At 73.0% G+C, this 56,173-nt stretch carries 51 protein-coding genes (1 of these 51 cut by a window edge); 35 read left to right on the top strand and 16 right to left on the bottom strand.

Annotation, left to right across the window (positions count from 1 at the left end):
* Together FM119_RS02850 and FM119_RS02845 are read left to right on the top strand one after the other, a co-directional pair.
* Positions 1-1,360 carry the 3' portion of an ATP-dependent Clp protease ATP-binding subunit gene (locus FM119_RS02850; RefSeq protein ID WP_087136183.1) on the top strand. It extends 824 nt beyond the left edge of the window, so only the last 1,360 of its 2,184 coding nucleotides appear in the window; the start codon falls outside the window, past its left edge; the stop codon is at positions 1,358-1,360.
* The gene (locus tag FM119_RS02845) at positions 1,353-1,880 is read left to right on the top strand and encodes a GNAT family N-acetyltransferase (protein ID WP_245827215.1); all 528 of its coding nucleotides are present in this window, start codon (positions 1,353-1,355) and stop codon (positions 1,878-1,880) included. The genes FM119_RS02850 and FM119_RS02845 overlap by 8 nt, the downstream gene beginning before the upstream one ends.
* A gap of 123 nt (positions 1,881-2,003) precedes the next feature.
* Here FM119_RS02845 and FM119_RS02840 read toward each other — a convergent pair whose 3' ends face one another.
* Positions 2,004-2,720 carry a metal-dependent transcriptional regulator gene (locus FM119_RS02840; RefSeq protein ID WP_087136182.1) on the bottom strand — a complete coding sequence of 239 codons (717 nt, stop codon included), beginning with the start codon at positions 2,718-2,720 and terminating at the stop codon, positions 2,004-2,006.
* Entirely contained in the window at positions 2,717-4,183 is a 1,467-nt protein-coding gene (locus tag FM119_RS13985; RefSeq protein WP_087136181.1) for a sodium:proton exchanger, read from the bottom strand. The genes FM119_RS02840 and FM119_RS13985 overlap by 4 nt, the downstream gene beginning before the upstream one ends.
* Before the next feature lie 465 nt (positions 4,184-4,648).
* Between FM119_RS13985 and FM119_RS02830 the strand changes: the two genes are divergently transcribed.
* The gene (locus FM119_RS02830; protein ID WP_087136180.1) at positions 4,649-6,046 is read left to right on the top strand and encodes a xylulokinase; all 1,398 of its coding nucleotides are present in this window, start codon (positions 4,649-4,651) and stop codon (positions 6,044-6,046) included.
* A gap of 245 nt (positions 6,047-6,291) precedes the next feature.
* Positions 6,292-7,794 (top strand): amino acid permease, encoded by a 1,503-nt coding sequence (locus FM119_RS02825; RefSeq protein ID WP_245827219.1) that lies wholly within the window; start codon positions 6,292-6,294, stop codon positions 7,792-7,794.
* Positions 7,795-7,806: 12 nt separating this feature from the next.
* On the opposite strand, the gene ald is transcribed toward FM119_RS02825, so the two are convergent.
* The 4 genes from ald to FM119_RS02805 form a co-directional block, all read right to left on the bottom strand.
* On the bottom strand, positions 7,807-8,931 hold the full coding sequence (ald, locus tag FM119_RS02820; RefSeq protein ID WP_087136179.1) for an alanine dehydrogenase: 1,125 nt from the start codon (positions 8,929-8,931) through the stop codon (positions 7,807-7,809).
* Positions 8,932-9,140: 209 nt separating this feature from the next.
* Entirely contained in the window at positions 9,141-11,579 is a 2,439-nt protein-coding gene (locus FM119_RS13800; protein WP_276327854.1) for a S8 family serine peptidase, read from the bottom strand.
* A gap of 290 nt (positions 11,580-11,869) precedes the next feature.
* Positions 11,870-12,364, bottom strand: a complete 495-nt coding sequence (gene ybaK / locus FM119_RS02810; RefSeq protein WP_087136178.1) for a Cys-tRNA(Pro) deacylase — start codon at positions 12,362-12,364, stop codon at positions 11,870-11,872.
* An 18-nt stretch (positions 12,365-12,382) separates the two neighbouring features.
* Positions 12,383-12,973 carry a nitroreductase family protein gene (locus FM119_RS02805; protein WP_087136177.1) on the bottom strand — a complete coding sequence of 197 codons (591 nt, stop codon included), beginning with the start codon at positions 12,971-12,973 and terminating at the stop codon, positions 12,383-12,385.
* A gap of 164 nt (positions 12,974-13,137) precedes the next feature.
* Between FM119_RS02805 and FM119_RS02800 the strand changes: the two genes are divergently transcribed.
* The gene (locus FM119_RS02800; protein WP_087136176.1) at positions 13,138-13,602 is read left to right on the top strand and encodes a hypothetical protein; all 465 of its coding nucleotides are present in this window, start codon (positions 13,138-13,140) and stop codon (positions 13,600-13,602) included.
* 18 nt (positions 13,603-13,620) lie between these two features.
* Here FM119_RS02800 and FM119_RS02795 read toward each other — a convergent pair whose 3' ends face one another.
* Positions 13,621-14,001: a hypothetical protein gene (locus FM119_RS02795; protein ID WP_087136175.1), complete on the bottom strand. Its 381-nt coding sequence runs from the start codon at positions 13,999-14,001 to the stop codon at positions 13,621-13,623.
* Positions 14,002-14,128: 127 nt separating this feature from the next.
* On the opposite strand from FM119_RS02795, the gene FM119_RS02790 reads away from it, so the two are divergent.
* Positions 14,129-15,049, top strand: coding sequence for an AEC family transporter (locus FM119_RS02790; RefSeq protein WP_087136174.1), 921 nt, complete (start codon positions 14,129-14,131; stop codon positions 15,047-15,049).
* Between the two features lie 25 nt (positions 15,050-15,074).
* On the opposite strand, the gene FM119_RS02785 is transcribed toward FM119_RS02790, so the two are convergent.
* On the bottom strand, positions 15,075-15,932 hold the full coding sequence (locus tag FM119_RS02785; RefSeq protein WP_087136173.1) for an exodeoxyribonuclease III: 858 nt from the start codon (positions 15,930-15,932) through the stop codon (positions 15,075-15,077).
* Positions 15,933-16,190: 258 nt separating this feature from the next.
* On the opposite strand from FM119_RS02785, the gene FM119_RS02780 reads away from it, so the two are divergent.
* The 7 genes from FM119_RS02780 (at position 16,191) to FM119_RS02750 (ending at position 23,069) form a co-directional block, all read left to right on the top strand.
* Complete coding sequence (locus FM119_RS02780) at positions 16,191-16,679, top strand: hypothetical protein (protein ID WP_087136172.1); 489 nt, start codon at positions 16,191-16,193, stop codon at positions 16,677-16,679.
* A 119-nt stretch (positions 16,680-16,798) separates the two neighbouring features.
* Positions 16,799-18,484 (top strand): cholesterol oxidase substrate-binding domain-containing protein, encoded by a 1,686-nt coding sequence (locus FM119_RS02775; RefSeq protein WP_087136171.1) that lies wholly within the window; start codon positions 16,799-16,801, stop codon positions 18,482-18,484.
* 61 nt (positions 18,485-18,545) lie between these two features.
* On the top strand, positions 18,546-19,094 hold the full coding sequence (locus tag FM119_RS02770) for an RNA polymerase sigma factor (protein WP_087136170.1): 549 nt from the start codon (positions 18,546-18,548) through the stop codon (positions 19,092-19,094).
* The gene (locus FM119_RS02765; protein WP_087136169.1) at positions 19,091-19,684 is read left to right on the top strand and encodes a hypothetical protein; all 594 of its coding nucleotides are present in this window, start codon (positions 19,091-19,093) and stop codon (positions 19,682-19,684) included. Before FM119_RS02770 ends, FM119_RS02765 begins: the two co-directional genes overlap by 4 nt.
* Entirely contained in the window at positions 19,681-20,031 is a 351-nt protein-coding gene (locus tag FM119_RS02760; protein WP_087136168.1) for a hypothetical protein, read from the top strand. The genes FM119_RS02765 and FM119_RS02760 overlap by 4 nt, the downstream gene beginning before the upstream one ends.
* Positions 20,032-20,049: 18 nt before the next feature.
* Positions 20,050-20,601: an orotate phosphoribosyltransferase gene (gene pyrE, locus FM119_RS02755; RefSeq protein WP_087136167.1), complete on the top strand. Its 552-nt coding sequence runs from the start codon at positions 20,050-20,052 to the stop codon at positions 20,599-20,601.
* Positions 20,598-23,069, top strand: a complete 2,472-nt coding sequence (locus tag FM119_RS02750) for a septum formation family protein (RefSeq protein WP_087136166.1) — start codon at positions 20,598-20,600, stop codon at positions 23,067-23,069. Before pyrE ends, FM119_RS02750 begins: the two co-directional genes overlap by 4 nt.
* Before the next feature lie 163 nt (positions 23,070-23,232).
* Here the strand turns inward: FM119_RS02750 and FM119_RS02745 are convergent, their stop codons facing one another.
* Together FM119_RS02745 and FM119_RS14305 are read right to left on the bottom strand one after the other, a co-directional pair.
* Positions 23,233-24,009, bottom strand: a complete 777-nt coding sequence (locus FM119_RS02745; RefSeq protein WP_420845565.1) for an HAD-IIA family hydrolase — start codon at positions 24,007-24,009, stop codon at positions 23,233-23,235.
* Positions 24,010-24,147: 138 nt separating this feature from the next.
* Entirely contained in the window at positions 24,148-24,276 is a 129-nt protein-coding gene (locus tag FM119_RS14305; protein WP_276327853.1) for a hypothetical protein, read from the bottom strand.
* Between the two features lie 223 nt (positions 24,277-24,499).
* On the opposite strand from FM119_RS14305, the gene FM119_RS02740 reads away from it, so the two are divergent.
* The 4 genes from FM119_RS02740 (at position 24,500) to FM119_RS02725 (ending at position 30,746) form a co-directional block, all read left to right on the top strand.
* Positions 24,500-28,660 (top strand): lamin tail domain-containing metallophosphoesterase family protein, encoded by a 4,161-nt coding sequence (locus tag FM119_RS02740; RefSeq protein ID WP_087136164.1) that lies wholly within the window; start codon positions 24,500-24,502, stop codon positions 28,658-28,660.
* A 163-nt stretch (positions 28,661-28,823) separates the two neighbouring features.
* Positions 28,824-29,150 (top strand): hypothetical protein, encoded by a 327-nt coding sequence (locus tag FM119_RS02735; protein ID WP_087136163.1) that lies wholly within the window; start codon positions 28,824-28,826, stop codon positions 29,148-29,150.
* Between the two features lie 33 nt (positions 29,151-29,183).
* Complete coding sequence (locus FM119_RS02730) at positions 29,184-29,849, top strand: TrmH family RNA methyltransferase (RefSeq protein ID WP_087136162.1); 666 nt, start codon at positions 29,184-29,186, stop codon at positions 29,847-29,849.
* A 63-nt stretch (positions 29,850-29,912) separates the two neighbouring features.
* Positions 29,913-30,746 carry an alpha/beta fold hydrolase gene (locus tag FM119_RS02725; RefSeq protein WP_087136161.1) on the top strand — a complete coding sequence of 278 codons (834 nt, stop codon included), beginning with the start codon at positions 29,913-29,915 and terminating at the stop codon, positions 30,744-30,746.
* An 86-nt stretch (positions 30,747-30,832) separates the two neighbouring features.
* On the opposite strand, the gene FM119_RS02720 is transcribed toward FM119_RS02725, so the two are convergent.
* Genes FM119_RS02720 through FM119_RS13470 form a run of 3 tightly spaced genes read right to left on the bottom strand, consistent with a single transcriptional unit; the run spans position 30,833 to position 34,388 of the window.
* Positions 30,833-32,854: a YhgE/Pip domain-containing protein gene (locus FM119_RS02720; RefSeq protein ID WP_087136160.1), complete on the bottom strand. Its 2,022-nt coding sequence runs from the start codon at positions 32,852-32,854 to the stop codon at positions 30,833-30,835.
* Entirely contained in the window at positions 32,851-33,732 is an 882-nt protein-coding gene (locus FM119_RS02715; RefSeq protein WP_179205171.1) for a hypothetical protein, read from the bottom strand. Before FM119_RS02715 ends, FM119_RS02720 begins: the two co-directional genes overlap by 4 nt.
* On the bottom strand, positions 33,729-34,388 hold the full coding sequence (locus FM119_RS13470; RefSeq protein WP_179205170.1) for a TetR/AcrR family transcriptional regulator: 660 nt from the start codon (positions 34,386-34,388) through the stop codon (positions 33,729-33,731). The genes FM119_RS02715 and FM119_RS13470 overlap by 4 nt, the downstream gene beginning before the upstream one ends.
* A gap of 179 nt (positions 34,389-34,567) precedes the next feature.
* On the opposite strand from FM119_RS13470, the gene FM119_RS02705 reads away from it, so the two are divergent.
* The 18 genes from FM119_RS02705 to FM119_RS02620 all read left to right on the top strand — a co-directional run bounded on the left by FM119_RS02705 (position 34,568) and on the right by FM119_RS02620 (position 53,106).
* A complete protein-coding gene (locus FM119_RS02705) occupies positions 34,568-35,488 on the top strand; it encodes an aldo/keto reductase (protein WP_179205169.1) in 921 nt (306 codons plus the stop codon).
* Between the two features lie 81 nt (positions 35,489-35,569).
* Complete coding sequence (locus FM119_RS02700; RefSeq protein ID WP_420845563.1) at positions 35,570-36,049, top strand: DUF3151 domain-containing protein; 480 nt, start codon at positions 35,570-35,572, stop codon at positions 36,047-36,049.
* A gap of 58 nt (positions 36,050-36,107) precedes the next feature.
* A complete protein-coding gene (locus FM119_RS02695) occupies positions 36,108-37,394 on the top strand; it encodes an adenylosuccinate synthase (protein WP_087136158.1) in 1,287 nt (428 codons plus the stop codon).
* A gap of 182 nt (positions 37,395-37,576) precedes the next feature.
* Positions 37,577-38,290 (top strand): HAD family hydrolase, encoded by a 714-nt coding sequence (locus FM119_RS02690; RefSeq protein ID WP_087136157.1) that lies wholly within the window; start codon positions 37,577-37,579, stop codon positions 38,288-38,290.
* Positions 38,291-38,358: 68 nt separating this feature from the next.
* Positions 38,359-39,129 carry a sulfite exporter TauE/SafE family protein gene (locus FM119_RS02685; protein ID WP_087136156.1) on the top strand — a complete coding sequence of 257 codons (771 nt, stop codon included), beginning with the start codon at positions 38,359-38,361 and terminating at the stop codon, positions 39,127-39,129.
* A gap of 64 nt (positions 39,130-39,193) precedes the next feature.
* A complete protein-coding gene (locus FM119_RS02680; protein WP_143822606.1) occupies positions 39,194-40,495 on the top strand; it encodes a beta-propeller fold lactonase family protein in 1,302 nt (433 codons plus the stop codon).
* Between the two features lie 34 nt (positions 40,496-40,529).
* Positions 40,530-41,171, top strand: coding sequence for a GNAT family N-acetyltransferase (locus FM119_RS02675; RefSeq protein WP_087136154.1), 642 nt, complete (start codon positions 40,530-40,532; stop codon positions 41,169-41,171).
* A gap of 31 nt (positions 41,172-41,202) precedes the next feature.
* Positions 41,203-41,913, top strand: coding sequence for a TetR/AcrR family transcriptional regulator (locus FM119_RS02670; RefSeq protein WP_087136185.1), 711 nt, complete (start codon positions 41,203-41,205; stop codon positions 41,911-41,913).
* Between the two features lie 172 nt (positions 41,914-42,085).
* Complete coding sequence (locus FM119_RS02665; RefSeq protein WP_179205168.1) at positions 42,086-43,168, top strand: ABC transporter substrate-binding protein; 1,083 nt, start codon at positions 42,086-42,088, stop codon at positions 43,166-43,168.
* Position 43,169: 1 nt separating this feature from the next.
* Positions 43,170-44,954, top strand: a complete 1,785-nt coding sequence (locus tag FM119_RS02660) for an ABC transporter ATP-binding protein (RefSeq protein WP_087136152.1) — start codon at positions 43,170-43,172, stop codon at positions 44,952-44,954.
* Entirely contained in the window at positions 44,951-46,684 is a 1,734-nt protein-coding gene (locus FM119_RS02655; RefSeq protein ID WP_087136151.1) for an ABC transporter ATP-binding protein, read from the top strand. The genes FM119_RS02660 and FM119_RS02655 overlap by 4 nt, the downstream gene beginning before the upstream one ends.
* Positions 46,674-47,690 (top strand): FecCD family ABC transporter permease, encoded by a 1,017-nt coding sequence (locus FM119_RS02650; protein ID WP_087136150.1) that lies wholly within the window; start codon positions 46,674-46,676, stop codon positions 47,688-47,690. Before FM119_RS02655 ends, FM119_RS02650 begins: the two co-directional genes overlap by 11 nt.
* Positions 47,687-48,736, top strand: coding sequence for a FecCD family ABC transporter permease (locus FM119_RS02645; protein ID WP_087136149.1), 1,050 nt, complete (start codon positions 47,687-47,689; stop codon positions 48,734-48,736). The genes FM119_RS02650 and FM119_RS02645 overlap by 4 nt, the downstream gene beginning before the upstream one ends.
* Positions 48,733-49,548: an ABC transporter ATP-binding protein gene (locus FM119_RS02640; protein WP_087136148.1), complete on the top strand. Its 816-nt coding sequence runs from the start codon at positions 48,733-48,735 to the stop codon at positions 49,546-49,548. The genes FM119_RS02645 and FM119_RS02640 overlap by 4 nt, the downstream gene beginning before the upstream one ends.
* A gap of 80 nt (positions 49,549-49,628) precedes the next feature.
* Positions 49,629-50,396 carry an ABC transporter ATP-binding protein gene (locus FM119_RS02635; protein WP_087136147.1) on the top strand — a complete coding sequence of 256 codons (768 nt, stop codon included), beginning with the start codon at positions 49,629-49,631 and terminating at the stop codon, positions 50,394-50,396.
* Positions 50,396-51,796 (top strand): FtsX-like permease family protein, encoded by a 1,401-nt coding sequence (locus tag FM119_RS02630; protein WP_087136146.1) that lies wholly within the window; start codon positions 50,396-50,398, stop codon positions 51,794-51,796. Before FM119_RS02635 ends, FM119_RS02630 begins: the two co-directional genes overlap by 1 nt.
* A 69-nt stretch (positions 51,797-51,865) precedes the next feature.
* Positions 51,866-52,177 carry a chorismate mutase gene (locus tag FM119_RS02625; RefSeq protein WP_087136145.1) on the top strand — a complete coding sequence of 104 codons (312 nt, stop codon included), beginning with the start codon at positions 51,866-51,868 and terminating at the stop codon, positions 52,175-52,177.
* Positions 52,177-53,106, top strand: coding sequence for an SDR family NAD(P)-dependent oxidoreductase (locus tag FM119_RS02620; RefSeq protein ID WP_087136144.1), 930 nt, complete (start codon positions 52,177-52,179; stop codon positions 53,104-53,106). Before FM119_RS02625 ends, FM119_RS02620 begins: the two co-directional genes overlap by 1 nt.
* A 72-nt stretch (positions 53,107-53,178) precedes the next feature.
* Here the strand turns inward: FM119_RS02620 and FM119_RS02615 are convergent, their stop codons facing one another.
* From FM119_RS02615 to FM119_RS02605, 3 genes are all read right to left on the bottom strand, one after another.
* A complete protein-coding gene (locus FM119_RS02615; protein WP_087136143.1) occupies positions 53,179-54,930 on the bottom strand; it encodes a lipase family protein in 1,752 nt (583 codons plus the stop codon).
* Between the two features lie 35 nt (positions 54,931-54,965).
* Positions 54,966-55,709 (bottom strand): ribonuclease H family protein, encoded by a 744-nt coding sequence (locus tag FM119_RS02610; RefSeq protein WP_087136142.1) that lies wholly within the window; start codon positions 55,707-55,709, stop codon positions 54,966-54,968.
* Between the two features lie 163 nt (positions 55,710-55,872).
* On the bottom strand, positions 55,873-56,173 hold a 301-nt coding region (locus tag FM119_RS02605), incomplete at its 5' end, for a GNAT family N-acetyltransferase (RefSeq protein ID WP_143822605.1).

Raw genomic sequence — 56,173 nt, 5'->3', positions numbered from 1 at the left:
GGTCGACCGGCTCAAGCTGGAGGAGCTCGCGCTCAAGAAGGAGAAGGACGACGCCTCCAAGGAACGGCTGGCCACGCTGCGCAGCACCCTCGCCGAGCGCGAAGAGCGACTCGCCGGCCTGCAGCAGCGCTGGGAGCGCGAGCGCTCGCAGCTCAACCGCGTCGGCGAGCTCAAGGGCCGACTCGACCAGCTCCGCGGCGAGGCCGAGCGTGCCCAGCGTGAGGGCAACCTCGAGCGGGCATCGCGGCTTCTCTACGGCGAGATCCCCGTGATCCAGCGGGAGCTCATCGAGGCGGAGAAGGCCGAGAACTCTGAGCCGACCATGGTCAACGACCAGGTGACCAGCGACGACATCGCCGAGGTCATCGCCGCGTGGACGGGCATCCCCGTCGGACGCCTGCTCCAGGGCGAGACGGAGAAGCTCCTCGCCCTCGAGTCCGAGCTGCACCGCCGGCTCATCGGTCAGGACCAGGCCGTCGAGGCGGTCGCGGACGCCGTGCGACGCACCAGGGCGGGCATCAGCGACCCCGACCGGCCGACCGGCTCGTTCCTGTTCCTCGGCCCGACCGGCGTCGGCAAGACCGAGCTGGCGAAGGCCCTCGCCGACTTCCTGTTCGACGACGAGAAGGCCCTCGTGCGCATCGACATGTCGGAGTACGGCGAGAAGCACTCGGTGTCCCGACTGGTCGGCGCCCCTCCCGGGTACGTCGGCTACGAGGCCGGCGGTCAGCTGACGGAGGCGGTTCGCCGGCGCCCATACTCGGTGGTGCTGCTCGACGAGGTCGAGAAGGCCCACCCGGAGGTGTTCGACGTCCTGCTGCAGGTGCTCGACGACGGCCGTCTCACCGACGGGCAGGGCCGCACGGTCGACTTCCGCAACACCATCCTGGTGCTGACCTCCAACCTGGGCTCGCAGTACCTTGTCGACGCCTCGCTCACTCCGGAGCAGAAGGAGGAGGCGGTGCAGCAGGTCGTCCGCCAGGCGTTCAAGCCCGAGTTCGTGAACCGGCTCGACGACATCGTCGTGTTCAGCGCGCTCAGCCAGGACGACCTCGGCCAAATCGTCGAGCTGTACATCGACCGGCTGCAGCGTCGGCTCTCCGACCGCCGGCTCGAGCTCGCGGTCACGCCCGACGCGAGGGCCTGGCTCGCCGAGCGCGGGTACGACCCGGTGTACGGGGCGCGTCCGCTGCGCCGGCTCATGCAGAAGGAGATCGACGACCGCCTTGCGACCGCGCTGCTCGCCGGGCGCATCACCGACGGTGACACGGTCCGCGTCGACCTCGACGGCGCAGGGGAGTCCCTCACGGTGGGCAGGGTGGCGACCGCGGACCCGGCCGCCGACGGCCTCGGTGGCTGACGCGCGGGGCCTGCGCCCCTCGCCGACCGCTCGGCTGCGGTTCCGCGAGCTCGTCCAGGGAGACCTGGACGAGCTCGCGGCGCTCCTCGGCGACCCGGAGGCGATGGCCTACTACCCGGAGCCGAAGACGCGCGAGCAGACGGCCGACTGGATCGAGCGGACCGCGGTCTCCCAGCGGGAGCACGGGCACACGCTCTGGGCCATCGAGGGGCACGACGGCGAGTTCCTCGGAGACTGCGGCATCACCTGGCAGTCGTACAACGGCATCGCCGTCCGCGAGATCGGCTACCACCTCGTCCGCGCCCGCCAGGGGCAGGGTCTCGCGACCGAAGCCGCACGCTCCTGTCTGGAGCTCGCCCGGCGCGAGTTCCCCGGCGAGACGCTGACGGCGATCATCCACCCGGACAACGTCGCATCGCGTCGGGTCGCGGAGAAGCTTGGGATGATACACATCGCCGACGACCACGCGCATCCGTGGATCACGCGCACCGTGATGGGGCTGGTCCTGCCCTCCCGGTGAGACCGAGCCCCCGACTGGCCCGTGCATTCGGCGCGGGGCGATTCATTCATCCTCCCGTCCGTCCGACCGCCCTCGCGCCCAGAGGAGCCGGCGCCCGGCGTGCCGTGCCGGCGGCCGCGTGGCTCAGGGCTGACAGACGCCGACGGCGGTCGCCACGGCGAGGGGGATGTCGTACGGCGCCCCACCCGCCACCTCAACCGCCGCGAGGGCGGGGTCCGCGACGGGGAGGGCGACCACGCGGCGGACACCGAGGAGACCGGTTGCGTCGCTGCGCCACACCACCTCGACGCGCGTGCCCCGCACGAGACCCCGGTCGTGCAGGTAGGGCAGCAGCTCCGGCTGCCGGTCGCTGACCCTGTCCACGACGCCGCTCTCGCCGACACCGAGGATGCTGAGACGCCGCGGGCGGGGGGCCTCCACGCGCCCGGAGCTGTCGGGGATGGGGTCGCCGTGGGGGTCCCTGTCCGGCTGGCCGAGGACATCCATCATGCGCTCGAGGACGGCCTCGGACACCGCATGCTCGAGGGCGTCGGCCTCCTGGTGAACTTCGTGCCACCCGAGGCCGAGCGCGTCGACGAGGTAGGCCTCGAGGATACGGTGCCGCCGGACGACCTGCACGGCGATGCGGCGGCCGGCGTCGGTCAGCGTCACTGAGCCGTACGGGGCGTAGTCGATGTGGCCGTCGCGGGCGAGCTTCTTCAGCGTCGCGCTGACGGTCGATGGGGTGACGCCGACGGAGGAGGCGAGACCGGCGGTCGTGGTCGTGTCGCCCCATTCCTCGTTCTTCCAGATGCGGGCGAGATAGTCCTCGACGACCCGGCTGGCGCGCAGTGAGCTCATCGCGTCGATTCTACGGTCGGGTTCTGCGGGTCGTCCGATGCGGACCCCGGTCCCGAGTCGATCCTCCGTCCCGAGCCGGTCCCCGGCCCGCGGATCGCCCCCGTCGGCTCCGGCCGTCCCGCCGCCGCCCTCAGGGCGGGGAGGACGCCCGCGCGGCCGCGGACCAGGAGGATCGCCGCGAGCACGAGGTGGATCGCGCTCAGCACATACCTGCCCGCCTCGCCGGTCACGACGAACTGGACGGCGAAGAGACCGAGTAGGCAGATCGCTGCCCACCGGGGGAACCGCAGCGAGAGCAGGATCGCAACGCCGAGCAGGGTCTGGGTAGCGGTCAGGACGAACTCCTCCACCTGCCGCCCGTCCAGGGGGAGCGCGCCGCCGGTGCCGCCGCCGAGCGCGTGGGCGATCGGCAGGGAACCGACCAGGAGGCTCCACTGGTTGATCTTCGACGCGATGAGGGTCACGAGCGCCAGGGCCCCGCGCCCCCTCAAGGCGAAGAGGACCGCGATGATGAACTCCGGCGCCTCCGAGGCCAGTGGCGCAAGCCACTGCACGAGCACGTAGCTGCTGATGCCGAGGGACCCGCCCGATTCGACGAGCGCCTCGGCGAACGGCTCGGCGGAGAGCAGGATGATGGTCGCGGCGACGACGAACAGGCCGGTCACGGTCACGCGCCTGGTACGGCGGTCCAGCCCGGCGATGAGCGCGGCGGCTCCGACGAACTCCTCCTCGTCGTCGTCGCTCTCGGTCCCCGCACGCCACAGGTAGAGGCCGAACACGGCGATGAGGACCACGCCGAACCAGATGGGGATCGACCCCAGGGCGGGGATCACGAAGGCGAGAACCGACAGCAGGGCGAGGAAGCCGATGTCGAGTCGGGCCGAGCGCGGCAGCTCGAGCGCTCTCCCGCGGGGGGCGAGGGGGCGGGCGCGCCGTCCGCCGCGCGGTGAGGTGGCGTCGCCTGTGCCTGTGCCTGTGCCTGTGCCTGTGCCTGTGCTGATGCCCGCACGTCCGCTCGTGACAGCGCCCTCGCGTGCGGCCGATACGGCGGCCGTCGTCCGGCGTCCGCGCTCAGCCGTGACGGCGACGGCGATGGCGATGAGGACGACGAGCGGCCAGCCGAAGCCGAGCAGCAGTCGGTTGGAGCCGGTCATGTTGGCCGCGGCGAACTGCTCGTAGGCGGGATCGCTGCCCGCGCGGAAGGCGTAGAACAGATCGACCGCATATTCCGGCAGGACCGCGATGAGCGCCAGGAGCGCGACCGCCAACGCTCCCGAGATGTCCTTCTGCGCGGCCTCGGCGGCCCAGGCCAGCAGGAACGACGCCGCGACGACGGCGGCGCCGAAGACCAGCATCGCCAGCACCGGGTGGACCGCGGTCCCGCTGAGGCGCAGCGTCAGGGCGGGCGCGGCGACGGCAAGGCAGAGCCCGAACCGGGTGAGCCGGGCGGGGGGCCGGGGCACGATGATCCTTCCGTCGTGCGCGGCCGGAGGGGACTCCGGCCACGCCGCATGGCCGAAGGTCTCGTTCGCCCCGGCGAGCGGGGTGGCGCGCCGGGCGATCTCCGTGATCAGCCAGTGTGTCGACGCCGCCGCTGTGCCGGGTGACCGGCGGAGGAACTACTCCCCTTCGCCGACAACGCTGACAGCAGGGGTGCGGGTGTGTCGACGGACACGGGGATGTGTGACTCGTCACACTGTCGGACGGGTGTCCGGTCGAACGGTGCCGCCAGGGCTCGGTAGGAGCAGATCGTCGAAGCCCGAGCGCCCACTCCCATCGAGCACCTGCTCGGCGCCCGCGGCTGAGCGCGTCGAGGGGCGCCCCCTCGGCCCGACTCGGGCAGACTGGGAGGGTCGGCGTCGACACGCCCGGCCCTCCCACCGTCCACGGTCACGACCCGGGGCCACCCCCGGCACACAGGAGAACTCATGCTCGTCGCCGGAATCGACTCGTCCACCCAGAGCTGCAAGGTCGTCGTGCGCGACGCCGCGACCGGACGCCTGCTCAGGGAGGGGCGCGCGCCCCATCCGGACGGCACCGAGGTCGACCCCGCCCGCTGGTGGGACGCCCTGCAGCACGCCGTCCGTGCCGCGGGGGGTCTCGACGACGTCGCCGCGGTGTCGGTCGCCGCGCAGCAGCACGGCATGGTCGTGCTGGACGAGGGAGGCCGGGTGATCAGGGACGCGCTGCTCTGGAACGACACCAGGAGCGCCGACGCCGCGAGGGACCTGGTGAGGGAGTTCGGCGCGGAGGTGCTCGCCGAGCGGACCGGGCTCGTGCCGGTCGCATCGTTCACGATCACGAAGCTGCGCTGGCTGCGCGACGCGGAGCCGGACAACGCGGCGCGGGTCGCCGCCGTCGCGCTGCCGCACGACTGGCTGAGCTGGCGGCTCAGGGGGTACGGCCCCGAGGGGGAGTCCGCCCGTGGCCCCGTGCTGGAGGAGCTCACCACCGACCGATCGGACGCCTCGGGCACGGGCTACTGGTCCCCGCGCACCGGGCGGTACGACCACGAGCTGCTTATCGCCGCGCTCGGCCACGACGCGGTCCTGCCCACCGTGCTCGGCCCGGACGAGACGGCGGGGAGGACGCCGTCAGGGGCTCGCGTCGGCGCGGGCGCGGGCGACAACGCCGGAGCCGCGCTCGGACTCGACGCCGACACCGGCGACGTGGTCGTCTCGATCGGGACCTCGGGGACGGTGTTCTCCGTCGCCGACGCCCCCGTCATCGACCCGAGCGGCATCGCTGCGGGCCTCGCCGACGCGGCGGGAGGGTTCCTGCCGCTCTCCGCGACACTCAACGCCGCCCGCGTGCTCGATCAGACAGCGCTCGTGCTCGGCGTCGACGTCGCCGACCTCGGCGATCTCGCGCTCGAGGCGGAGCCGGGCGCCAGCGGGCTGGTGCTGCAGCCGTACTTCGACGGCGAGCGCACGCCGAACCTGCCGGAGGCGACGGCCACCCTCTTCGGCATGACGCGCGCCTCCTTCACCCGCCCCGGGCTGGCACGGGCCGCGATCGAGGGCATGCTCTGCGGTCTCGCGGACGCGCTCGACGCGCACAGGGCGCTCGGGGTCGACGCGCGGCGGCTCCTGCTGATCGGTGGTGCGGCACTCAATCCCGCCGTGCGGGAGATCGCCTCCCGCGTGTTCGACATCCCTGTCGTCGTCCCCGCTCCGGGGGAGTACGTCGCCGACGGCGCGGCGCGGCAGGCGGCCTGGGCGTTGACCGGCTCGCGTCCGGGGTGGCCGATCGACACGGTCGCCACCATCGAGCCGAGGCCGTTCCCGGTGATCAGGGAGCAGTACGCCGCCAGGGCGCCGAGCTGAGCACCGGATCGGGCACTCTTCCTCATAAACCGCACGTCGGTCCCGCGGTCGGAGGCGCGCACGCCGTAACCTCGCGTTACGCCGCCTGAACCCCCCCCCGTGCGGTGCGACCGTCCGTCCTCGTGTCGGACCGACCGCGAAGGAGGCCCGTGAGCGGACCAGAGCAGACCCCCGGAACACCTGCCACGCGGGCCGCCCGCGACGGCGGCGCGTCGGCGACGGACGGAGACGAGCAGGCGTCCGCCGTGGACGGGGCGCTCGACACGGCAGCCGCGGTCGAGGACGCCGGCTACCGCAAGGCGCTCGGCCCCCGCCAGATCCAGATGATCGCCATCGGCGGCGCGATCGGCACCGGGCTGTTCATGGGAGCGGGCGGACGGCTCGCCAGCGCGGGCCCGAGCCTGATCATCCTCTACGCCGTCTGCGGGCTATTCGCGTTCTTCATCCTCAGGGCGCTCGGGGAGCTCGTGCTGCACCGGCCCTCGTCCGGGTCCTTCGTCTCCTACGCGCGTGAGTTCTACGGCGAGAAGATGGCGTTCGTCTCCGGCTGGCTGTACTTCGGCAACTGGGCGATGATCGCCATCGTCGACGTCACCGCCGCCGCGCTGTACGTCCGGTTCTGGGCCCCCGCCATCCCCTGGCTGAACGGTGTGCCGCAGTGGTGCATCGCGCTCGCCGCGCTCGTCGTCGTCCTCGTGTTCAACCTCGTCTCCGTCAAGCTGTTCGGCGAGCTGGAGTTCTGGTTCGCGGCGATCAAGGTCGGGGCGCTGCTGGCGTTCCTCGTCGTCGGGGTGTCGTTCCTCATCGCCGTCGGCCGCACGGACGTCGGCGACACCGGGATCCACCTCATCGCCGAGAACGGCGGCATGGCCCCGCTGGGTGCCCTGCCGATCGTGGTCGCCTTCACCGGCGTGGTCTTCGCCTACACCGGCATCGAGCTCGTCGGCACCGCGGCGGGCGAGACGAAGGACCCCAGGCGGCAGATCCCGCGCGCCATCAACACCGTGTTCCTGCGCATCGTGCTGTTCTACGTCGGCTCGGTGGTGCTGCTGTGTCTGCTGCTGCCGTACTGGGCCTACCGTGGTGACGAGTCGCCGTTCGTCACCTTCTTCACCCACATCGGCATCGAGGGGGCCGACGCGGTGTCCAGCTCGGTGATGAACCTCGTCGTGCTCACCGCCGCTCTGTCGAGCCTCAACGCGGGCCTGTACTCGACCGGACGCATCCTCCGCTCCATGGCCCTCAGCGGTGCCGCGCCGACGTTCACCGCCCGGCTCAACCGCAACGGGGTCCCTGCGGGCGGCATCGTCCTCACGGCCGTCGTCGCGCTCGGCGGTGTCGCCATCAACGCGCTCTGGCCGTCCGACGCGTTCAACATCGTGCTGGAGCTGTCCGCGATCGGCATCATCGGTGCGTGGGGCACGATCATCCTCTGCCAGATGAAGCTGCAGCGCTGGGCGGCGGCCGGGCGGCTGCAGCGCCCGGCCTTCCGGCTGTGGGGTGCTCCGGTCACCTCGTGGCTGACGCTCGGGTTCCTCGTGAGCGTGCTCGTCTCGATGGCCTTCTCCGACACGGGGCGCTGGATCCTCGCCTCCCTCCTCGTGATCGTTCCGCTCCTCGTCGGCGGGTGGTTCGGCTGCCGCCGGAGGATCCACGCGATCGCTGCCGCGCGGGACGGCCACACCGGAGCGGTGCCCGTTGTCGCCGAGCGCCCCGGCTGGGCAAGCGAGCGCGGGCGCCCGGAGTAGCGGCGCCGGGGGTCAGTCCGTCCGCGACAGCACATCCGCCAGACGGAGCGGTTCCTCCCCGAGGGCCCCGGCGGCCGCCGGGTCGACGAGCCGCCCGTCGTGGACGGCGATGCCCTGGGCCAGGCCGCCGTCGCGCGCGGCCGCTCCGCGCCAGCCGTGGTCGGCGATGCTCAGCAGCGGCGGAAGCGTCGCGTCGCTCAGCGCCTGTGTGGCCGTCACCGGCACCGCCCCTGGCATGTTGCTCACGCAGGAGAACACGACGCCGTGGCGCAGGTAACTGGGGTCGTCGTGCGTGGTCGGCCGTGACCCCTCGACGCAGCCCCCCTGGTCGACGGCGATGTCGACGACGACCGCTCCGGGGCGCATGGAGGCGACCATCGCGTCGGTGACGAGCTTCGGGGCCCGTGCACCGGGGATCAGCGCTGAGCCGATCAGCAGGTCCGCCCGCCGGACCTGCTCCGCGATCGCACGGCTCGAGGACGCACGCGTCGCGACACGTCCGTCGAATCGGGCGGCCAGCTGCCTCAGCCGGGCGAGGTCCCTGTCCACCACCGTGACGGAGGCGCCGAGCCCGAGCGCCCCGGCGGCGGCCTGCTCCCCGGCGATCCCCCCGCCGATGACGACGACCTCCGCCGCGGCCGTGCCCGCGACCCCGCCCATGAGCACCCCGCGACCGCCGGACGGCGACAGCAGTAGCGAGGCTCCGGTGATCGTGGCCAGCCGGCCGGCCACCGCGCTCATCGGTGCGAGCAAAGGCAGCGAGCCGTCCCCGCCCCTGACCGTCTCGTAGGCGATCGCAGTCGTGCCGCTGCGCTGCAGTGCGGCTGCGAGCTCCGGCTCCGCCGCGAGGTGCAGGTACGCGAACAGGACCAGCCCCGGCCTGAGCCGGCGGTACTCGGCCGGCTGGGGCTCCTTCACTTTGACGACGACGTCCGCTTCGGCCCAGAGCCGGTCCACATCGCTGAGGATCTGCGCGCCCGCGGAACGGTAGTCGTCGTCGCCGAATCCGGCGGCGTCGCCCGCTCCGCTCTGCACGACGACGTGGTGGCCCCGCGTGACGAGCTCCTGCGCTCCGGCAGGTGTGACCCCCACGCGCCCCTCGTTGTTCTTCAGTTCCGTCGGGATGGCGACGATCATGGCGACCTCCTGGGTACGGGAGGGCGCGACGGGCACCGTCGTGTGGCGCCGCGCTGCGCCTCTCGGATGATGGCACCATCCTCGCAGGAGCGGTCCGCCCGCGCACCCCGTCGGGCGCGGGTGGGGACGGCGTGCGGAAACGGCTCCGCCCGGGGGAGTGCGTCCCCCGGGCGGAGCCGGTCATGCAGAGGAGGCATGGCCTCCGGGGATCAGCCGTCCCGTCGCAGCGAGCGCGACCGGAGGGCACCGGCCAGGCCTGCCGCGAGCAGCAGCGCCGCCAGCACCGCGGCGGTCAGCGGCTCGGCGCCGGTCGTCGCGAGCGATCCGGATGCGGACGAGCCCTCGCCGCTGCCGGAGCCGGCGGACGACCCCGCGCCGGCGGGGGCCGGGGAGGCCGTGCCGTCGGCGGAGCCGGAGCCGCTCGCGTCACCGGAGCCGTCGGTCGAGCCGTCGTCCCCATCGGCGTCGGAACCGCCCTCGCTCGGCGGAGTGGTGGGCTCGACCTCCGCGACCGCGACCGTGAAGGCGATCGGCTCGCTCGTCGCCGAGAGGGTGCCGTCCGCCAGCCGCTGCGAGACGGTCAGGGTGTAGTCCCCGTCCGGAGCGGACACCTCCGCGCTGAACGAGCCGTCCTCGGCGTCCGCCTGCACGACGACGGTGGCCTCGCCCGTCTCGGGGTCGACCTCGACGGGGTCGGCCTGCTCGCCCGCCGCCACGGCGGTCGACTGCAGCCCCGACCTCGCCCCGGACTCCTGACCGGAGGGCACGCCGTTGATCACGACGGTCACCTCCGCACCGGGCTCGGCCGTTCCCGTGACGGTGACCGTGCCGTCGTCGAGCGTCTGCCCGTCGGTCGGCGCGGTGACGGTCGGCGCGGCGAGGGCGGCGGTCACGGTGATCGTCACCGTTGCGCTGCGCCCCGCGCCGTCCGTGACGGTGAGCGTCGCACTCCCCGTCGCCGTCGTCAGGGGCAGCACACCGGACAGGCTCACCGAGCCGGACGAGTCCGTCCGGCCGGTCGCAAGGACGGTGCCCTCCGCGTCGGTCAGCGTGGTGTCGCTGTCGGCGGTGAGGTTCGCCGCGAGCACGGTGAACGGTGAGCCCGCGGCGACGTTCTCCCGGTCGGCCGCGGCGGTCGGCTCGGCGACGACGCCCTCGGTGACGGCGGCGAACGCGTTCACCAGGCCCGCGCCGTAGAAGGGCGAGCCGTCCTCATCGGCGCAGGCGGCACCCGCATCCGCCGGGCAGGCGAGCGGCGTGGCCTGCTCCGCGAGGTACTGGCGCAGCGCCTCCGGGCCGGCGTCGGGGTGAACCGATTTCAACAGCGCCGCGACGCCGGCCACGTGGGGCGACGCCATGGACGTTCCGCTCTTCAGGCCGTAGCCGCCGCCGACGACGGTGCTGAGGATGCGCGAGCCGGGGGCGGCGATGTCGATGACGCCCTCACCGTAATTGGAGAACGACGAGCGGCTGATGACGCCCTCGGCGTTCTGCGCCACCGACGCGACCGTCACGACGCCGTCCAGCTCGGTCGGGATGTCGTAGCACCCCTCGCTCACCGGGCGATCCGTGATGAACTCGTCCTCGGGCACGTCGTTCGGGCTGGTGCTGTCCGTGGTCTTGTTGGCCAGGTCGTAGTTGGAGTTGCCGGCGGCGGCGACGTTGAGCACGCCCTCGCCCTCCGAGTACGCGACCGCACGACGGACGGCCTCGAAGCCGGCCGCCTGGGTGTCGTCGGTCTGGCACCAGAACTCCCACGGGTCGACGTAGTAGCTGTTGTTGGTGACGTCGAAGCCGTGCTCCGCCGCCCACATGAAGCCGCAGACCGCGTACTCGGGGTAGATGTAGCCGTCGTCGTTCACGACCTTGACGGAGGCGAGCGTCGTGTCGGGGGCGACCCCGACGATGCCCTCACCGTTCTGCGCGGCGGCGATCGTGCCGGCGACGTGCGTCCCGTGGTCGCTCGCCGTGGGGATCCAGCTCGCGCGCTCGGTGTTGACGACGCCGTTGACGGCACAGCCGGCGGAGAGCGCCGGGTCCACCTGGGTGGCGAGGTCGGGGTGCGTGTCCTCGATGCCGGAGTCGAGAACGCCGACGACGACGTCCCTGCTGCCTGTGCTGACCTCGTGCGCGGCGAGCGCGCCGATCGAGGTCATGTCCCACTGCGCCGTCTCGCCGGGGTCGGCTGCCAGTGCGGTCTCGCTTCCCGGCTGCCCGATCGCGGCCAGCCCTCCGGCGACGACCTCGGCGTCGTTGACCGGCACCGACCGCGTCGGACCGGCGGACTCGACCGCGTCGGCCGCCCTGATCGTCGCGAGGAAGTCCCCGCTCGCCGACTGCGCCACCGTCACACCGATGGCCGGGTGCGCGGTGAGCACCACGCCGCCCGCGGCCGCGACCGCCTCGGCGACCAGGCCGGTGGCCGCCTCGCCGGGTGCGCCGAGGACGACGTAGTTGTACGCGCCCTCGGCGTCGGCGACGGCCAGCTCGGACGCGGTCGCCGCGGCCGGCGTCGTCGTGCCGGCTGTGGTCGTCGTGCCGCCCGCGGTCGGAGTCGCCGCCAGTGCCGTCTGCGGCGCGAACGCCAGTGCACCGACCACGAGTCCGCCGAGGCACACGCCCCACGCCCGTTCGTTTAATCGCTTCATTGCGGAGCCCACTCTCATTCTCTCAATTGTCGAAACATCTCGAAGCCTATGAGGTTGGTGTTGCGTTCATGTGAATTGTTTCGGGGCACGCAAGTCCCCGCTCGGGGGTGATATAACGCGCGCGCATGACCTGTTCGGGGGTGCCGGGGGGCGGGTGCAGGGCACGGGTGGCGCCGCCGAGTGCGCACGGCTGCTCGGGCGCTCAGTCGTCGGGCCGCACGGTTTCGCGGCCACTCGCTCCTCGGTCCCTCGGCCGCCTCCTCCTCGGGCTGCTCGGCCCCTCCGGCCGCTCAGCCCCGGCGGGCGATCGGCGCGAAAACGGCCGAGGTGAGCGCGGCGAGGTCGTCCGCGGCCAGCTCGACGTCCTGGCCGCGACGCCCCGCGGACACGAACACGCTCGGCACCCCGTTGGCGCTGTCGTCGATGACCGTGGGCAGCGGCGTCCGCTGGCCGATCGGGGAGATGCCGCCGCGGACGTAGCCACTGCTCCGCTCGGCTCTGGCCGGGTCGGCGAGCTCCGCGCGCTTGGCGCCCACCGCGTGGGCGAGCGCCTTCAGATCGAGGCTGCCCAGGACGGGCACCACGGCGACGACGAGCGCCCCGTCCGCCGCAGCGATCAGCGTCTTGAACACGAGGGCGGGGTCCACGCCGAGTGCGGCCGCCGCCTCCGCGCCGAAGCTCAGAGCGCTCGCCGGGTCGTGACGGTACTCGTGGACGCGGTGCGGCGTGCCCGCCGCGGTCAGGGCCGCGAGCGCCGGCGTCCCCGTCGGCGTCCGTCGACCCATCCGGCGCGGTCCCGTCCGCTACTCGGAGACGATGATGGTGTCGGCGAGGGGACGGCGCACCCGCGGAGCGACCTCGCGCTCCCGCAGTTGATCGTTCAGCTGGTCCGCCTCGCCGAGGTGGCCGAGCGCGACGACGCTGACCGGGACGAGCGAGTCGGGCAGCCCGAAAGAGTTGGCAGCGGCAGCGGCATCGAAACCGGTCATCTGGTGGACGACGAGCCCCCCTGCGTGCGCCTGGATGCTCAGGTGGGCGACGGCCTGGCCGAGGTCGTACGAGGCGGTCGGGTTGGGACGGCCGTTGTCGTCGACGACCTGGGCGATCGTGAGGACGAGAGCGCCGGCGTTCGCTGCCCAACCCTGGTTGAACTCCGCCAGCGTGCCGAAGATCGTGTCGAAGGTCGCCGTCCCGCGCCGGCCGACGATGAAGCGCCACGGCTGGATGTTGAAGGCGCTCGGCGACCAACGCGCGGCCTCCAGCGCGGCCGAGAGACTGTCCTCGTCGATGACGCGGTCGCCGTCGAGCGCGCGGGGGCTCCAGCGCTCGGCGAGGACAGGGAGGATCTCGTGCGCTGTGGGCGCGGTGCGGTCGACGGTGCTGGTCGAGGACATGGTGCTCTTCTCTGGATGTCGGTGGGGGCCGGTCCTCATTGACCGCAGGGACGATTTTACGTCCTCCACCCCGGCCCGCCCAAGCCCCAGGATGCCGGTGCCGTCGCGGGTGCCTGCGAGAGGGGACCGCGTGCGACGACGGCGAACGGAACTACCCTGGAGTCATGACCGACACCACCGCCCCCGCAGCCCAGACCCGCACCGCACCGACCACAGCGGGCGGACCCGGCACGACCCCGGGGACCGCGTGGCTGACCGTGCTGGCCGCGCTGTCGCTCGTCATCGAGCTGGTCAGGGCGACGGCGGGGCTCAGGGGCCACGGCGGCGGGACACTGACCCCCTACTTCCGCGGCGAGGGGCCGAGCGGGGCGCTCGCCGTCTGGACGGTGCTGCTCATCGCGGTGACGGTCGTCCTGTACGCGATCGTGATCGTGCTGCTGCGCGGGGACGCGCGGCTGGGGCGGCTTCTCGGCGGCGTGCTCGCCGTGCTCGCCGTGCTGGCCGCCATCCCGAGCATCCCCGTGATGGTCGGCGCGGGCGCGATCGTCGGCGTGGTGTTCATCGCCGCGATGATCGTCGTCAACGTGGCGTTCGTCGTCGTCGCCTGGCGCGGCCGCTTCTGCGCGTGACGGCCGCCGCCGTCACGGTCAGGGCAGCAGGTCGCGCAGGGAGAAGCCGGGGATGCCCAGCTGAACGATGAGCGCCAGGGCGAGCCAGAGCACGGTCACGGCCAGCAGCACGAGCAGCGACAGCGTCACCGCCCGGCGCCGGGTATAGAAGAGGCGGAAGCAGAACACGATCCCCGCGGCAGCGAGCAGCGGGGGGATGAGCAGGCCGCCCAGCCAGCCCACGATGACGAGGAACCCGATGCAGTCGCCGCTGATGTCGCAGCCGGCGGTGTTGATCCCGATGAACATCGAGGCGTAGGCGCCCACGCCGGTCACCCCGATGGTCACGAAGATCACCAGCAGCGTCAGGACGACGTCTGTGGTGCGCTGGCCGCGGGTGGTCAGGACGGGGAACTGCATGGAACGGGACTCCTTCGTGGCGGCTCCGCGGGGAATCCGGGGGCGAGACGCCGCAGTCATCTTCCCAGTGGGATACGGCGGGTCACAAGCCGGGGCCGCCGCTCACAGCCGCCGCTAGGCTTGACGGGTGGGCGGAGTTCTGGTCGGTTTCGGGATCATCGCGACGGTGATCGCCGTCGGGTACCTGATCGCCGTGCTCGGGATCGGCGGGCCGAGCGCCGGGTACGTGCTCAACCGCGTCGCCTTCTTCGTCACCAACCCCGCGCTGCTGTTCACGGTGCTCGCGCACGCTGACCTCAGGCAGCTGTTCTCCTCGCACCTGCTGGTCGCCCTGATCAGCGCGGTGGCCATGATCCTCGTGTACCTGCTCCTGGCCCGGTTCGTCTGGCGGATGCCGGTCCCCGAGTCGGTGATCGGGGCGACCGCGAGCGGCTACGTCAACTCGAACAACATCGGCCTGCCCGTCGCCGTCTACGTGCTCGGCGACGCGCAGCTGGTCGCGCCGGTGCTGCTCATCCAGCTGCTGCTGTTCTCGCCGGTCAGCCTGGCCGTGCTCGACACCTCGACCCGCGGCTCCGCCTCGCTGAAGGACATCCTGCTCCAGCCCGTCCGCAACCCGATCATCATCGCGTCTCTCCTCGGCGTGCTCGTCGCGTTCAGCGGTGTGCAGCTGCCGGACGCCGTCTACGCGCCGTTCGAGCTGATCGGCGGCGCCGCGATCCCGATGGTGCTCATGGCGTTCGGGATGTCGCTGCGCGGGCAGCGGCCGTTCGGGGCGGGGAGCGGGCGACCCCAGATCGCGGTGGCCACGGTGCTGAAGGTGGTCGTGATGCCGGCGACCGCGTACCTGATCGCGGCCTACGGCTTCGGGATGACCGGCCACGAGCTGTTCGCCGTGGTCGCCCTTGCCGCCCTGCCGACCGCGCAGAACGTGTTCAACTTCGCCAGCCGCTACGAACGCGGCGAGACACTCGCCCGCGACGTCGTCCTGCTGTCGACCGTCGCCTCGGTCCCCGTGCTTCTGCTGGTGTCGGTGCTGCTGAACTGAGTGAAAACCCGCTGAGCCGTCGGGCTCAGCCGAAGATCATCGGCCGGTCGTCCTCGTCCTCGTCCCCGGCGATATCGACGACGACGGGGACGTGGTCGCTCGGGCCGTCGCCCTTGCGCTCGTCCCTGGCGATCTGGGCGCCCTCGACGAGGCGGGCGAAGGCGTCCGAGCCGAGGATGAAGTCGATGCGCATCCCCTCGTCGCGCGGGAAGCGCAGCTGCGTGTAGTCCCAGAAGGTGTAGCCCTCGGGTACGAGGGGGCGGACCACGTCGCTGAGCCCCGCGCGCGTGAACGCGGCGAAGGCCTCCCGCTCGGGCGCGGACACGTGCGTCGATCCGGGGCCGAAGCTGGGATCGCCCATGTCGGCGTCGGTCGGCGCGACGTTCCAGTCGCCGGTCAGCGCGAGCGGCACCTCCGGGGCATCGGCCAGGCGCTGCTCCGTGTGGGCCCGCAGCGCGTCGAGCCAGGCGAGCTTGTACCGGTAGTGGTCGTGGTCGAGGCTGCGGCCGTTCGGGACGTACAGGCTCCAGATCTCGATCCCGTCGACGGTCGCCCGCATCGCCCTCGCCTCCAGGGGGCGGCCCTCCGGGTCGGCGCCTGCGGGGGCCTTCGCCCCCGGCTCGCCGAAGCCGGGCATGCCGGGGAAGCCGATCGCGGTCTCGTCGATGGGCAGCCGTGAGGCGATCGCGACGCCGTTCCACTGGTTGAGGCCGTGCGTGACGACCTCGTAGCCGGCCGCGGTGAAGCGTTCGTGGGGGAACTGGTCGTCCCTGCACTTGATCTCCTGCATCGCCAGGACGTCGATGTCGTCCCGGACGAGGAAGTCGACGATCCGCTCGACGCGGGCGCGGGCGGAGTTCACGTTCCAGGTGGCGATGCGCATGCGTTTCAGCCTAGCGGCGGGCGTCCGTCGCGCTCTCCACCGCCCGGTCCACCGGGGTCGTCCACCGCGCTGCCCATCGCGCTTCCCATCCGCTATCCGCAACTGCCCATCCCTGTCCACACCGAGCCGACGCGGCGGCCGACGACGGCCCTACTCTCACTCCACGGGAATGCTCAGTCCCGCCCCGATCCGCACCGCACCGCCAGAGACGGCGGTGTTCGTCGCGCCTCGGGGACACCATCACATCCAGGGGGAAACATGTCAGAGAACACCACCAGCCGCGTCCGCCGCGGACGCAGGGCGGTCATCGCCGGAACGATCGCCGCCCTCGCCGTCACCGGTGTCGCGGTCGCGCCCGCGCAGGCCCAGGCAGCCCCGGCCGTCAGTGTGCAGTCGGCGACCTTCGGCGACGGGGAGTGGTCGCCGAGCCACAAGGAGTCCACGCGCGTCATCCCGCTCTGCAAAGGACCGCTCGCGGTCGCCTCGTGGCTGAACGTCAACTTCTCGGACCACGGCCGCGACATCCAGAAGTACATCTCGAAGAACGCGAAGACGCTGGAGCGGCTCGCCACCGGCAAGGACACCCCGCTGACGACGCTGGCGCTGCTGAACAGGGCCATCCTCCAGATCCCCGCCTACGCGATCAGTGACGGCCTGTTCCACCTGCCCGCGACGGCGCTCAGCGTCGTCACCGGCTGCGGCGTCCTGGACAGGGTCGGCGTCAACCCGTTCAGCTCGCGCAGCTGACCCCGCGGTGCCCGCCCCGTCATCGTGACGGGGTGGGCACCTCTTCGTGCCGGTCCCGCCGAGATACGCGGCACCGCCGAGCCTGACGCACCCGTCGCACCCGCAGAGAAGGACCACACATGACCAAGGACCTCAGCCGCCGCACCCTCATCGGTGCGGGGATAGCCGCCGTCGGCACCGCAGCCGTCGTCGGAGTGGAGACGCCGGCGATCGCCGCCGACGTGCTCCCCGGATTCCCGTCGGGGATCACCGTCAGGCGGGAGGTGTACAAGAACTGGGACGGCGTCGTCTCGACCGACCCGCTCTGGACCTGCGTTCCCCGCAACCAGGCGCAGGTGCTCGCGGTCGTCAACTGGGCGCACGCCGCCGGATACACCGTCAGGGCCCGCGGGTACCGGCACTCCTGGTCGCCGGTCACCGTCGAGCCGGGAACGCGGAAGACCGCCAGGGTGATCCTCGTCGACACGACGGCGCACCTGACCGCGATGAGCATCCCCCGCGCGGGCCGGCTGAGGGTGGAGGCCGGGGCGCGCATGGACGCGGTGCTGGGCTACCTGAACGCCAACGGCTACTCGATCGCCGCGACGCCGGCGCCGGGCGACGTCACCGTCGGCGGCGTGCTCGCCGTCAACGCGCACGGGACCGGCGTCCTCGCCGCGGGTGAGAGCCCCGAGGCCAACCAGAACATGGGGACGATGAGCAACCTCGTCGTCACGCTGACGGCCGCGGTGTGGGACGCCGGGCGCGGCGAGTACCGTGCGAAGCGTTTCGAGCGCAACGACCCCGATATCGCGCCGTTCCTCGCCCATCTGGGCCGTGCCTTCGTGCTCGAGGTGACGCTCCAGGTGATGCCCGCCTACTCGCTGCGCTGCCGCAACTACACCGACATCCCCACGCGGGAGCTCTTCGCCTCGCCGCGGGTCGCCGGGGACCGCAGCCTGTCCGCCCTGCTCGACTCCGCCGGCCGGGTCGGCCTGATCTGGTACACCTTCACCGACCACCCCTGGGTGCAGCGGTGGGACGTCACCCCGGACAAGCCCTGGACCTCGCGGCGGACGCGGGGGCCGTACAACTACCTCTTCGCCGACAACCTGCCCGACCCCGTGCCGCAGCTGCTCGGACGACTCGTCTCCGGGCAGGACTGGGTCGCGCCCGCGTTCGGCGCCGCGGTCATCACGGCGACGCGGGCCGGCCTGACCGCGGCCCTCGCGCGTGACATGTGGGGCCCGGCGAAGGACTTCCTCAACTTCGTCAAGCCGACCACGCTGCGGGTCAGCGCCGGGTCGCACGCGATCATCGTCGCCCGTGCGGACGTGCAGGAGGTCGTGCACCGCTTCTCCGAGTGGATGACCGCGGCGCTCGCGCGCTATCGCGATCGGCGCCAGTACCCCCTCAACAGTTGCGTCGAGATCCGCGTGACCGGGGTGGACGACCCGGCGGCGGTCGGCATCAGGGGTGCGGTGGCCCCCTCCCTGTCCGCGGCCGCCCCCGTTGCCGGTCGTCCCGAGCTCGACACCGTGGTGTGGCTCGACGCGCTCACCCTGCCGGGGACGCCGCACGAATACGCCTTCTTCGAGGAGCTGGAGGCGTCGCTCCGCACGGACTACGCGGACCTCGGCGTCGCCCGGCCGGAGTGGGCGAAGCGGTGGGCCACGACGGCGGACGGGTCGTGGACGGACGACGACGTCATCGCCGAAACGCCCGCGCTCTTCCCGGAGTGGGGCTCGGCCGTCCGCACCCTCTCGCGTTATGATCCTGATCGGGTGTTCAGCTCTCCGTTGCTCGACCGGCTCATGCCGGGATGACGCGCCGACGGGGGGTCGTCATCGGGATCGAATGATGGCAACCTGGGGTCGAGGGGGAGCAATGGAAGCTCGGGATGAGCTCAGCGACGGCGTCCTTGCGCAGATGTCGATAGACGGGGACGAGCGGGCCTTCGCCGTGCTGCTGCGGCGGCACGCCGGCTACCTCCGTGCGTACGCCATCCGCCTGACGGGGTCACGGGCGGACGCCGACGACGTGGTGCAGGCCGCGTTCATCACCGCCTGGCGCAGGCTGGACTCCCTGAACGAGCCCGACCGCTTCAAGGCGTGGATGCGGCGGATCGTGTCCAACCGGAGCATCGACCTCATCCGCAGCCGCCGCGTCGAGGACACGCCGATCGACGACCAGGTCCCATCCCCGGAGCGTGACGACCCCGAGCGTCGCGCCATCGCCGGTGAGGGCCTGCAGCGTCTCTCCGCGGCCCTCGAGGCGCTGCCCTCCGCCCAACGAGAGGTGTGGGCGATGCGGGAGCTCGGCGGGCTCAGCTACGAGGAGATCGCCGCCGAGCTCGGCGTCACCGCCGCCGTGGTCCGTGGCCGTCTGGCCAGGGCACGTGCGACCCTGGTACACGAGGTGGAGGTTTGGCGATGAGCGAGGAACGGCCCCTGCGGGACGACGAGGTCGACGTGGAGCGCATCAGCGCCTACCTCGACTCCGGCCGTGCCCCGTACGACGCCACCATCGAGGAGTCCCCCGAGGCGAGCCGGCTGATGCGCGAGATGGCGCACCTGCGCGACCTCGGCGCCCGGCTCATCGCCTCCGAGGCCGATGCGCTGCCCGAGCCCTCGCAGAACTGGTTCGCCGGCGTTCTCAGCCAGATCGCGCTCGAATCGCGATCGGGCAGGGACCTGCCGTTGGACGTCGGCAAGGCCAGGGTCATCACGGAGGGCGCGCTGCGCGGGGCGATCCGTCAGGCCGCAGGCGCGCGGGTGCCGGGGCTCATCGTCGAGCGGTGCGTGTTCGAGGGCGAGCTCGATGCCAGCGACTCACCGGTCACGGTGTCCCTGCGCGTGGCCCTGGTGTGGCCGACCGCTGCACCGGCGGCGACGGCGGCGCTCAGGCGCATCGTCCAGGACACCGTGAGCGAGCACCTCGGCCGGGTCCCTGAGCGGGTCGACATCAGGGTCGACGAGGTGCACGTCGGCGGCAGGTCGGAGCATTCGAGGGAGGACGGCGCATGACTCAGGATCGTGACCCCGCGGAGTTCGCGGGCCTCGCCGCCACGGTTGACGCCGCGGTGGACGGGATCGACGGGGTGAGGACCCGGCCGCGGGGGCGGTCGCTCGGTCGCATCGGGGCAGGGCTGTCCGGACGCGACCCCGTTCCGAACGCGGTCGTGGAGCGGGCGGAGGGCCGCTGGCGGATCGCCGTCGACGTGGCCATCGCGGGGCACAGCGCCCCCGCCGCCGCCGCGCTCGTGGCGGAGGTCGTCGCGGGGCTCCCCGGACTCCGCGGCGGGGAGGACGGCACGCCGGAGGTCACGGTTCGCATCGTCGACGTCGCTGAGGGGCTGTTTTCCGCGGGCTGACCTCTAACATGGTCAATTGTGACCGACTCCCGCCAGCAGCTCATCGACTACATCTCCACCGACGCCGTGTTCCACGGCGACTTCACGCTGACCAGCGGCGCGAAGGCCAGTTACTACGTCGACCTGCGGCGCGTCAGCCTTGACCACCGGGTCGCCCCGCTCATCGGCCAGGTCATGCTCGACCTCATCGCGGACGTCCCCGACGTCGCCGCCGTCGGGGGCCTGACGATGGGCGCCGACCCGATCGCGGCCGCGATCCTGCACCAGGGCGCCGCACGCGGCGCCGGGCTGGACGCCTTCGTCGTGCGCAAGGAGCCGAAGGACCACGGCAGGGGGCGTCAGGTCGAGGGGCCCGACCTCGCGGGCAAGCGCGTCATCGTGGTCGAGGACACCTCGACGACGGGCGGGTCCCCTCTGACGGCGATCGCCGCACTCGAGAAGGTGGGCGCGGAGATCGCGGCCGTCGCGGTCGTCGTCGATCGCAACACCGGCGCGAAGGAGCGTATCGAGGCCGCCGGATACCCGTATCTCGCCGCGATCGGCCTCGCGGACCTGGGGCTGACCGAGTGAACGCGCGACCGGAGGGCCAGGGGGACGAGCCATCCTCGACGGAGTGGCTGCTCGGCCAGCTGGGCGACGAGCCGGACGAGACGGCCGCCCTCCCGGTCGTGGAGGACAGTGCCGACGAGGCGACGCAGGCTCTGCCGGTCGTGCGAGGCGGAGACGATGCCGAGACCCGGGCTCTTCCGGTCGTCGAGGGCGTCGTCGTTGACGAGGCGACGCAGGCTCTGCCGGTGGTCGGTGGCGCGCAGGGGGAGGAGACCCAGGCTCTTCCGGTCGTCGAGGGCGTTGTCGTTGACGAGGCGACGCAGGCTCTGCCGGTGCAGTCGAGTGACGGCGCCGTGGAGGCGAACACCCCGTCCGCAGTCAACGATGCCGGTGCCGATGGTGCTCCCGACGCCGACGCCGATGCCGATGCCGGCGCGGGTGCGGAAGCGCCGGACCACGTGGAGCTGCCGGTCACGGCCGACGCGGAGTCGGTGCCAGGGGCGGCGGATGCCGCTCGGATCGACGCTGTCCGTGCCGCCAGGGCCCCCGCGCCCGGCAGCCATCCCGGGGTCGCGTTCGTCCTGCCCGCGGCCGGGGCCGGTGCCGACGCCGGTGCCGCCGAGGTGGGGACGGGCGTCGATGCGGGTGTGAACGACGGCCTGAACGGCGACGCCGTCCCGGGAGGGCCGGAGGCCGCTGCCGCTCCCTCCGTGCCTGGAGGGCCGGAGGCCGCTGTGGCTCCCTCCGTCCCCGACCAGTCCGACGCGGTGCCGCCCAAGCCCGAGGCCGAGCCGTCCCCGACCGAGCAGGGGGGAGCTGCCGGGATCGAGGAGCGTTCGGCGGCGGCCCCGGCCAGTCCCGCCGGGACCGACGATGCGGCTGATGCTGATGCTGATGCTGATGCTGATGGGGACGGCGCCGCGGCGCAGAGCGCCGCCGACAACCCCTTCGAGGACTCCGCGCGCTTCTTCCCCTGGTCGCTGAGCCCGTCCGCCGCTGCCGGTTCGGGCACCGACACGGACGCTGCGACGGATACGTCTGGCACCGGCTCCCCCGGTCCGACGGCCGGGACCGTGGGTGCAGCCGGGACCGCCGTCGGTGCTGCCGCCGGTGCCCCCGCTCTCTTCAAGCCGCCGCCGGGCGGGGCCGCCCCCGGCCCGGTCGAACCGCTCAGCTGGACGGTCATCGACACCTCAGCCGCGACCGAGCCGACCGAGCCGGGAGCTCCGTCGGCGGCGGACTCCGCTGCCGAGGCAGCAGGGTCCGCAGGGACCGCGGACGTCGACGGCGCCACGGGAACGGAGGCTTCCGCGACCCTCGACGGCGATCCCGCGGTCGTGCCGCCTGCGCCCGTCGCCGGCGATCCGACGACCGATCCGGCGGAGGCCGTGGCGGTCGCGTCGAGCGAGGCGATCGAGCTGAGCGCGGACGATCTCGTCGCCCTCGCAACCCCGCACGACGCTCAGGCCCCGGCCAGCGTCGAGGACGAGGAGCTCGCTGCTCTCACCGCGGCGAACGACGACTCGCTCGCCGCGCTCGCGGCAGCGAACAACGCCGAGAACGGCGGCATCGACGACGAGCTGGACGGCATCGACGATCCCGTTCCCGCGCCGGGCGCGGCCGTGCCCGGCGTCGGTCGTCGGTCGGCATCGGCCCGTGGTCGGGCCGGCGACCGTGACGTGGCAACGGAGCCTGAGCCCGAGCCGGAACTCGACATCGACCCGATCAACGATTCGGCCGTCTTCGGTGAAGCCCTCGTCCAGGGAACGCAGCCGGTCTCCGCGGTCAGGGCCTCGTCGGCCTCCGTCGTGCCGGCCGTCCTGCCCCAGGACGAGGTCACCGCGTCCGAGCCCGACCCGACGACACCCGTCGAGACGGTCGCCGCCCCGCACGGTGGCGGGAGCGGTGGAGGGAGCGGCCGCCGGGCACGACCCTCCGAGGGGGCCGGGGGCACGCGTTTCGTCCTCATCGCGGTCGCCGGACTGATCGTCTTCTTCGTGATCGGCTTGTTCCTTCCGCGCCTGTTCACGGGGGGAACGCCCGCGGCGATCCCGACCCCGACGGCCACCCCGACGGCCACGGCCACCCCGACCGAGGCCCAAGGGCCGGCAGCGCTCGGCGTCCAGCCGTGGACGGCCCTGAACGGGGGCGAGTGCCTGAGCGACTACACCGACCCGTGGCAGGCCGAGTTCACGGTCGTCGACTGCGCGCAGCCGCACCAGGCCCAGCTCGTCGCGGTCGGTGAGATCACCGACGACCCGGCTGCCGCCTACCCGGGCGAGGAGGAGCTCGCCAGCCAGATCGGGCTGTGGTGCGCGGCGCCCGGCACGATCAGGTCCGACGGCGAGGTCCCTGTCTCCGAGCTGCAGGTGCAGGGCAGCTACCCCGTGAACGACGACGAGTGGACGGCCGACGGGGACCGCAGCTACCGCTGCTTCGTCTCCCGCGCGGAGGGCGGGGAGCTCAGCGAAGACCTGGTCGCCGGCTAGGGCCCGTCTATCCGGCCGGGGCCCGCCCGTCCGGCCGGTTCCCCCGTCTGGCCGGTTCGCCCGTTCTGCCGGTTCCCCCGTCTGGCCGGTTCGCCCGTTCTGCCGGTTCGCCCGTTCTGCCGGTTCCCCGGTCCGGCCGGGTGCCCCGGCCGGGCCGCGAGGGTCAGCCCTGCTCGGCGGGAACCTGGTCGGTCTCGATCGGCTCGCGTCGGATCAGCTCGCTGACACCGCTGAGGATCTCATCCGGCCGGAACGGGTAGCGCTCGATCTCCGCCTGGTCGCTGATCCCCGTCAGCACCAGGATAGTGTGCAGACCCGCCTCGATGCCGGCGACGATGTCGGTGTCCATACGGTCACCGATCATGCCGGTGTTCTCGGAGTGGGCGCCGATCTTGTTGAGGGCGGAGCGGAACATCATCGGGTTCGGCTTGCCGACCACGTACGGCTCCCGCCCCGTCGCCTTCGTGATGAGCGCGGCGATCGCGCCGGTCGCCGGAAGCGGGCCCTCGGCGGAGGGGCCGGTGGCGTCAGGGTTGGTGACGATGAAGCGTGACCCGGTGAGGATCGCGCGGATCGCCTTCGTGATCGCCTCGAAGGAGTAGTTGCGGGTCTCGCCGACGACGACGTAATCCGGCGTGGTCTCGGTCATGATGAAGCCGGCCTCGTGCAGGGCCGTGGTGATGCCCGCCTCGCCGATGACGAAGGCGCTGCCGCCGGGGGCCTGCGACTTGAGGAACGCCGCCGTGGCCAGCGCCGAGGTCCAGATGCGCTCCTCGGGGACGTCGAGCCCTGAGGCGCGCAGTCGCGCGCTGAGATCGCGCGGCGTGAAGATCGAGTTGTTCGTCAGGACCAGGTACGGGGTTCCCTCGTCCTTCCACTGCTGCAACAGCGCCGAAGCCCCCGGCAGCGCCTTGTTCTCGTGGACGAGGACGCCGTCCATGTCGGTCAGCCAGCATTCGACGTCGTCGCGTTTGCTCACGGTGCGAACCCTTTCTCCGGTGGACCTCAAGCATATCGGCGCGCGCCGGGGCCCGGCCTGCTCGGCGGGGTCCGGCGCGCGCCGACCGTCGCGACGGGGTCAGTCGGCGGCGTTCTCGTCCGGCTCCGCGGGGGCACCGCCCGATGCGGTGTCCTCCTCGCCGGTCGTGGTGCCGTCCTGGTCCGAGCCGTCCGGAAGCTCGCGGGGGTCGGGGGTGGTGTCGCTCATGGCGCTCCTCGTGTCGTGCGGCCGGCGGCCGTGGCCGCCGCTGGGCTCCCCACGCTACGCCGTGCCGCGCGCCCCGTCAGCCCTCGGCCTCGCCCGGGACGGTTCGCCCCTCCGACGCGGGCTGTTCAGGGACCGGTCGCGGCCCCGTTACCCGGGGCCGACACGCTGAGACCGCCGCCCGGCATCGCCGCGGCCCCCACCATCGAAAGGTCCCCGCACACCCATGTCACGACGACAGAAACGATCGGCCGTCCTGGCCGTCGCCCTCGCCGCCGGATTGCTCGGCTCCACCCCGGCCGCGGCGGCGACCGCGGACACCCCATCCGCCGCCACCGGCGGCGTCCTCATCAGCGAGGTCGTGTCCGGAGGCCCGAGCGGCGCCTCGGACAACTTCATCGAGATCGCCAACTTCGGCAGCGCCGCCACCGACATCGGCGGCTACCGCATCTTCCGCTGCGGCCAGGCCGGTGACGCCTACGGCCCGCAGGCCGTCGTCCCCGAGGGAACGGTCCTCGCGCCGGGCGAGCAGTACCTCGCCGTCCGCGCGGGCAGCCCCCTCGAGGCCTCCGGCGTCGGGGACGCCAGCTACGACACGAGCCTGCACAGCTTCGGCTACGGGGCCTACCTGGAGGCGCCCGACCACACGGTCCTCGACCGGATCGGCTTCTACCACCCCTCCGTCGACAGCCAGTGCAAGAACCCGACGAGCCTGCCCACCACCGCGGCCTGGACGTTCGGCGAGTCCCACCAGCGCGTCGGGACGAGCGGCGACATCGCCAGCGACTGGATCGTCGCCGAGCGCACGCCGGGCGAGGCCAACCGTTCCGAGCCGGCCGACCGTCTCCGCCCCGGCGCGGTGAAGATCAGCGAGTACGCCCCCGGCGGCCCCGGCGCCCGCGACGACTTCATCGAGATCGCCAACTACGGCGACAGCCCCGTCGACCTGTCCGGCTGGTCGCTGCTGCGCTGCGGCGACAACGCGCAGACGTACACCCAGCACGCCGGTCTGCCCTCGGGCACGACGCTCGCGCCGGGTGAGGCGTTCACCTTCGTCAGGACCGACGCGCAGACGATCCCCTCCTCCGTCGCCGACGCGCGGTACTCCACGAGCGTGCACTGGCAGAACTCCGGCGCGATGCTGCTGGACGCCGACACGTCGATCGTCGACAGGATGAGCGTCTACCGCGACCGTCAGAGCCCCTGCACCGACGGCGAGGCCGCGGTCATGGACATCGACACCGGCGACGGGCTGAGCTTCCAGCGGAACTCGGACACGGGCGACAACTCGTCCGACTTCGTCCGTGCCCAGCGCACCCCCGGCGAGGTCGCCGAGCTCGGCACCGTCGCCGAGGGCGAGCGCCGTGCGGACGCCGACAGCCCGGTGCGCATCACCGAGCTGAGCGCCGCGGGACCCGCGGGCGGCAACGACGAGTACGTCGAGCTGCTCAACACCGGTGACGCGCCCGTGTCGCTCTCCGGCTGGTCGCTCTGGCGCTGCGAGGGGACGGGGAAGCGATCGCTCACCCCGCAGATCGCCGACCTGGCGATCACCCTCGCACCGGGGCAGCGCTACATCGCGGCCCCCACCGGGGCGCCGGCCGCCCTGGCGGCCATCGCCGACGGCAGGTACTCGACGGGGCTCAACGACGCCGAGGGCTTCGGCGTCGCCGTGTGGGACGGCTCCGGCGCGGTCGTCGACCGGGTCGCCGTGTGGGACAGCATCGCGTTCAGCCCGTGCGAGCAGGGCGCGTCCATCCAGAACGACGCCAAGAGCGACCAGGGCGAGAGCTACCAGCGCGCCCAGGACACCGGCGACAACATCGCCGACTTCGCCGTCGCGACCCGCACCCCTGAGGGCCACGAGGACCTGCCCGTCGTCGACCCGACCGTCCCGCTCGCCGGTCAGCTCGACCCGGCCGAGGTCGACCGGCTCTTCCGCCCCGGCACGCCCATCGCCGAGACCGGCGAGCAGGACGAGGACGGCGCGGTGAGCACGAGCGTGACCACCACGCACGACGGCGGGGACCGGCTCCAGGTGAGCTTCCGCTCGTCGACCCCCGTCGAGCTCGACGAGGCCACGCAGCGCGTGTTCACCGGCGTGACCGAGCAAGTCCCTCCGGCGGCCCGCGAGCTCGACGGAGAGACCGAGGTCCGCTCGGCCGACGACGCCACCGCGCCGTCCGACGGCACCGGCTTCCCCTACCAGCGCTTCGAGCTGGCCATCGACGAGGTCCCCGACGAGGGCGTCGAGCTCAGCTGGACGGGGACCACGACCGACCGCAACGAGCTCCAGATGTACGGCTGGAACACCGCGTCGGCTCGGTGGGAGCTCGTCGATGCCGCGGTGCCCTCCGCCGACGGCGAGCTGACGCTCGTCGGACGGCTGACCGCCGAGATGGTGGTCGACGGTTCCGCCGCGGTGCTCGTGCTCGACGGTCCGCGCACGGCCGGCGGACTGCTCGACGAGGTCTCCGTCACCGACGGCGCCTTCGTCACGCCGGGCGGCTACGACTTCGCCGTCAACCACATGACCGATACCCAGTTCCTCACCGAGGGCTTCCGCCGCGTCTACACGGACATGGCGGCGTGGGTCGTGGCCAACGCCGAGTCGAGGGACATCGCCTTCAGCGCCCACACCGGTGACGTCATCGAGAACTGGATCAACGGCAACGCCGAGGTGGAGCGCGCCAGACGCGAGTTCCAGGCGGCGTCCGACATCCAGTCCCTGCTCGACGACGCGGGCGTGGCCAACAGCATCCTGCCCGGCAACCACGACAACCTCTGGGGCCGGAACAACGATCTGTTCACCGAGTACTTCCCCGCCTCGCGCTACGAGGGAACCGAGTGGTTCGGCGGCGAGTGGCGCGTCGGCGACCCGAGCGCCCGATTCGACCACTTCAGCGAGCAGGGCGTCCCGTTCATGGTCGTGTCGCTGCCCTACGCGCCGTCCGACGAGCAGATCGACTGGGCGTCGTCGCTGGCCGCGGCCAACCCCGAGTCGAACGTGATCCTCGCCACCCACGCCTACCTGTACACCGACGGCACACGCGACGACCGCGTCGACCGCCGATACACGGCGCGCGGCGTGGAGATGTGGGAGCGCGTCGTCGCACCGAACGACAACGTGTTCCTCGTCATCGGCGGGCACTACCACGGCGTGTCCACGCAGCTCGCCGACCCGGTGACCGGTGAGCAGGTCGACGCGACGGAGATCGCCGCGGGGACGACCGTCATCGACAACGTCGGCGCCGAGGGGCGCCGCGTCGTCGAGATGCTCGCCGACTACCAGGGCTACCGCTCGACCCAGCCGAGCCCGCGCGCCGACACCCTCGACCGCGACACCGGCTTCCAGCGGCTGCTCCAGTTCGACCTGGACGCCGGCGTGATGGCCGTCAACGCGTACTCGCCGAGCCTGGACTCCTTCGACGCGTGGCAGTACGACGAGCCGGACTTCCGCGGCGACGCGGTGCGCTACGACCGGGGCGACGACGAGTTCGTCGTGCAGCTGTCGCTGAAGCGGCCGACGGCGTTCACCCTGTCGTCCTGGACGGTCCAGGGCACGGCGAGCGAGGCCGCCGTGGTCGAGGTCGCGGCGGGCGAGACGGCCACGCACGACTGGTCGGCCGAGCAGGCGGGGATGCAGTGGTATGCCGTCGTGACGGACACCGCCACCGCGTCCGCGAGTGCCGGCGAGGCCGCGGGCCGGGCCGTTCCCGGCGCGCTGCGTGCCGAGTCGCTCGCCCAGCAGGAGGGCCCGACGGCCGAGCAGGACGCGCTCCCCTCCGAGCGGCGTCTCGCGCCGGTCGAGACGGTGCAGGACGCCCCGAGCGACGCCGCGCAGCAGCAGGACGCCCCCGGTGCCGGGGAGCCGACTGAGGGGGCCGCACTGCTTGAGGAGGCCACGGCCGAGGCCGATGCAGTCCCGACGCCCGCCGAGGCCGAGGAGCCCGTCGAGCCGATGGTCGAGCCGGCCGTCGCGGTCGGGAACCGGGTCATCACCGCGCCCCTCGCCCTCGGCGAGGCCGTGGTCACGGAGCCGACCGAGCCGACGGAGCCGACCGAGCCGGTCGACCCGGAGGACCCGACCGGCCCGCTCGAGCCGCTCGAGCCGGTCGACCCGGTCGATCCGGTCGACCCGGGCCAGAACGCCGGTTCGGGTTCCGGCGCCGGCGGCGCGGGCGACGCGTCCGGTCAGGGCGACTCGTCCGATGACGGCGACGCCCTGGAGGGGCGTCCTGCGGCGTCCGGCGCGGACGGATCGCTCGCGAACAGCGGGGCGGAGCAGCTCGGCGTGATCCTGCTGATCGCGCTGCTGCTGGCCACCACCGGTCTCGGCGGCGTGCTCCTGCACCGCCGTTCGCGCCGGAGCGGCGGCGAGGTCTAGCCGCGCGGTCGTGAGGGGCAGGAGGGGCCGGGGAGTCGGGGACGACTGCCCGGCCCCTCCGCATGCGCGCGACCGCCCCGCCCGGCGCGGCCCGATACGCTGATGCCCGCAGCCGTCGGTCCCGCCGGGACGAGGGGACCGGCACGGGGCAGGGGAGGGCACGATGCGGCGCACGGTCGGGATCGGGGTGATCGTCCTCGTGATCGTCGCGGGCGTCGTGTTCCTCGTCGTGAGGCAGGGGACGATCGACGCCGACAGGGAGCGGCACGTCCAGACGCTCGACTGCACGGTCGTCGAGCGGGGGCAGTCCGCCGGCCGCGGGGGACCCAGGGGCAACTGGGTCGACACCGTCGAGTGCGGGCGCCTCGCCGTCGACCGGGTCGATGTTCACCGTATCCAGCCCGGCCTCCTCCACCGTGTCACGGTGTCGGGCGACGGGGCCGCCGGCGCGCTCAGGCACGGCTCCGGCTGGGAGCCGCTCGGCCGCTGAGCACCCGGCCGCCAGACGGCTACCCTTGACCTCATGCCTGCCGACGAGCGCATCACCCCGGAGCGGGTGGCCGACGCGCCGCCCAGCCACGAGCTCAGCACCGCGGGGGTCGGGCCGTGGCCGGGCCCCTGGCCGGACGATCAGCGCTACGACCCCGAGCTGCTCGCCAACGGCGACACCCGGAACGTGATCGACCGGTTCCGGTACTGGCGCATGGAGGCGATCGTCGACGCCCTCGACGCCGAACGCCACCCGTTCCACGTCGCCATCGAGAACTGGCAGCACGACATGAACATCGGCTCCATCGTGCGCAGTGCCAACGCCTTCGGGGCCGAGGCCGTGCACATCGTCGGACGCCGCCGCTGGAACAAGCGCGGGGCCATGGTGACCGACCGCTACCAGCACGTCGACCACCACGAGGACGTCGCGGCGCTCATCCGGTGGGCCGCGGACAGGGGGTTGCCGATCATCGCCGTCGACAACGTCCCCGGCTCGGTCATCATCGAGACCTTCGCCATGCCCCGCCGGTGCGTGCTGCTGTTCGGGCAGGAGGGCCCCGGCCTGAGTCCCGAGGCGATCGACGCGGCCGATGCCGTCGTCGAGATCAGCCAGTTCGGCTCGACCCGCTCGATCAACGCCTCCGCGGCGGCGGCCGTCGCGATGCACGTCTGGGTCACACAGCACGCCGGTCTGGGCTGAGCGCTCCCGTTCGGGGGGCCGCCCGCGCTGGACGCCCGCCCCGGCCCGCGCTTGAATGAGGGCATGGCGAGAGACGATCGGGTCGACGGATCGGGCTCGGGCCTGCCCCGGCTGGTGCTGCTGCCCGAGCTCGGTGACGCGCCGGAGGTGTGGGACGCGGTTCCTCTCGACCGGCGCTTCGACGTCATCGCGGTCGATCTCACCGCCCTCGCCCGCGACGTCGCGGCGGCGGACGCTCGCGCCGATGCCGATGCCGATGCCGATGCCGATGCCGATGCCGATGCCGATGCGTCCCTCGCGGACGGTGTCGTTGCCGCCCTCCCCTCCGTCATCGCCCTGGCATCGGACGAGCTGCGCCCGCGTGACGACTCGGCCGCGCCGCCCATCGTCGTCGGGCACGGCTGGGGCGCCCAGATCGCGCTGGGCTACGCCTCGCGGTTCCCTGTGGCCGCGCTCGTCCTCGTCGACGAGGTGCTCGACCTCGCCTCCCGCCTCGAGGAGCTGGACGGCCTCGACGTTCCCGCCCGCAGGGCCGAGATCCTCCCCGCGGTGTCGGGCGACCTCCCCGAGGCGGTCCGCCTGCACAGGGAGGGGCTGCGGTCACCCGTCGGCGAGCTGCTGGCGGCCGCCCACCCCGTGCTGTTCGGCGACGTCGACGACCTCGTCGCCGCCGAGGACGCCGCCGACCGGCTGTGCCGGATCCCCGGGGACGCCCCCGTGCTCTCCATCCACGGCAGGGACCCGGGGGATGAGTACTCGATGTGGCTGAGGCTCCGGGTGCCGACCGCGGTCATCGAGCTCTGGCCGCACGGAGGGCACGACCCGCAGCTGGGCGAACCCTCGCTGTTCGTGCGCCGGCTCGTCGTGCTGGCACAGGAGCTCGACGCGCGCGGCTGAGCCGGAGCGGGCACGACCGCCGGGCCGCTCCGCGCCACGGCCCGCCCGCGCGGTCCTCCGGTCCGGAGCGGCCGGCCCGCCGGCGGTCAGCCGATGAGGCTCGGCTGCAGGTCGCGCAGCGTGCGCGACCTGGTCATCCGCATGACGCCGATCGCCGAGAGCACCAGGCTGCCCAGCAGCACGCAGGCGAGCACGATGGCGTCCGTCCCTGCCTTCGACAGGTCCCCTCCGTACATCAGCTGTCTCATCCCGTCGACCGCGTACGACATCGGCAGGTAGTGGTGGAGCCAGGCCAGCGGTTGCGGCAGCGTCTGCCAGGGGAACGTCCCTCCCGCGGTCACAAGCTGGACGACCATGAGGATCAGCCCGATGAACTGCCCGACGCTGCCCAGCCACACGTTGAGCGTCATGATGATCGCCGCGAAGGTCATCGACGCGAGCGCCATGAGCCCATAGGTGGCCAGGGGGTTGGACACGCTGAAGCCGAGCGTCCCCGCCACGATGCCGAACAGGGCGAGCATCTGGACCGAGCCGAGCAGGGCGGGGGTCACCCACCCGGCGAGCGTCACACGGATCGGCCGGTTGATCGCCGTGACCGCGCGGGCGGAGAACGGCTTGAGGATGAGGAACAGCGCGTAGATGCCGATCCACGCCGCCAGGCTGACGAAGAACGGGGCGAGCCCCGCACCGTAGGTCCCCGCTGAGGTCACGGCGGTGTTGCTCAGGCCGACGGGGTCCGCGATGGTCGTGGCCTGCTTGGTCCGCAGCTCGGCACTGGAGTCGGGCAGCTGGTCGATGCCGTTCTGCAGACCGTCGCCGAGCGTGACGAGCCCGTCGTGCAGCGTGTCGAGCCCGTCGTGCAGCTCCCCGAGCCCCTCGGTGAGGGTGTCGCCGCCGTCGTGCAGCGTGCCGAGCCCGCTGTGCAGCTCCGTCGCCCCGCTGGCGGCCCGGTCCGCACCGCTGGCGAGGCTGTCGGCCCCGTCGCTCAGCTGGGAGATGCCCGAGGCGAGGGCCGGCGTCGCGTCGGCGAGGCGGCGCGCGCCGTCGGCGACCGACTGGGAGCCGCTCGCGAGGGTGTCCAGCTGCTGGGTCGTCGACTGCACGGTCGAGTCCGCCTCGTCGACGAGCCCCCCGACGGTATCGACGCGCTCCATGATGCGTGCGATCTGGTCGTCGCTCAGTCCCGTCTCGGCCAGCGCGGCGGCGACGTCGTCCCTCGCGCCCGACAGCCGCGAGTGGATCTGGGAGGAGTCGGCGGCGAGCGTGTCCGCCACCTGCGCGATCTTCCCGTTGCCGGCGGCGACCTGCGCGGCGCCGTCGGCGAGCTGCGCGGTCTGGCCCGGCAGCGCCGCGGTCTGGTCCTCGAGGGTGCCGAGGCCGTCGGACAGCGTGTGCGCACCGCTGGCGAGCTGGGAGGTCCCGTCGGCGAGCGTGCCCGCCCCGTCCTCGGCGCTCGCGATGCCGTCGGTCAGCTTCGTCGCGCCGTCCTCGGCGCTCGCCGCGCCCTTCTCGGCGCTGGCCGCTCCGTCGATGAGCTTCACCGTCCCGTCGTGCGCGTCGATCATCTTGGTCCTGATCTCGGCGAGGCCGTCGAGCATCGTCTGCGCCGACTGCCGGTTGACCGTGCGCACGATCTGGGTCTGGATGGTCTTCACCGCCTGCTCACCGATCGTCCCGGCGAGGTAGCTGTTGGCGTCGTTGGTGGTGAGCAGCACCTCGGCCTGGTGGGGGTCGTCGCCCGAGGACGAGTTGAGCGCCTCGGAGAAGTCCTTCGGCAGCGTGACCGAGAAGTCGAAGGTGCCGTCGGCGACGCCGCGAGCCGCTCCGGCTGCGTCCGTTCGAGACCAGTTGAAGGTGCCGTCCGCGATGAGGTCGTCGGCGACGTCCTGGCCGTGGTTGACCGTCTCGCCGTCGTCGCTGACGCCGGCGTCGTCGACGACGAGGGCGACGGGCACCTGGTCGAGCTTGTCGTAGGGGTCCTGGTTGGCCCACAGGTACAGCCCGCCGTAGAGCAGGGGGACGATCATGAGCGCGAGGAAGGCGAGGCGGGACATCGGCGTCGCCCAGAGGCGGGCGAACTCGGCCCTGACGAGGGAGAAGATCTTCATGCGCGCGTGTCCTCTGTGCGTGTCGTGTCGGTCGGTGTGGTGTCGGTGCCCGGGGGGTTCGCGTTCTCGCTGTCGCTGCCGCTGCCGCTGCCGCTGTCGCTGTCCTCGGCGTCGGTGTTGTCATCGCTGCCGTCGCCCGCCGGGTCCTCGGCGTCCGGGGAGGGCGCCTCGTCGTGCTCGGGGTCCGGCTCCGCGGGCGCGAGCTGCTCGTCGGCCTCGACCCCCGTCCCGCTCAGGGCAGCCGGGAGCGGCTCGAGCTCGTCGGTCTCGCCGCGGTGTGCCGGCGTCGGTCCGGCGTCGAGCGCGCTGCGCGCTGCGGCACCGGCGATCACCATGACCGCGAGCCCGCGCGCGGCGAGCTCGAGAGCGACGCCCCACCAGCCCTCCGGCTCGCCGCCGTGCCGGTCGGGGGACACGATGACCATCCCCGCGATGTCCGGGCGCCGTGCCGCCAGCTCGGTGAGCAGCCGGATCCGCAGCACCGGGGCGAGGTCGGCCATGGCCGTGTTCGCCTGCGCGCGGAGCCCGAGCTCGTCAAGCACGCGGTTCACCGCGATCGGGTGGCTCCGCTGTCCGGCGAACGCCAGCTCCTCCGCGGCGACCTCCGCGACGGTGACGTCACCGTGCGGCTCGCTCACGACGGGGGCGTCGACGAGGGCGACCCTGCGCCGGATCCGGCGGCGGTCCTCCTGGCCGTTGAGCGTGAGGGTGCCGGTGTCGGGGCGCATCCGCCCGGACAGGATCAGCCCGAGCACCGTGGGCCGCTGCGCGGTCTCCGCCAGCACCATCCGGGCGCTGCCCGAGGCCATGCTGACGCTGCAGCGCGGGAGGGCGTGGCCGCTCCGGCCCTTGCTGATCCCGATGGCGTCGATCTTCATGCGAGTTCTCCGTTCGAGGAAACGGTCGGGGCCTGGCCGTGCACGGCGCGGAAGCGCTCGAACACGATCTGGGCGTCCGGACGGCTGAGCCCGGCGGCGCCCAGGCCGCTGAGGACGATGAGGGGCAGCGCCTCGTCGGCGGGCACCCGGTCGCGGGCGACCGAGTCGAGGACGCCGAGCGCGGTGCTCTCGACGAGCACGGCGACGGTGTCGGCCGGCAGGTCGTCGGGGAGTCGACCCGAGCGGATGCCCGTGTCGATGATGGCGCGCAGCTGCGCCCGCAGCGGCTCGAGGGTCGTCGCGACGTCGCCGCGGTACGGGTCCTGCAGGGCCAGGGCCGCGTTGACCCTGATGGCGGCGATCTGGTCCCAGATCCGGGCGGCGATGAGCGCGATCGCCAGGAGCGGGTCGCTGTCGTCGATGTGTCCGACGTGGTCGGCGATGCGGGTGGCGCCGCGCTGGATGACGACGCGCATGAGCTCCTCCCTGCTGCGGAAGTGGCCGTACAGTCCGCGCCGGCTGAGCCCCGCCCGCCGGGCGATCTCGTCCAGGCTGGCGGCGGGGTTGTCCCTGAGCACCTCCATGGCGGTGCTGATCAGCTGCTCGCGATTCTGCGCGGCGTCGCGCCTGGTCGCGCGGACGGGGGTGTCGGTCATCCCTCCATCGTAGAACTTGCACACCGATGTGCAAGTTCTATCGCGGCATCCGGTCGTCATCGGCGGGGATTTCGCGGATGACGAACTCGGTCGTGTCCGCTTTACGGTCCACACCCATGGTGACAGGCTCGAATCAGGCCGGAATTCCGGCCCTCCGCGGTGAGAAAGGATCCTGCTCCATGACATCACTCGACTTCGGCCCCCTCGTCCTCGGCGGCAACACCTTCGGCTGGACCTCGGATCGGGACGAGAGCTTCGCCGTCCTCGACGCCTTCATCGCCGGTGGCGGCCGCGCCATCGACACCGCCGACGTCTACTCCGCCTGGGTTCCCGGCAACAGCGGGGGCGAGTCGGAGACGATCCTCGGCGAGTGGCTGGCCTCCCGCGGCACGCGCGACGACGTCGTCATCGGGACCAAGGTGTTCCAGCACCCGCAGCGGCCCGGCCTGCACCCGGACAACGTCAGGGCGGCGGTCGACGACTCGCTGCGGCGGCTGCAGACCGACCGCATCGACCTCTACTACGCCCACCGCGACGACCCCGAGGTCCCCCAGGAGGACTACGTCGCCGTCTTCGACGAGCTCGTCCGCGCGGGCAAGGTCCGCGAGCTCGGCGCGTCCAGCTTCGAGGCGGGCCGCCTGCGCAGCGCCGTCGACATCGCCACCCGCGAGGGGCTGACCCCGTTCACCGTGTCGCAGGACCACTACAACCTCGTCGAGCGCGGGATCGAGCACGACCTCGTGCCGACGCTCCAGGAGCTCGGCATCGTCGAGCTGCCGTACTGGTCGCTCGCGAGCGGATTCCTGACCGGCAAGTACCGGCCGGGCGTCGCTGTCGACTCCCAGCGGGCCGAGGGGGCCGGCGCCTACCTGGACGACCCCCGCAACGTGCACCTGCTCGAGGTCCTCGACGGCATCGCCGCCGACCTCGGCGCGAGCGTGACGTCGATCTCGCTCGCCTGGCTGAGCGCCCAGCCCACCGTCGCCGCCCCCATCGCGAGCGCTCGCACCGTCGACCAGCTCGAGCACCTGCTCGAGGTCTCGACCGTCCAGCTGGACGCCGCGCAGCTGTCCGCGCTGGACGAGGCCTCGCGCCGCTGAGCCCGCCACCCCGCCCTGAGGGAGCCCGGACGATCCGTCACAACCGGACCGTTCGGGCTCCTTCGCGGTAGCATGGGCTCCGTGAGCGGAAACAACCTTCTCGGAACCCCAGAGACACGTCTTCCCGCCGAGCCGGAGGTTCAGGCGGCGGTCGCCGCCGCCTCGGACATCACCGAGCTGACCGCGGTCGTCACCGAGCACCCCGCTTCGGCACTGGCCTGGGCCGCATTGGCCCGGGCCTCTTTCGTGCCGGACGAGCCCGTCGTGGCCTACGCCTTCGCCCGGGTCGGGTACCACAGGGGCCTCGACGCCCTGAGGCGCAACGGCTGGAAGGGCGCCGGGCCCGTTCCCTGGTCGCACGAGCCCAATCGCGGCGTCCTGCGGGCCCTGTACGAGCTCCGCCGGGCCGCCGAGGCCATCGGTGAGACCGACGAGGTCGCCCGCCTCACCGACTTCCTGAGCGACGCCGACGAGACCGTCATCGCCCAGATCGAGACCGAGGACCTGCCGCGCGACCCCGCGCCGCCCACCGAGGCCTTCGTCATCCGCGGCCGGGACTAGCCCCGCGCCCCGCCGCCGAACCGCCAACCACCCGCAGCAACCGAAGGGGCATTGAGACATGCCAGGAATCGTGATCGTCGGCGCCCAGTGGGGCGACGAGGGCAAGGGGAAGGCGACCGACCTCCTCGGCAGCCGCATCGACTACGTCGTCAAGTTCAACGGCGGCAACAACGCCGGCCACACCGTCGTCGTCGGCAACGAGAAGTACGCGCTCCACCTGCTGCCCTCCGGCATCCTCACCGAGGGCGTCGTCCCGGTGATCGGGAACGGCGTCGTCATCGACCCCGAGGTGCTGTTCCAGGAGCTGGACGCGCTCAGCGCACGCGGCGTCGACGTCTCGCGGCTGCGCGTCAGCGCCAACGCCCACGTCATCACCCACTACCACCGCACGCTCGACAAGGTGACCGAGCGCTTCCTCGGCAAGCGCCAGATCGGCACGACCGGCCGCGGCATCGGCCCGGCCTACGCCGACAAGATCAACCGCGTCGGGATCCGCATCCAGGACCTGTTCGACGAGAACATCCTGCGGCAGAAGGTCGAGGGCGCCCTCGACCAGAAGAACCACCTGCTGGTGAAGATCTACAACCGCCGCGCGATCGCCGCCGACGAGATCGTCGACGAGCTCCTCGGCTACGCGGAGCGGCTGCGCCCCTACGTCGGGGACACGGCGCTCGAGCTGCACCAGGCGATCACGGAGGGCAAGAACGTCCTCTTCGAGGGCGGCCAGGCCACGATGCTCGACGTCGACCACGGCACCTACCCCTTCGTCACGTCCTCGAACGCCACCTCCGGCGGCGCCGCGACCGGCTCCGGCGTCGCGCCGAACCAGATCCACCGTGTCATCGGCATCGTCAAGGCGTACACGACGCGCGTCGGCTCGGGCCCGTTCCCGACGGAGCTGTTCGACGCGTCCGGCGAGTACCTGCGGGCGACCGGCTTCGAGTTCGGCACCACCACGGGGCGCCCGCGTCGCGTCGGCTGGTACGACGCCCCGATCGCGCGCTACACCGCCCGCATCAACGGCGTCACCGACTTCGTCCTCACCAAGCTCGACGTCCTCGACGAGCTGGAGACGATCCCCGTCTGCGTCGGCTATGAGATCGACGGCGTGCGCGTCGACGAGGTGCCCGTCTCGCAGTCCGACTTCCACCACGCCGTCCCCGTGTACGAGGAGTTCCCCGGCTGGCGGGAGGACATCACCGGTGTCCGCGAGTTCGACGATCTGCCGCAGAACGCCCGTGACTACGTGCTCGCGCTCGAGCGCATGTCGGGTGCACGCATCTCGGCGATCGGTGTCGGCCCCGGCCGGGACGCCATCGTCGTGCGGCACGACCTCATCGACTGACCCCGCGCAGCACGCCCGACGGCGGCCGACCCCACCGGGCCGGCCGCCGTCGCCGTGCGCGGGGCCACGCGTCGTTCACCGTTCGGCAACCTGCGGGTCCCGCCGCCGTCATCGGCGTCTCGTAGCGTCGGGGCACGGCCCCCGCAGATGGGCGTCGCCCGTGTGCGGAGGGGAGCGCGTTGATGACTCTGATCGAGGACCCGGTGGCCACCGCGCCGCCACGCGCCGTTCCGCGGCCGACCGTCGCCGCGCTCAGCTTCCCGGGAGCGCTGGTGGACACCGGCGCCGCGCTCGAGAACGCGATCATGGACGTGTACTACGAGTCGCCGCTCCTGACGGTCTTCGGCAGCCCCGACGAGGTCAAGGCGGTCATCAGGGCCGGCGCGGAGCGGACCTCCCTGTCGCTGATCCGCAGTCTGACGCGGAGCGAGGACCACGCGCGCCGCATCCACGCCGCCGTCGAGCAGGCCTACCGCCGTCGCGTCCTCGCGGCCGCGGCGCGGCCGGGAGCCGTCGCGCTCATCGAGCGGGCGAAAGACGCCGCGCTCAGCGTGGTGCTCACCACCCACCTGAGCAGGGCCAACAGGGAGGCGCTGCTCGACCACCTCGGCTGGCGCGGCCTCGCCGACCTGCTGCTCGGCCCCGACGAGGCCGGTCGGCCGGCCCCCGCCCCCGACCTGGCGCTCACCGCGCTGCTGCGCGCCGGAGGGGCGGACGTCGCCGAGCTCCTCGTCGTCGCGGCCACGCCCGCGGAGGTCGCTGCGGGGGTGCACGCGGGCAGCGCACGGGTGATCGGGGTCTCGGCCGACACGGAGACCGCCGCGCGGCTCGCGCGGGCGGGCGCGCACGCGGTCGTCTCCGACCTCGCGGGGGTTCCCGCGGTCGCGGGCGTCTGACGCGGCGTTCCCGGCGGTCTAGGCTCGGGGAGGCGGCACGGTGCTCGCCGACCGTCCGAAGGAGCCGCATGCCCGCCCGCCCCCGCTCGTCCTGGCTCGTCTACCTGCTGATCGGCATGGCCGCCGGCGTGCTCTCCGGGCTGTTCGGCGTCGGCGGGGGCATCCTCATCGTGCCCGCGCTGCTCGCGTTCGCCGGCTTCGACCAGCGTTTGGCGGCGGGGACCTCGCTCGCCGCGATCATCCCGATGTCTTTGAGCGGTGTCGTCGGCTACGCGCTCGGCGGGCACGTGGACGTCCTCGCCGCCCTCCTGCTCGTGGCGGGCTCGGTCGGCGGTGCGCAGCTCGGCAGCGTCCTGCTGTCGCGGCTGCCCAAGCGGGTGCTGCAGCTGTGCTTCATCGTGTTCATCCTCGTCGTCATCGTCTCGCTGTTCCTCGTCGTGCCCGCACGCGACTCCGACATCGGCATGACCCCGCTGCTGGGTGCCGCCCTCGTCCTGCTCGGTCTGGTCACCGGGGTTCTCTCGGGGATCCTCGGGATCGGCGGCGGGATCATCATCGTCCCGGTCCTGATCATGGTGTTCGGCGCGAGCGACCTCGTCGCGAAGGGCACCTCGCTGCTGATGATGGTGCCGACCGCCCTGTCAGGGACGATCGGCAACGTCGTGCGGCGCACGGTGGACGTGCCCGCCGCGGCGGTCGTGGGCGTCTCGGCCGCGCTGACGACCCAGCTCGGCGTGCTCGGCGCGCAGGCGCTGTCCCCGCGGGCGGCGTCGATCGTGTTCGCCGTGTTCCTCATGGGGATCGCCGTGTTCCAGATCCGGCGATTCCGCCGCGGCTGACGTCGGCGGCCCCGACGGTCGCCCCCCGGCGTGGCACGACGCGCGCTCCTGGGATACTAGGCGGATGAGCGTCTGGGTTGGGTCCGCGGTGCACGGCGGCGAGGGGGACGCGCTCCTCCGGCTCGACGGCGCCGATCGGGACGGCACCCTCACCCCCGTCCTCCCGGGACGGGACGACGTCCTCCGCGGGGTCGTCCCCCATCCGGTGCGCCCGCTCCTTCACCTGGTCTGGCGTCAGCCCGACGGCGGGCTGCTGCTCGAGGCCGTGGGCACCGCCGACGGCCCCCGTCCGCGCCCGGCCGGGCGGCTGGCCCTCGGCGCCGGTGCCGGTCGGCGACCGGCTGCCGCCACCGAGGGAGAGGACGAGGGACCCGTTCGCGGCCTCGTCTCCCGGGCAGGGTCGCTTCTGGTCGCCGCGGGCCACGCCGGGCTGGTCCGCGTCCCGCTCGGCGAGGACGGGCTCTGGCGCGACGGGGTGCGCGCGCGCTCCGCCCCCGAGCCCCGGGACCCGTACGCGGGCCGCGGAACCTCCCTCGCGTGGGCGGAGCGGAACGTGAGGAGCGAGGAGCGCGAGCCGGACATCGACCCCGCCGCGATCGCCGCCGCGCTGGGAGCGGAGCGCTCCCTCGGCGGCGCGGCGCGGCAGCAGGGCGACCTCCTCTCCGGGCTCCTGGACCGGGCGGGCGTCTCCGTCGGCCCGGACGGCAGGCTCGCGGCGGCGACCGCCACGGAGGAGGCCGAAGCCGTCCCCGAGCGCGACAGCGATGTGGCCGACGTCGCCGCGCTCCCGGACGGGCGCGTGCTCAGCACCGACAGGGGCAGGGACACCGTCCGGCTCTGGCTGCCCGTCGGCGACGGGTTCGCCCTCGGCGCGGAGTGCGTCCTCCCCTTCGGCAGCCGCCCGTCCGCGATCGTGCCGCACCCGAGCGGTCACGTGTACGTGGTCGCCGAGGCGGAGTCCCGGCTCGCGGTGCTCGTGCTCCGCGGCGACGAGCTGCGACTGCACGCCCTGGTGCCGCTGCTCAGCGACGGCGCCGAGAGCGGGGACAGGGTGAGCGCCCTCGCCCTCGGCCCCGGCGCGCGGTCGGTGCACGCGGCGGTTGCGGGGAGCGGCCGGCTGTCCTCCCTCGCGATCGGCGGCGACGGCTCCGCTCTCCGGCCGGTCGGCGACGAGGCCGTCGCCGGACGACGACCCCTCGGTCTCACCCTCGACGGTCGTGAGCTCCTGCTCGCCTCCGGCGACGACGGCTCCGTCACCGCTCACGGTGTGGGACGCTCCGGCGCGGCGTCGGCTGAGCTGCGGCGCTGGCCGGTCCCGGCCGCCGAGCTCGTCGTGCCCGCCCCGCCCGGCACTGTGCCATCCTGAGGGTGCGCCACATCAGCCAGCCCCCGGAGGTGCCATGCTCGACCGTCCCGCCGCCGTCCCGTTGATCGGCTCCGCCGTCCGGCTCGACCCCCTCGCCGACGCCGACGCCGAGCCGCTGTTCGCGGCCATCTGCTTCCCCGAGGTCTTCACCGGGGGCTACGCGGGCGGGCCCGGCGCACGGCCGGACACGGTCGACGGCTTCCGGAGCATGATGGACGGCTACCTTCGGCGAGGCGGCGAGAACATCGTCTTCACGGTGCGCCTGATCGGCGGCCCCGACGACGGTGCCGTCGTCGGGACGACGAGCCTCGGCCACATCGACCCGGCCAACGAGCTGTTGCACCTGGGCTGGACCGCCTACGCGCCGGCCGTCTGGGGCACGGTCGTCAACGCCGAGACGAAGCGCCTGCTGATCCGGCACGTCTTCGACGCGGGCTACGGTCGCGTCCACATCCAGGCCGACTCCCGCAACGAGCGCTCCCGTCGGGCGATCGAGCGTCTCGGCGCCCAGTTCGAGGGCGTGCTGCGTCGCCAGCAGCGCCGGGCGGACGGCAGCTGGAGGGACACCGCCGTGTACTCGATCCTCGCCGCCGAGTGGCCGGGCATCGAGCTGCGCCTCGACGAACGGATCGCGGCCGCCGTGCGCCCCGTCGTCCTCGGCGAGGCCAGGGCCTGAGTCGTTCGCGGTGGCTGACGAGGACGGCTCGATGAGCGGGAGCGGGAGCGGGAAGGCGCGGAGGGGGCCCGAGCGCCGCCTCGGCCTCACCCCCGCGCGCATTATCGACGCGGCCAGGGAGCTGTCGCACGGTCGCGGCCTCAACTCGTGGACGATCAGGGACCTCGCCGCCGCCCTCGACGTCGCGCCCTCGGTGATCTACCACCATGTCGGCGGGCGCGATCGCATCGTCCGCGGCGTGGTGGAGCGGCTGCTGGGCGAGCTCCGGCCGCCGTCGGCCGAGCTGCCGTGGCAGGAGTGGTTCCGCACGTTCTTCTACTCGGCGCGGCCGCTGTTCGCGCCGTACCCGGGTGTGGCGAAGTGGCTGGTCATGCACGGGCCCACGTTCCCCGGCATCGAGGCGTTCCTCGACGCGGGGATTTCGACCCTGGACCGTGCGGGGTTTCCGCGGCCTGCGCTGGTCTACGCGATGCTGACCAACTCGGCGATGCTGAGCATCACCAGGAACGATGACCGTCTCGAGGCGGGCGACGACGGGCCGCGCGACCACGCCACGATGCGACGGCTCTTCTCCGGGATCGGCGCGGACAGCCCCGGCATCGGCCGGATGATCACCGAGGTGCTCGGGCCGCTGTCGGACGATCCCGAGGGCGGGGGAGAGGCCATCGACGCGGAGTACTACCGGCTGCTCGTGGAGTCCTTGATCGCCGGTCTGGAGACGCTGCTGCCGACGGAGCGCTAGCGAGCCCCGGCCGTCTGCCGCGCGGCCCGCCGTGCCGGCGGAGCCCGGTCGCCTGCCCGCCTGTGAGCGAGGTCCGTCTCCGTGTGCCCGAGGTGGTGCCCACGGCGTCGCGCGAGTCCGCGGGCGTGCTCGCGTTTTAGGTGAGCCTCACCATAAGATGGCGATTACTAGAATGACGTTCGAGTCCGTGCTCGGACACACCCTCCCTCCTCGAGAAAGGACCGCTGTGCCCGCAGCCCCGCGCCATCGCGCACTCCCCCTGAGCGTCGTTGTTGTCGCCGCCGTCACCGTCCTCACCGGATGCTCGGGCACCGCCGCGAGCAGCCCGGCCACCGCGACGACGGCCGGGACCCGCACGATCGTCAGTGAGTCCGGCACCGCGGAGATCCCGGTCGAGCCGGAGCGTATCGTCGCGCTCGACGAGCCCTCGGCGCTCAACCTGTTGAGCATCGGCATCACCCCGGATGTCGTCTTCGACTCATGGCGCACCGCCGCCCCCCGCGCCGTGCTCGAGGCCGAGGGCATCGAGATCGCCTCGACCACGTCGTTCTACCCGGAGCTGGAAGAGGTCGCCGCGCACGAGCCCGACCTCATCGTGGGCACCGCGGCGGAGGGGTTCACCGCCGGCCCCGACTACGCCAGCATCGCCCCGCTCGTCGGCGGGCTCTACAACGAGGCCGACGGCCAGCAGATCATCACCGCGTACGGCGAGTACTTCGACCGCGCCGACGAGGCCGCCCGCGTCAGCGACGTCCTTGACACGCTCGCACAGCGGGCAGCCGACGAGCAGGACGGCGACGGCACATCGCTGTCGGTCGTCATGTCCTACGCGCAGGAGAACATGCCGCTGCACATGGACGGAGCCAACTCGCTGCACGGCACCATCGCCGATGCGGGCTTCGCCCGTCCCGCCCTCCAGGATGAGGTCCCCGCCGACGGCAGTGCCTTCGGCGGCTGGACGGTGTTCTCGCCCGAGAAGCTCGCCGAGCAGAACGCCGACGTCCTCGCCGTCGCGGTCGCCGCCCAGTACAACCGGGAGGGGATCACCGACATGCCGCTCTACCCCTCGCTCACCGCGGTCGAGGACGGGCGCTCGCTCGCCGTCGACGGGGACCTGTGGTCGGGCGGCGCCGCGTTCTCCACCTACTGGGTCCTCCGGGACCTCGTGAGCATCGCCTCGGGGCAGGACGAGCCGGGGGTGGTCGGCGACGACGGCCAGCGCTGGAACGACTTCGCCACCGCGATCGGCGGCTGACATGGCCGAGCACGCGTCGGCGCCGCGGGACGGAGAGGGGGCGGCACCCGTCACCTTCCGTGAACTGGCCGCGCCCGTGCGCGGACGTGTGCTCCTGGCCGGGGCGCTGTCCGCGCTCGGTGCCGTCGGCGGCGTCCTGCCCGTCCTCTTCGCGATGGACCTCGTTCGCTCGCTCCTCGGGCGGGCGGACGGTGCGGACACGCTCGTGGCGGTCGTCGGCCTCGTCGCCAGCGTCGTCGTGTCGCAGGCGCTGACGGTCACCGGCTACGGGATCAGCCACCTCGCGGACGCCCGCCTCGCCGAGGAGCTGCGGCTGCGTCAGATCGACCAGGCTCTCCGCCTGCGACTGGACTGGTTCGCACGCGCGGGCTCCGGACGGGTCACGAAGGTCATCCAGGCCGACGTGGCCAAGGTCCACCAGCTCATCGCCCACCTCATCCCCGACACGGCCAACGGCCTCGTGCGCCCGCTGGCGAGCGTCGTATTGCTGTTCGTCATCGACTGGCGGATCGGGCTCATCGCGCTGATCCCGCTCGCGCTCGCCATCGCGAGCCTGCCGCTGATGCTCCGGAACATGGCCACGCGCTTCGCGCAGTACAACGCGGCCCTCGCCGACCTGAGCTCCGCCGTGGTCGAGTTCGTCAGGGGCATCGCGCCGATCAAGGTCTTCGAGGTCTCGGAGCGGGGACACGAGCGGTTCAGCCGCAGTGCCAGGAACCACCACCGCATGTATTCCGAGTGGATGGAGTCGACCACGAGGGGCTCGGCGCTGATGATGGCGTTCACCTCCCCCGCCTTCGCGATCGTGGTGTCCGCCGTCGGCGCCTCCCTGCTGATCGTCGCGGGCGCCGACCCTCTGCTGCTGCTGCCCGCCGTGCTGCTCAGCGCCAACATCGCCGGCCCGCTCTACCTGATGATGCAGATGACCCAGTTCCTCAGGGAGGCGCGGGGGGCGGCGGCGAGCATCGTGGACTTCCTCCGGATGCCCGGCCAGCCGGACGGCGACCCGACCGCGCGGCCCGAGGGCTCCGGCGTCGAGCTCGACGCGGTCGAGTTCCGCTACGCGGACGGGCCGACGGCGCTCGACGGGGTGAGCCTGGAGCTGACGGAGGGGACCGTCACCGCGCTGGTCGGTCCCTCGGGATCGGGAAAGTCGACCCTGGCGTCCATCGTCCCCCGGCTGCTCGACCCCGATGAGGGCCGCGTCCGGATCGGGGGTGTCGATACGCGTTCCCTCCCCGCCGCGGAGCTGTACCGCCGGGTCGCCTTCGTGTTCCAGCGGCCGTACCTGCTTCGACTGTCCGTGAGGGACAACATCCGTCTCGCCCGCCCGGACGCCGACGAGGCCCAGGTGGTCGCCGCCGCCCGGTCCGCGCAGATCCACGAGCGGGTGCTGCGGCTTCCGCGTGGCTACGACACGATCGTCGGCGAGGAGGCGACGCTCTCGGGCGGCGAGCAGCAGCGGCTGTCCATCGCGAGGGCGATCCTGATGGACGCCCCCGTCCTCGTGCTCGACGAGGCGACCTCCTTCGCGGATCCAGATTCCGAGGCCGACATCCAGCGTGCGCTCGCGGAGCTCACCCGGGGACGCACCCTGCTTGTGGTCGCCCACCGGCTGCACACCATCGCCTCGGCCGAGCAGATCGCCGTCCTCGAGCGCGGCGAGCTGGCCGAGCGGGGCACGCACGACCAGTTGCTGGAGCGCGACGGCCTCTACGCACGGATGTGGCGCAGCTATCAGATCGCCAGGGACAGGGGCGACGTCCCCGAGGAGGGGGATCGATGATCCGGCGGCTGTACGACATCGCCGACGCCGCGGCCCGACGGAGGCTCGTCGCCTATCTGGCGCTCACCGCGATCGCCATCCTGCTCGTCTCGGCCACGCTGGTGCTGGTCATCCCGCTGGTCCGCGCCCTGTTCTCCGCCGACCCCACCGCGGCCGTGCCCGTCATCGTGGCCATCGCCGGAACCGGGCTCGCCGCGCTCGCGGTCGACATGGTCAGCACCGTGTACGGCGAGCGCTCCGGCGCGGCACTCATCCTGCGCATGCACGAGGTCATCGGTGAGCGCATCATGCGGCTGCCGATCGGCTGGTTCGACGGCGAGCGCATCGGGGCGATCAGCACCCTGACCTCCCGCGGCGTCGCCTTCGCCGCCAACGCGCCCAACTCGTTCCTGCGCCCGGTGTGGCAGGCGACGGCCGTGCCCCTGATCGTCGCCGTCGCCGTCGTGGTCGTCGACCCCGCCGTCGGCGCGGCGATGCTGCTCGGCGGCATCGCGGTCGTGCTCGTGTGGAGCGCGGTGCGGCGGAGGGAGGGCCTGCTCCGTCTCCGCTCGGACGAGATGAACGAGGCGGCGGGTGCACGCGTGCTCGAGTTCGCCTCCGCACAGCCCGCCGTCCGTGCGGCCGGCCCCGACTCGCTGGCCGAGCGTGCCGTGCGTGAGGCCGTCGCTGCCCAGCGGGCGGCCACGGAGAGGGTCCTCTCCGCGAGCAACCGCGGCATGGCCCTCTACGACCTCGTCGCCTACGGCACGATGCTCGTCGTCGTGGGGGTGCTGGTCTGGCGCACCGTTCAGGGCGGCCTCGACGGCCCCACCGCGGTGGCGCTTCTGATCCTTCAGGTGGTCGCGACCTGGTTCGCCTCGCACGGGCTGCCGTTCGGTGAGGGCATCGACACCTCCAACCGCACGCTCGCGCAGATCGACCGGCTGATGACGGCCGAGGTGCTGCCCGAGCCGGACACGCCGGCCGCGCCGCGGGATGCGGGGGTCGCCTTCGCGGACGTGACCTTCGGCTACCTGCCCGAGCAGCCGGTCCTGAACGGAGTCTCGTTCGAGGCCCCCTCCGGCGGCATGACGGCGATCGTCGGGCCGTCCGGCTCGGGCAAGAGCACGATCGCCCGGCTCATCGCGCGCTTCGTCGACGTGCAGGCGGGGTCGGTGCGTATCGGCGGCGTCGACGTGCGCGAGCTCGGCACACGGGCGACCCTCGCCCAGGTGTCGGTCGTGTTCCAGGACGTCTATCTGTTCGAGGACACCCTGCGCGAGAACATCAGGCTCGGCCGTCCGGACGCCGACGACGCGGAGGTCGAGGAGGTCGCGCGGCGCGCCGGCGTGTCGGAGATCGCCGACCGTCTGCCCGACGGCCTGGACACCCGGGTGGGTGAGAGCGGGGGGACGCTCTCCGGTGGCGAGAGGCAGCGGGTCTCCATCGCCCGCGCGCTCCTGAAGGACGCGCCGATCGTGCTTCTCGACGAGGCCACGGCGGCGCTGGACGTCGAGAGCGAGGCGCTCATCCAGCGCGGCCTCGCCGAGCTCGCCGGACGGAAGACGCTCATCGTCATCGCCCACCGGCTGCAGACCATCCGACAGGCCGAACGGATCGTCGTCCTCGACGGCCGGGGCGGGGTCGAGGCGGTCGGCGACCACGCGACGCTCCTGGCGACGAGCCCGAGCTACGCCCGGTTCTGGACGGAGCGGAGCGGCACCCTCGACTGGCGCATCGATGCGGGGTGACGCACCCGGCGCACGGGCGGCGGTGCTTTTGTTCGGTGCCGTGCTGCTCGTGCTGCTGGCCGCGGGCAGCCTGTTCGTCGGTGCGGGCGACGTCGCGCCCGACCGCGTGCTCCCCGCCGCCCTGGGCGGAGGGACGGGCGACACGGCCACGATCGTCCGTGAGATGCGCCTGCCCCGCACACTCAACGCCCTGCTGGTCGGCGCGGCGCTCGGGGTCGCCGGTGCCGTCATGCAGGCGCTGATCGGCAACCCCCTCGCCGATCCGGGACTGCTCGGCGTCAACGCGGGGGCGGGTCTCGCCGTCGTCATCGCCGTCGGCGTCGTCGGACTGAGCAGCGCCGACGCGTACATCGGCTTCGCACTGCTCGGCGCCCTCGTCGTCTCGCTGTTCGTGTACGCGCTCTCGCTCACCGTCGGACGGGGGTCGCCGTTCACGATCGTGCTCGCCGGCGTCGCCGTGACGGCCGTCCTCACCGGGGTGTCCACGGCGCTCGCCGTGCTCGACTCTGCCCGCTTCAACGCACTGCGCGGCTGGATGTCCGGCGACGTGGCCGCGCGCGAGCTCGACGCGATCGGCACGGGCGCGCTGGTGATCGTGCTCGGCGTCGTCGTGGCGTTCGCCGTCGCCCGACCGCTCGGTCAGCTCGCGCTCGGCGACGACGGGGCACGCGGCATCGGCGTCCGAGTCGGGCGGACGCGGCTGGGCGCAGCCATCGCGGTGATGCTGCTGGCGGGAGGGGCGACGGCGCTCGGCGGGCCCATCCTTTTCATCGGGCTCATGGTGCCGCACCTGGCGCGTGCGCTCGTCGGGCACAGGCTCGGCTGGGCGCTGGCGTACAGCGCCGTGGCCGGGGCGGCCCTGCTGCTGCTCGCGGACGTCATCGGCAGGGTGGTCATCCCGCCGGGCGAGGCGCCGGCGGGTCTGATCACGGCGGTCATCGGAGCACCCGCCCTGGTCGCCCTGGCCCGCGGGGCCACCGGTCGCGGCGTGGGGGCCGTGCGATGACGGGTCCATCGCTCGTCGACTTCGGCCGGGCGCGGCGTGTGCTCAGGGTCGGCCCGACGTCGACGGTGGTGAACACCCGGACGGTCGTGCTCGTCGTCGTCACGCTCCTCGGCGGTGCCGCCGCCTTCAAGCTGTCCGTGTCGCTCGGCCGGTACCCCGTCCCCCTCGACCAGGTCGCCGACATCCTCGGCGGCGGCGACCACGGCTTCAGCAACCGCGTGGTGCTCGAGTGGCGGCTGCCCCGCGCGCTGGCCGGGATCGTCTACGGTGCGGGGCTCGGTGTCGCGGGGGCCATCGTCCAGTCGGTCACGCGCAATCCCCTGGGCAGCCCGGACGTGGTCGGCATCGGCGCGGGCGCGTACACGGGCGCGCTGCTGGCCTCGATGACGCTGGGCGGGTCGTGGGCGGTCACGGCCGCCGCGCTCGCCGGGGGCATCGGCACCGCCGTGATCGTCTTCGCGCTGTCCTCGGGCTCCGGCCTGTCCGGGACCCGGTTCATCGTCGTCGGGATCGCCGTCGCCTCCGCCCTCACCGCGGTCAACTCGATACTCGTGCTGCGGATGAGTACGCGCGCCGCCACCACCGTGAGCATCTGGGGGCAGGGCACGCTCGTCGACGTGTCGGCGGCCGAGCTCGTCCCCTCGGCCGCCGCGGTCCTGCTCCTCGCCGTGCTTGCCGGCGTGCGGGGCCCCGCGATGCGTCAGCTGGAGCTCGGGGACGGCGCGGCGGCGTCCACGGGCGTCTCCGTCGGCCGCTCCCGGGTGCTGCTGCTCTCGATCGCGGTGCTGCTCACAGCCGTGATCACCAGCGTGACGGGACCCATCGCCTTCATCGCGCTCGTCGCCCCCCAGCTCGCACGCCTGCTCACCGGCGGAGGGGGGACGGGCCTGCTCGGCTCGGCCGCCGCGGGGGCCCTGCTGCTGGCCGCGTCGGACGTCGCCGCCGCCCACCTCTTCCCGATGTCGTTGCCGGTCGGCGTGGTCACCGCCGTCCTCGGCGGCGGCTATCTGCTCGCGCTCGTCCTCAGGGAGGCCAGACGACCATGATCGAACTGCGCGACGTCACCGTCGGATACGGAGGGACCAGGGTGAGCTCGGGGCTCGACCTCGTCGTCCCCGAGGGCTCGGTGACGATGATCGTCGGGCCCAATGGCGGGGGCAAGTCGACCGCCCTGCGGACGCTCGCGCGCCTGCTGCGACCGAGCAGCGGGGCCGTGCTGCTCGACGGGGCCGACATTCGCGGGATGCGGACGACGGAGCTCGCCACGCGGCTCGGGCTGCTCGCGCAGCAGTCGCCGGTTCCCGAGGGCATCCGCGTCGCCGAGCTCGTTGCCCGTGGGCGCTATCCCCACCAGGGGCCGTTGCGACGATGGAGCCGGGACGACGCCGCAGCCGTCGCCGAGGCGATGGAGATCACCGGGGTCGCGGAGCTGTCGGCCGAGCCCGTCGACCGGCTCTCCGGCGGGCAGAGACAGCGCGTCTGGATCGCAATGGTCCTCGCGCAGCAGACCCCGCTCCTCCTGCTCGACGAGCCGACCACCTTCCTCGACCTCGCCCACCAGCTGGAGGTCCTCGAGCTGTGCCGCGCTCTCGCCGCCGAGCGCGGCCGGACCGTCGTGGCCGTCGTCCACGACCTCGCCCAGGCTGCGCGTTTCGCCACGCATCTCATCGTCATGCGTCAGGGAGCCGTCGTCGCCTCCGGTCCGCCCTCTGAGGTCGTCACTCCCCAGCTGATCCGTGACGTGTTCGGTGTCGAGGCGACCGTGGGCATCGACGCAGACAGCGGTGTGCCGACGGTCGTGGCGCTCCGCACGGTCCGACCGGGACGCCCCGTCGTCCTCGGCGACGACCGGGCCTGAGCGGCGGCTCGTCCGGCGGGAGGACGGTCGCGATCCGCCGGGCCGACGACCGCCGCGGGCGCCGGGACGATCCTTGAGGCATGACCCCTTCGATCCTCACCGCGCACCGTCTGCTCAAGAGCTACGATCGCGCACCAGCCCCCGCCCTCGACGAGGTGAGCATCCAGGTCGCCGCCGGCGAGTCCGTCGCGATCATGGGCCCGTCCGGCTCGGGGAAGACCACTCTCCTGCATGCCCTCGCCGGGATCGTCCCCGTCGACGCGGGGCAGGTCACCTTCCACGGACCCACTGGCGCGGTCGAGGTGTCGTCCCTGTCAGAGTCGCGGCGCTCGGCGCTCCGGCGCGACCACTTCGGCTTCGTGTTCCAGCAGGGGCTCCTCATCCCTGAGCTCACCGCCGTCGAGAACGTCTCCCTCCCGCTGCTGCTCGCCGGATACCGTCGCCAGGACGCCGAGTCGCGCGCCGCGAGCTGGCTGGACGCGCTCGGACTCGCCGGGATGGGCGGGCGCCGCATCGGCGAGCTGTCCGGCGGCCAGGCCCAGCGCGTCGCGATCGCGCGCGCCCAGGTCACGGGCGCATCGATCGTGTTCGCCGACGAGCCGACCGGCGCGCTCGACAGCGCCACCTCCGTCGAGGTCCTCGATGCGCTTCTCGGCTCCACGGTGGGGCAGGGGCGCACGCTCGTCGTCGTCACCCACGACGAGGACGTCGCGGCCAGGTGCGCACGGATCGTGCGGCTGAGGGACGGGCGCATCCGTGACGACTCCGCTCCGCGCGGAGCGGCGGCGACCGGGGGGCCGCGGTTCGCCGGTGCGGGCTGGAGCGCGGACGAGGACGGCTCGCTCTGATGACCGCGACGACCCCCGCACCCTCCGTCCCGGACATCCCCGCCCGCCTGCACCGGGGGCGTCCCCGCATCGCCGCCATCGCGTGGCGGCTGTCCCGCCCCGGCGGGCAGAGCGCCGCGGCCGTGGTCCTGCCCGTCGTCGCGTTCGCGATCACGACGGCCCTGCTGCTCACCGTCCTCGGCGGAACGATGATGTTCGTCCGCACCGGGCTCGGCGACCCCGACCTCGCCGTCTACCCGATCCTCGCGGGCTTCGCCGTGGCACTGCTCGTCGTCCCCCTGGTCTCCCTCGGGGGCTCCGCCGCCCGGCTCAGCGCCAGGCGCAGGGACGACCGGCTCGCCACGCTGCGCCTGATCGGCGCGACGCCGGCCCAGGTCGCCCGCATCACGGTCCTCGAGGCGACCGCTTTCGCGCTCGCCGGAGCGCTCGTCGGCGCCGTGCTATACCTCGCGGCGACCCCTGCGGTCGGGCTCGTCCGATTCTTCGGCGAGCCGATCGGCGCCGGGTCCCTGTGGGTGGGGCTCGGGCCGCTCGGACTCGTCGTCGCGGGCGTCGTCCTCGTCGCGGCCGCCTCCGCCGCCCTGGGACTGCGCAGCGTCGTGATCAGCCCGCTCGGGGTGAGGACGAAGGCGTCGGCACCGCGCATGCACTGGCTGAGGGCCGTCGTCGCCGTCGCCGTGGTGGCGGTCGTGGTCGTCGGGATGCAGAACCTCACGCTGTTCGGGCAGTTCGGCGGGATGCTGATGATGGTCGCCGCGATGCTCGTCGCCTTCGCCGTGGTCCTCGCCGTGCTGGGGCTGCTCGGCCCCTGGCTCATCGGCGTCGTCGCCCGCGCCCAGCTGCGGCGGGCGCGCACGGCCTCCGCGCTGATCGCCGCCCGCACCGTGCTGGAGTCGCCGAAGGCGCTGTGGCGCCAGGTCGGCGGCGTCGCGATGGCCTGCTTCGTCGCGGTGGTGGCTGGCAGCGGACTGGCGCTCGCCGGCGTCGCCGGCGGGGAGATGGAGGCGGAGCTCGTCGAGGACATGCACACGGGCGTGTGGATCACCCTCGTCATGTCGTTCCTCATGGTCGCCTGCTCCGTCGGGGTGAACCAGGCTGCCCAGATCCTCGACCGCCGCGACCTCTACGTCGGGCTGGACCGGCTCGGCACCCCCCGCTCGGTCATGGAGGCCGCCCGCGTGCGCGGCATCGTCGGCCCGCTGCTGACGGTCGTCGTGAGCGCGGTGATCGCGGGAGGGCTGCTGGTGCTCCCGCTCCTCGGCATCGCGATCGTCGTCGCCCCGGCGACGATCCTCACGCTGCTGCTCGTCTTCGCCGTCGGGGTCGGGCTCGTCGTCGCCGGGCTCGTCGCGTCGCGCCCGGTGCTGTCCGCCGTGCTCGCCGCGCCGGAGCGCGTCTAGACGCCGGCCCCGGCGCGGCGTCGTCCGCGTCGGGGGCGCCGCCCAGGCGGCGAGCGGTAGATTTGGGGCATGGCACCCACCTCCGACGCCTCAGCCGAGCTGCTCAGCCTCCGCAAGAGCATCGACAACATCGACGCCGCCCTCATCCATCTGCTCGCCGAGCGGTTCAAGTGCACGCAGACGGTGGGCAGGCTCAAGGCAGCCCACCAGCTGCCGGCGGCGGACCCGGAGCGCGAGCGCAGGCAGATCGATCGGCTTCGCGGCATCGCCGAGGAGTCGGAGCTCGACCCGGCGTTCGCCGAGAAGTGGTTCAATTTCGTCGTCGCCGAGGTCATCCACCACCACGAGCGGATCGCCGGCGAGTCGGAGGGGACCCGCTGATGGCCGCACGTTCCCCCCGCGACATGACGATCGCCGTCACCGGGGCCAACGCGGGCATCGGGTTCTTCTCCGCCGCGCGTTTCGCCGCCGAGGGGGCCAGGGTGGTGCTGCTGTGCCGTGACCTGGGCAGGGCGCAGTCTGCCACGCGCGCGATCCGTGCGCGGGTGCCGGGGGCGCGGCTCGACGTGATCCGGCTGGACACCTCCTCGCACGCCTCCGTCGTCGAGGCGGGCCAGGAGCTGGCGGAGCTGGACGGGCTCGACGTGCTGGTCAACAACGCGGGAGCCGTGCACGCCCCGCGCGAGCGGACCGCCACCGAGGACGGGCACGAGCTGATCCTCTCCACCAACGTGCTCGGGCCCGTGGCGCTGACCGCGCACGCGATGCCGGCACTGCGGCGCAGCCCCGCGGGCCGTGTGGTCTGGCTGGGCAGCCTGTCGACGCTGCTCGCGCCGTTCCGCCTCGACGACCTGGAGCTCGTCGACAACTACTCGGCGTGGCAGGCGTACGCGCAGTCGAAGATCGCGCTGAGCTCCATCGGCTTCGAACTGAACCGGCGCCTCGTCCGCGACGGCTCGTCCGTCCGGTCGCTTGTCGCGCACCCCGGCTATTCGATCGGCGGCCGGACCCCTCGGGTGCCGGGCGTGAACGAGCCGACCAGGATCAAGCGCTTCGGCGACAACCTCATCGCGTGGTTCACGCAGGGCAAGGACGCCGGGTCCGACCCGGTCGTCCGTGCGGCACTCGACGGGTTGGCCCAGCCGGACCTCGACGCGGGAATCCCCGTGTTCTACGGCCCGGACGCGATCACCAAGGGCAGGGCGGTCAGGGCGAGGCCGGCGACCGTGACCACCGATGAGCGCATCGCCGGTCAGCTCTGGAGTGCGCTGGGGCGCCTGACGGAGCTGCCGGAGACGTCCGCGCGCTGAGCGGGGCTGCCGAGGGGGCGATACGCGTCGGCGCCGGCCGCTCGTGTTCCCGCACCGCCGCCGGCGTCCGCATCAGGAGCAGGTGTCGGGTTCGGCCCCCGACTCGACGGCGTCGACCCACGCGTCCAGGTCGTCGAGCAGCGGCGACCCCGGCTCGATGACGCCCATGTGGCTGCGCCCGGGGTACTCGTGGGCCTCGACGGCGCGGTCCTCGGCGCACAGCGAGGCGGCGAGCGCACGCTGGGTGGCGATCGGGACGACCTCGTCGTCGATGCCCTGGCCGAGGAACAGCGGTGCGGGGACGATGCCGTCCGCGACGTTCTGGGCGAGCCGGTCGTGCGTCGGGCCGGTGTCGAGGTCGAGGCGGTACAGCGGCGCGTCCAGGCGGAGCGCCGTCCCGACGAGGACGGACACGAGGGTCGGCGTCTCGATGACGCAGCGGCTCGCGAAGGCACGGACGATGCCGTGCCCCGCCGGGTGCACGGTCGCGTCGAGGGTGACGTCGGGGTACTCCGCGGCGTAGGGCACGAGCACGAGCGAGGTGACGACGGCGCTCAGCGCGCTGCCGCCGCCGCCCGTCACCCGCTGGGCCAGCGTCAGCGGGTCGGCCGCGGCGGAGAGCGCGGCGACGCCGGCGACGGTGAGCTCCGGCGCGTACTCCTCGGCGATCTGGCCGGCCCAGAGCGAGGCATGCCCGCCCTGCGAGTGGCCCCAGAGCCAGGTCCGCGTCGAGGCACCGACGGCGTCGATCCGGTTCACCGCCCTGACGGCGTCGAGGGTGGCCCTGCCCTCGCCCTCGCCGACGAGGTACGGGTAGCGGCCGGCTGTTCCCTGGCCGGGGTAGTCGGTCGCGACGACCGCCCAGCCGCGGGCGATGGCGCGGCCGATGCCGGGGACGGCCTCCTCGGTGAGCGCGTCCGTTCCGACGCTCGGACCGCAGGAGCGTGCGACGCCCGTCGTCCCGTGCTGCCAGGCGAGCACGGGCCGCGGGGCGACGGCGGCGGCCGAGGGATAGGCGACGACGGCGCTGGCGAGGGCGACGGAGCCGTCCGAGCGTGTGGTGACGTACAGGATGCGGTCGGCGACCGCGCCGGACGGGACCTCACCGTCGTAGGGGGCCGTGCGGAGCACCGCCCCCGGCTCGTCGGGGATCGGCTCGTCCCAGTGGTAGAAGTCGTCGACCCGGGCGGTGTCCGCGGTGAGGGCGAGCGATCCTGCGGCCGCCCCGCCGGAGACGAGGAGCGCCACCGAGGCGGCAATGATCCCGAGCGCGGCGCGTCCGCGGCGATGCGGGCGCCTCGGCGCGCCGTCGGGCGTGGCGCCCCTGATCGCCGTCCAGACCGTCCGCACCCCCGCCACAGCGATGCCGATGGCCGTCGCCGCACCGGCCGCGATCGTGGCGACGTCGGGCCAGACGCCGCACAGCACGGCGGCGATCAGGCCGGCTGCCGCCCAGAGCGCGCCGGTCCAGCGCGTCCGGCCCCGTCGGCGCACGGCGGCGACGAGCAGACGGACCGCGTTGGCGACGAGGGCGAGGGCAAGAGCGACGGGGAGCGCGACCGCCGCGCGGGGCAGACCCGCGACGATCCCGACCGCCAGGACGACGAGGACGAGGGCGGCGACGATCCGCACCGGTCGACGCGGACGGCCGGCGACGACGCGGACGGCGATGCCGATCAGCCCCACCGCGAGAAGCACCAGCAGCACGATCACGCTGGTCAGCGGCCGGACGACCAGCAGGACGCCGGTTGTGACGAGCGCGACGCCGATCAGGGCTGTGCAGACGCGGGCCGTCGTGCCGCGCGGCGGTGGGGGAGAGATCACCCGTCAAGGCTATCGGCGGCAGCGAGGCCGATCGCTCAGATGAGGCGGCGGAGCAGCTCCGTGGGACTCGTGCCCTCCGCGCGGGCGCGGGCGAGCAGTCGCTCGTGCTCGCGGGTGTCCAGCTCGAGAACGAGCTCGTGCGTCTGTGCCTCCGGCTCGTCGAAGTCGAACAGTGTGTCGTGGCCCCGGCTGTCCGCGGCCGGTGCCCCGTTCCTCCCGGGGCTATGGCCGGGCGCCCGGTCCTCGGCGGGTGCGGGGCCGTCGGCGTGCGCGGTGGTCGCTCCCGCGGCTGCTCCGGCCGAGAGGGCCGACCCTGCTGCGACGAATCCCGGACCGGTCGGCACCGCGGTTCCCCGTTGGTACGCCTCCGCTGCGGCTCGGGCGCGGACGTCGGCCGCCTCGTTCAGCGGGTGACCCGCGTGCCCCTTGACCCACTCGAAGCGGTAGCGGCGGCCCTGGATCGCGGCGTCGAGCTCCGCGAGCAGCTCACGGTTGAGGACGGGCTTGCCGTCGGCCTTCCTCCACCCCTTGCGCTTCCAGCCGGGCATCCACTTGGTGACGGAGTTGATGACGTACTGGCTGTCGCACAGCACGAGCAGGTCGTCGTCGAGGTGTGCCGTCGCGCGGAACAGCTCGAGGACGGCCTGGAGCTCGCCGATGTTGTTCGTCCCGTGCGGCCATCCGCCGGCCGCCCAGTGCTCGTCGTCGACGTACCAGGCCCAGCCGGCGGGGCCGGGGTTGGAGAGGGCGGATCCGTCGGCTGCTGCGGTGATCGTCACGGAAGCATCGTATCGAAGCGCCTCGCGGTGAGCGGACGTCGCCCGATGGGCTGAGGGGTGAGGGGTGAGAGCTCAGGGCTGAGGGCTGAGGGGTGAGGGCTGAGGGCTCAGGGCTGAGGGCTGAGGGCTGAGAGCTCAGGGTTCAGGGCTGAAGGTTCAGGGCTCAGGGCTCAGGGTTCAGCGCTCGTAGGGTGCAGCGATAGCGTCTGCGGTCGGGCCAGCGCGGGTCGGTCTCGTCCAGTGCGACCACGGCGAAGCCGAGTCGGCGATAGAACCCGACCGCGTCGTCGTCGGTCTCCGCGACGAGCGGGAGATCGGGGGCGAGGGCGCGCACGGCGGCGACGAGGAGCGCGCCGAGTCCCGATCCTGCGCGGGAGCCGTCGACGGCGATGTACTCGAGCACGATCGCCCCGTGCCCGTGCCCGTGCCCGTGCCCGTGCCCGTGCCCGTGCCCGTGCCCGTGC

The organism is Mycetocola reblochoni REB411 (assembly GCF_900163835.1).
Taxonomy (GTDB): domain Bacteria; phylum Actinomycetota; class Actinomycetes; order Actinomycetales; family Microbacteriaceae; genus Mycetocola_B; species Mycetocola_B reblochoni.
Note: the sequence above shows the minus strand (reverse complement) of the source record. Positions and strands in the feature narration are given on the sequence as shown.

What these genes read in the sequence shown, in the direction of transcription:
- FM119_RS02775 (WP_087136171.1), top strand. Translation starts at nt 16,799, where the DNA reads ATGACCAAGGACCTCAGCCGCCGCACCCTCATCGGTGCGGGGATAGCC.
- FM119_RS02730 (WP_087136162.1), top strand. Translation starts at nt 29,184, where the DNA reads ATGCCTGCCGACGAGCGCATCACCCCGGAGCGGGTGGCCGACGCGCCG.
- FM119_RS02795 (WP_087136175.1), bottom strand. Translation starts at nt 14,001, where the DNA reads ATGCAGTTCCCCGTCCTGACCACCCGCGGCCAGCGCACCACAGACGTC.
- FM119_RS02670 (WP_087136185.1), top strand. Translation starts at nt 41,203, where the DNA reads ATGAGCGGGAGCGGGAGCGGGAAGGCGCGGAGGGGGCCCGAGCGCCGC.
- FM119_RS02725 (WP_087136161.1), top strand. Translation starts at nt 29,913, where the DNA reads ATGGCGAGAGACGATCGGGTCGACGGATCGGGCTCGGGCCTGCCCCGG.
- FM119_RS13470 (WP_179205170.1), bottom strand. Translation starts at nt 34,388, where the DNA reads ATGACCGACACCCCCGTCCGCGCGACCAGGCGCGACGCCGCGCAGAAT.
- FM119_RS02625 (WP_087136145.1), top strand. Translation starts at nt 51,866, where the DNA reads ATGGCACCCACCTCCGACGCCTCAGCCGAGCTGCTCAGCCTCCGCAAG.
- ybaK (WP_087136178.1), bottom strand. Translation starts at nt 12,364, where the DNA reads ATGGGTCGACGGACGCCGACGGGGACGCCGGCGCTCGCGGCCCTGACC.
- FM119_RS02690 (WP_087136157.1), top strand. Translation starts at nt 37,577, where the DNA reads ATGACTCTGATCGAGGACCCGGTGGCCACCGCGCCGCCACGCGCCGTT.
- FM119_RS02660 (WP_087136152.1), top strand. Translation starts at nt 43,170, where the DNA reads ATGGCCGAGCACGCGTCGGCGCCGCGGGACGGAGAGGGGGCGGCACCC.
- FM119_RS02800 (WP_087136176.1), top strand. Translation starts at nt 13,138, where the DNA reads ATGACCGACACCACCGCCCCCGCAGCCCAGACCCGCACCGCACCGACC.
- FM119_RS02740 (WP_087136164.1), top strand. Translation starts at nt 24,500, where the DNA reads ATGTCACGACGACAGAAACGATCGGCCGTCCTGGCCGTCGCCCTCGCC.
- FM119_RS02665 (WP_179205168.1), top strand. Translation starts at nt 42,086, where the DNA reads ATGACGTTCGAGTCCGTGCTCGGACACACCCTCCCTCCTCGAGAAAGG.
- FM119_RS02695 (WP_087136158.1), top strand. Translation starts at nt 36,108, where the DNA reads ATGCCAGGAATCGTGATCGTCGGCGCCCAGTGGGGCGACGAGGGCAAG.
- FM119_RS02705 (WP_179205169.1), top strand. Translation starts at nt 34,568, where the DNA reads ATGACATCACTCGACTTCGGCCCCCTCGTCCTCGGCGGCAACACCTTC.
- FM119_RS02655 (WP_087136151.1), top strand. Translation starts at nt 44,951, where the DNA reads ATGATCCGGCGGCTGTACGACATCGCCGACGCCGCGGCCCGACGGAGG.
- FM119_RS02650 (WP_087136150.1), top strand. Translation starts at nt 46,674, where the DNA reads ATGCGGGGTGACGCACCCGGCGCACGGGCGGCGGTGCTTTTGTTCGGT.
- FM119_RS02770 (WP_087136170.1), top strand. Translation starts at nt 18,546, where the DNA reads ATGGAAGCTCGGGATGAGCTCAGCGACGGCGTCCTTGCGCAGATGTCG.
- FM119_RS14305 (WP_276327853.1), bottom strand. Translation starts at nt 24,276, where the DNA reads ATGAGCGACACCACCCCCGACCCCCGCGAGCTTCCGGACGGCTCGGAC.
- FM119_RS02760 (WP_087136168.1), top strand. Translation starts at nt 19,681, where the DNA reads ATGACTCAGGATCGTGACCCCGCGGAGTTCGCGGGCCTCGCCGCCACG.
- FM119_RS02765 (WP_087136169.1), top strand. Translation starts at nt 19,091, where the DNA reads ATGAGCGAGGAACGGCCCCTGCGGGACGACGAGGTCGACGTGGAGCGC.
- FM119_RS02785 (WP_087136173.1), bottom strand. Translation starts at nt 15,932, where the DNA reads ATGCGCATCGCCACCTGGAACGTGAACTCCGCCCGCGCCCGCGTCGAG.
- FM119_RS13800 (WP_276327854.1), bottom strand. Translation starts at nt 11,579, where the DNA reads ATGAAGCGATTAAACGAACGGGCGTGGGGCGTGTGCCTCGGCGGACTC.
- FM119_RS02745 (WP_420845565.1), bottom strand. Translation starts at nt 24,009, where the DNA reads ATGGACGGCGTCCTCGTCCACGAGAACAAGGCGCTGCCGGGGGCTTCG.
- FM119_RS02735 (WP_087136163.1), top strand. Translation starts at nt 28,824, where the DNA reads ATGCGGCGCACGGTCGGGATCGGGGTGATCGTCCTCGTGATCGTCGCG.
- FM119_RS02805 (WP_087136177.1), bottom strand. Translation starts at nt 12,973, where the DNA reads ATGTCCTCGACCAGCACCGTCGACCGCACCGCGCCCACAGCGCACGAG.
- FM119_RS02675 (WP_087136154.1), top strand. Translation starts at nt 40,530, where the DNA reads ATGCTCGACCGTCCCGCCGCCGTCCCGTTGATCGGCTCCGCCGTCCGG.
- FM119_RS02720 (WP_087136160.1), bottom strand. Translation starts at nt 32,854, where the DNA reads ATGAAGATCTTCTCCCTCGTCAGGGCCGAGTTCGCCCGCCTCTGGGCG.
- FM119_RS02640 (WP_087136148.1), top strand. Translation starts at nt 48,733, where the DNA reads ATGATCGAACTGCGCGACGTCACCGTCGGATACGGAGGGACCAGGGTG.
- FM119_RS02680 (WP_143822606.1), top strand. Translation starts at nt 39,194, where the DNA reads ATGAGCGTCTGGGTTGGGTCCGCGGTGCACGGCGGCGAGGGGGACGCG.
- FM119_RS02620 (WP_087136144.1), top strand. Translation starts at nt 52,177, where the DNA reads ATGGCCGCACGTTCCCCCCGCGACATGACGATCGCCGTCACCGGGGCC.
- FM119_RS02645 (WP_087136149.1), top strand. Translation starts at nt 47,687, where the DNA reads ATGACGGGTCCATCGCTCGTCGACTTCGGCCGGGCGCGGCGTGTGCTC.
- FM119_RS02840 (WP_087136182.1), bottom strand. Translation starts at nt 2,720, where the DNA reads ATGAGCTCACTGCGCGCCAGCCGGGTCGTCGAGGACTATCTCGCCCGC.
- FM119_RS02830 (WP_087136180.1), top strand. Translation starts at nt 4,649, where the DNA reads ATGCTCGTCGCCGGAATCGACTCGTCCACCCAGAGCTGCAAGGTCGTC.
- FM119_RS02715 (WP_179205171.1), bottom strand. Translation starts at nt 33,732, where the DNA reads ATGAAGATCGACGCCATCGGGATCAGCAAGGGCCGGAGCGGCCACGCC.
- ald (WP_087136179.1), bottom strand. Translation starts at nt 8,931, where the DNA reads ATGATCGTCGCCATCCCGACGGAACTGAAGAACAACGAGGGGCGCGTG.
- FM119_RS02635 (WP_087136147.1), top strand. Translation starts at nt 49,629, where the DNA reads ATGACCCCTTCGATCCTCACCGCGCACCGTCTGCTCAAGAGCTACGAT.
- FM119_RS02630 (WP_087136146.1), top strand. Translation starts at nt 50,396, where the DNA reads ATGACCGCGACGACCCCCGCACCCTCCGTCCCGGACATCCCCGCCCGC.
- FM119_RS02685 (WP_087136156.1), top strand. Translation starts at nt 38,359, where the DNA reads ATGCCCGCCCGCCCCCGCTCGTCCTGGCTCGTCTACCTGCTGATCGGC.
- FM119_RS02780 (WP_087136172.1), top strand. Translation starts at nt 16,191, where the DNA reads ATGTCAGAGAACACCACCAGCCGCGTCCGCCGCGGACGCAGGGCGGTC.